Origin of the sequence: Nocardioides oceani (assembly GCF_030412965.1) — a bacterium.
In the GTDB taxonomy this organism is placed as follows: Bacteria; Actinomycetota; Actinomycetes; order Propionibacteriales; family Nocardioidaceae; genus Nocardioides; species Nocardioides oceani.
Window position 1 is genome coordinate 1 of sequence record NZ_JAUHJQ010000013.1, and the last position, 55,853, is coordinate 55,853.

54 protein-coding genes, 4 tRNA genes and 2 pseudogenes (1 of these 60 running past the window's edge) are annotated in these 55,853 nt (G+C 74.1%); 40 read left to right on the forward strand and 20 right to left on the reverse strand.

From position 1 onward, the window contains the following. The 3 genes and pseudogenes from QWY28_RS20520 to QWY28_RS20530 all read right to left on the reverse strand — a co-directional run. A pseudogene (locus tag QWY28_RS20520) lies at nt 1–231 on the reverse strand (phosphoadenylyl-sulfate reductase); the annotation flags it as partial. Continuing rightward, the gene (locus tag QWY28_RS20525; RefSeq protein WP_300954630.1) at nt 228–422 is read right to left on the reverse strand and encodes an eL43 family ribosomal protein; all 195 of its coding nucleotides are present in this window, start codon (nt 420–422) and stop codon (nt 228–230) included. The gene QWY28_RS20525 and the pseudogene QWY28_RS20520, both read right to left, overlap by 4 nt. Further along, nucleotides 419–2,125 (reverse strand): nitrite/sulfite reductase, encoded by a 1,707-nt coding sequence (locus QWY28_RS20530; protein WP_300954631.1) that lies wholly within the window; start codon nt 2,123–2,125, stop codon nt 419–421. Before QWY28_RS20530 ends, QWY28_RS20525 begins: the two co-directional genes overlap by 4 nt. 355 nt (nt 2,126–2,480) lie before the next feature. On the opposite strand from QWY28_RS20530, the gene QWY28_RS20535 reads away from it, so the two are divergent. Together QWY28_RS20535 and QWY28_RS20540 are read left to right on the forward strand one after the other, a co-directional pair. After that, nucleotides 2,481–3,926 carry a glycine hydroxymethyltransferase gene (locus QWY28_RS20535; protein ID WP_300954632.1) on the forward strand — a complete coding sequence of 482 codons (1,446 nt, stop codon included), beginning with the start codon at nt 2,481–2,483 and terminating at the stop codon, nt 3,924–3,926. 99 nt (nt 3,927–4,025) lie between these two features. Further along, the gene (locus QWY28_RS20540) at nt 4,026–5,402 is read left to right on the forward strand and encodes a cation:dicarboxylate symporter family transporter (RefSeq protein ID WP_300954634.1); all 1,377 of its coding nucleotides are present in this window, start codon (nt 4,026–4,028) and stop codon (nt 5,400–5,402) included. A 44-nt stretch (nt 5,403–5,446) separates the two neighbouring features. Here QWY28_RS20540 and QWY28_RS20545 read toward each other — a convergent pair whose 3' ends face one another. Beyond that, nucleotides 5,447–7,099: an acyl-CoA dehydrogenase family protein gene (locus QWY28_RS20545; RefSeq protein ID WP_300954637.1), complete on the reverse strand. Its 1,653-nt coding sequence runs from the start codon at nt 7,097–7,099 to the stop codon at nt 5,447–5,449. 17 nt (nt 7,100–7,116) lie between these two features. Here QWY28_RS20545 and QWY28_RS20550 point away from each other — a divergent pair, with 17 nt between their 5' ends. The 6 genes from QWY28_RS20550 to QWY28_RS20575 all read left to right on the forward strand — a co-directional run bounded on the left by QWY28_RS20550 (nt 7,117) and on the right by QWY28_RS20575 (nt 11,846). Continuing rightward, nucleotides 7,117–8,094, forward strand: coding sequence for a YihY/virulence factor BrkB family protein (locus QWY28_RS20550; RefSeq protein ID WP_300954638.1), 978 nt, complete (start codon nt 7,117–7,119; stop codon nt 8,092–8,094). Between the two features lie 9 nt (nt 8,095–8,103). Beyond that, complete coding sequence (locus tag QWY28_RS20555) at nt 8,104–9,216, forward strand: potassium channel family protein (protein WP_300954640.1); 1,113 nt, start codon at nt 8,104–8,106, stop codon at nt 9,214–9,216. 74 nt (nt 9,217–9,290) lie between these two features. After that, nucleotides 9,291–9,485 carry a hypothetical protein gene (locus QWY28_RS20560; RefSeq protein ID WP_154616531.1) on the forward strand — a complete coding sequence of 65 codons (195 nt, stop codon included), beginning with the start codon at nt 9,291–9,293 and terminating at the stop codon, nt 9,483–9,485. Nucleotides 9,486–10,221: 736 nt separating this feature from the next. Beyond that, entirely contained in the window at nt 10,222–10,461 is a 240-nt protein-coding gene (locus QWY28_RS20565) for a hypothetical protein (protein ID WP_300954643.1), read from the forward strand. 306 nt (nt 10,462–10,767) lie between these two features. After that, nucleotides 10,768–11,184: a cyclic nucleotide-binding domain-containing protein gene (locus tag QWY28_RS20570; RefSeq protein ID WP_300954644.1), complete on the forward strand. Its 417-nt coding sequence runs from the start codon at nt 10,768–10,770 to the stop codon at nt 11,182–11,184. 488 nt (nt 11,185–11,672) lie between these two features. After that, nucleotides 11,673–11,846 (forward strand): hypothetical protein, encoded by a 174-nt coding sequence (locus tag QWY28_RS20575; RefSeq protein WP_300954645.1) that lies wholly within the window; start codon nt 11,673–11,675, stop codon nt 11,844–11,846. A gap of 3 nt (nt 11,847–11,849) precedes the next feature. Here QWY28_RS20575 and QWY28_RS20580 read toward each other — a convergent pair whose 3' ends face one another. Then, nucleotides 11,850–13,550, reverse strand: coding sequence for an MFS transporter (locus QWY28_RS20580; protein ID WP_300954647.1), 1,701 nt, complete (start codon nt 13,548–13,550; stop codon nt 11,850–11,852). Between the two features lie 81 nt (nt 13,551–13,631). Here QWY28_RS20580 and QWY28_RS20585 point away from each other — a divergent pair, with 81 nt between their 5' ends. The 3 genes from QWY28_RS20585 to QWY28_RS20595 all read left to right on the forward strand — a co-directional run bounded on the left by QWY28_RS20585 (nt 13,632) and on the right by QWY28_RS20595 (nt 17,149). Continuing rightward, complete coding sequence (locus QWY28_RS20585; protein WP_300954648.1) at nt 13,632–16,151, forward strand: ATP-binding protein; 2,520 nt, start codon at nt 13,632–13,634, stop codon at nt 16,149–16,151. Between the two features lie 97 nt (nt 16,152–16,248). Beyond that, nucleotides 16,249–16,392: a hypothetical protein gene (locus QWY28_RS20590; RefSeq protein WP_300954649.1), complete on the forward strand. Its 144-nt coding sequence runs from the start codon at nt 16,249–16,251 to the stop codon at nt 16,390–16,392. A gap of 94 nt (nt 16,393–16,486) precedes the next feature. Beyond that, nucleotides 16,487–17,149: a Crp/Fnr family transcriptional regulator gene (locus QWY28_RS20595; protein WP_300954650.1), complete on the forward strand. Its 663-nt coding sequence runs from the start codon at nt 16,487–16,489 to the stop codon at nt 17,147–17,149. A gap of 56 nt (nt 17,150–17,205) precedes the next feature. Here QWY28_RS20595 and QWY28_RS20600 read toward each other — a convergent pair whose 3' ends face one another. The 4 genes from QWY28_RS20600 to QWY28_RS20615 form a co-directional block, all read right to left on the reverse strand. After that, nucleotides 17,206–18,009 (reverse strand): S8 family serine peptidase, encoded by an 804-nt coding sequence (locus tag QWY28_RS20600; RefSeq protein ID WP_300954651.1) that lies wholly within the window; start codon nt 18,007–18,009, stop codon nt 17,206–17,208. Further along, nucleotides 18,006–18,524 carry a GAF domain-containing protein gene (locus QWY28_RS20605; protein ID WP_300954652.1) on the reverse strand — a complete coding sequence of 173 codons (519 nt, stop codon included), beginning with the start codon at nt 18,522–18,524 and terminating at the stop codon, nt 18,006–18,008. Before QWY28_RS20605 ends, QWY28_RS20600 begins: the two co-directional genes overlap by 4 nt. Then, a complete protein-coding gene (locus QWY28_RS20610) occupies nt 18,521–20,188 on the reverse strand; it encodes an MFS transporter (protein ID WP_300954653.1) in 1,668 nt (555 codons plus the stop codon). Before QWY28_RS20610 ends, QWY28_RS20605 begins: the two co-directional genes overlap by 4 nt. 79 nt (nt 20,189–20,267) lie before the next feature. Continuing rightward, nucleotides 20,268–21,182: a universal stress protein gene (locus QWY28_RS20615; RefSeq protein ID WP_300954654.1), complete on the reverse strand. Its 915-nt coding sequence runs from the start codon at nt 21,180–21,182 to the stop codon at nt 20,268–20,270. A 108-nt stretch (nt 21,183–21,290) separates the two neighbouring features. On the opposite strand from QWY28_RS20615, the gene QWY28_RS20620 reads away from it, so the two are divergent. Then, nucleotides 21,291–21,740: a pyridoxamine 5'-phosphate oxidase family protein gene (locus QWY28_RS20620; protein WP_300954655.1), complete on the forward strand. Its 450-nt coding sequence runs from the start codon at nt 21,291–21,293 to the stop codon at nt 21,738–21,740. Here the strand turns inward: QWY28_RS20620 and cydD are convergent. The 4 genes from cydD to QWY28_RS20640 all read right to left on the reverse strand — a co-directional run bounded on the left by cydD (nt 21,722) and on the right by QWY28_RS20640 (nt 28,136). Continuing rightward, on the reverse strand, nt 21,722–25,036 hold the full coding sequence (cydD, locus tag QWY28_RS20625; RefSeq protein WP_300954656.1) for a thiol reductant ABC exporter subunit CydD: 3,315 nt from the start codon (nt 25,034–25,036) through the stop codon (nt 21,722–21,724). The two genes, QWY28_RS20620 and cydD, sit on opposite strands and share 19 nt — an antisense overlap. After that, nucleotides 25,033–26,052 (reverse strand): cytochrome d ubiquinol oxidase subunit II, encoded by a 1,020-nt coding sequence (gene cydB, locus QWY28_RS20630; RefSeq protein WP_300954658.1) that lies wholly within the window; start codon nt 26,050–26,052, stop codon nt 25,033–25,035. Before cydB ends, cydD begins: the two co-directional genes overlap by 4 nt. 37 nt (nt 26,053–26,089) lie before the next feature. After that, nucleotides 26,090–27,547, reverse strand: a complete 1,458-nt coding sequence (locus tag QWY28_RS20635; protein ID WP_300954659.1) for a cytochrome ubiquinol oxidase subunit I — start codon at nt 27,545–27,547, stop codon at nt 26,090–26,092. Between the two features lie 154 nt (nt 27,548–27,701). Beyond that, nucleotides 27,702–28,136 (reverse strand): MarR family winged helix-turn-helix transcriptional regulator, encoded by a 435-nt coding sequence (locus QWY28_RS20640; RefSeq protein ID WP_300954661.1) that lies wholly within the window; start codon nt 28,134–28,136, stop codon nt 27,702–27,704. A 104-nt stretch (nt 28,137–28,240) separates the two neighbouring features. Between QWY28_RS20640 and QWY28_RS20645 the strand changes: the two genes are divergently transcribed. Further along, nucleotides 28,241–28,828 (forward strand): sigma-70 family RNA polymerase sigma factor, encoded by a 588-nt coding sequence (locus QWY28_RS20645; RefSeq protein WP_300954662.1) that lies wholly within the window; start codon nt 28,241–28,243, stop codon nt 28,826–28,828. Between the two features lie 13 nt (nt 28,829–28,841). Here the strand turns inward: QWY28_RS20645 and QWY28_RS20650 are convergent, their stop codons facing one another. Continuing rightward, nucleotides 28,842–29,834 carry an Acg family FMN-binding oxidoreductase gene (locus QWY28_RS20650; RefSeq protein WP_300954664.1) on the reverse strand — a complete coding sequence of 331 codons (993 nt, stop codon included), beginning with the start codon at nt 29,832–29,834 and terminating at the stop codon, nt 28,842–28,844. 138 nt (nt 29,835–29,972) lie between these two features. Here QWY28_RS20650 and QWY28_RS20655 point away from each other — a divergent pair, with 138 nt between their 5' ends. After that, nucleotides 29,973–30,623, forward strand: a complete 651-nt coding sequence (locus QWY28_RS20655) for a response regulator (protein WP_300954665.1) — start codon at nt 29,973–29,975, stop codon at nt 30,621–30,623. 10 nt (nt 30,624–30,633) lie between these two features. Here QWY28_RS20655 and QWY28_RS20660 read toward each other — a convergent pair whose 3' ends face one another. Then, a complete protein-coding gene (locus tag QWY28_RS20660; RefSeq protein WP_300954667.1) occupies nt 30,634–31,047 on the reverse strand; it encodes a pyridoxamine 5'-phosphate oxidase family protein in 414 nt (137 codons plus the stop codon). Between the two features lie 92 nt (nt 31,048–31,139). Here QWY28_RS20660 and QWY28_RS20665 point away from each other — a divergent pair, with 92 nt between their 5' ends. Both QWY28_RS20665 and QWY28_RS20670 read left to right on the forward strand, forming a co-directional pair. Then, the gene (locus tag QWY28_RS20665) at nt 31,140–32,858 is read left to right on the forward strand and encodes a sensor histidine kinase (RefSeq protein WP_300954668.1); all 1,719 of its coding nucleotides are present in this window, start codon (nt 31,140–31,142) and stop codon (nt 32,856–32,858) included. Next, nucleotides 32,855–33,580: a PH domain-containing protein gene (locus QWY28_RS20670; protein ID WP_300954670.1), complete on the forward strand. Its 726-nt coding sequence runs from the start codon at nt 32,855–32,857 to the stop codon at nt 33,578–33,580. Before QWY28_RS20665 ends, QWY28_RS20670 begins: the two co-directional genes overlap by 4 nt. Before the next feature lie 150 nt (nt 33,581–33,730). Here the strand turns inward: QWY28_RS20670 and QWY28_RS24465 are convergent. The 4 genes and pseudogenes from QWY28_RS24465 to QWY28_RS20685 form a co-directional block, all read right to left on the reverse strand. Continuing rightward, nucleotides 33,731–33,991, reverse strand: a pseudogene (locus QWY28_RS24465) (nitroreductase/quinone reductase family protein); the annotation flags it as partial. A gap of 115 nt (nt 33,992–34,106) precedes the next feature. Beyond that, nucleotides 34,107–34,181 (reverse strand) — tRNA-Val (locus QWY28_RS20675). Nucleotides 34,182–34,201: 20 nt separating this feature from the next. After that, a tRNA-Cys gene (locus QWY28_RS20680) sits at nt 34,202–34,272 on the reverse strand. A gap of 44 nt (nt 34,273–34,316) precedes the next feature. Then, nucleotides 34,317–34,389 (reverse strand) — tRNA-Gly (locus tag QWY28_RS20685). Nucleotides 34,390–34,526: 137 nt separating this feature from the next. On the opposite strand from QWY28_RS20685, the gene QWY28_RS20690 reads away from it, so the two are divergent. From QWY28_RS20690 to QWY28_RS20735, 10 genes are all read left to right on the forward strand, one after another. Beyond that, complete coding sequence (locus QWY28_RS20690) at nt 34,527–35,348, forward strand: aminotransferase class IV (protein ID WP_300954671.1); 822 nt, start codon at nt 34,527–34,529, stop codon at nt 35,346–35,348. A 118-nt stretch (nt 35,349–35,466) separates the two neighbouring features. Beyond that, a tRNA-Val gene (locus QWY28_RS20695) sits at nt 35,467–35,538 on the forward strand. A 105-nt stretch (nt 35,539–35,643) separates the two neighbouring features. Beyond that, nucleotides 35,644–36,354, forward strand: coding sequence for a hypothetical protein (locus QWY28_RS20700; protein WP_300954674.1), 711 nt, complete (start codon nt 35,644–35,646; stop codon nt 36,352–36,354). A 92-nt stretch (nt 36,355–36,446) separates the two neighbouring features. Further along, nucleotides 36,447–36,887, forward strand: a complete 441-nt coding sequence (locus QWY28_RS20705; RefSeq protein WP_300954677.1) for a YbaB/EbfC family nucleoid-associated protein — start codon at nt 36,447–36,449, stop codon at nt 36,885–36,887. Next, entirely contained in the window at nt 36,884–37,204 is a 321-nt protein-coding gene (locus QWY28_RS20710) for a type VII secretion target (protein WP_300954679.1), read from the forward strand. The genes QWY28_RS20705 and QWY28_RS20710 overlap by 4 nt, the downstream gene beginning before the upstream one ends. After that, nucleotides 37,201–38,034, forward strand: a complete 834-nt coding sequence (locus QWY28_RS20715) for a WXG100 family type VII secretion target (protein ID WP_300954682.1) — start codon at nt 37,201–37,203, stop codon at nt 38,032–38,034. Before QWY28_RS20710 ends, QWY28_RS20715 begins: the two co-directional genes overlap by 4 nt. Further along, entirely contained in the window at nt 38,031–38,468 is a 438-nt protein-coding gene (locus QWY28_RS20720; RefSeq protein ID WP_300954684.1) for a YbaB/EbfC family nucleoid-associated protein, read from the forward strand. The genes QWY28_RS20715 and QWY28_RS20720 overlap by 4 nt, the downstream gene beginning before the upstream one ends. A gap of 157 nt (nt 38,469–38,625) precedes the next feature. Continuing rightward, a complete protein-coding gene (thrS, locus tag QWY28_RS20725) occupies nt 38,626–40,605 on the forward strand; it encodes a threonine--tRNA ligase (RefSeq protein WP_439117272.1) in 1,980 nt (659 codons plus the stop codon). A gap of 180 nt (nt 40,606–40,785) precedes the next feature. Further along, the gene (locus tag QWY28_RS20730) at nt 40,786–41,757 is read left to right on the forward strand and encodes an AurF N-oxygenase family protein (protein WP_300954689.1); all 972 of its coding nucleotides are present in this window, start codon (nt 40,786–40,788) and stop codon (nt 41,755–41,757) included. Between the two features lie 3 nt (nt 41,758–41,760). Next, the gene (locus QWY28_RS20735) at nt 41,761–43,434 is read left to right on the forward strand and encodes an FAD-dependent oxidoreductase (RefSeq protein ID WP_300954691.1); all 1,674 of its coding nucleotides are present in this window, start codon (nt 41,761–41,763) and stop codon (nt 43,432–43,434) included. Here QWY28_RS20735 and QWY28_RS20740 read toward each other — a convergent pair. After that, a complete protein-coding gene (locus tag QWY28_RS20740) occupies nt 43,415–43,552 on the reverse strand; it encodes a hypothetical protein (protein ID WP_300954693.1) in 138 nt (45 codons plus the stop codon). The two genes, QWY28_RS20735 and QWY28_RS20740, sit on opposite strands and share 20 nt — an antisense overlap. A gap of 113 nt (nt 43,553–43,665) precedes the next feature. On the opposite strand from QWY28_RS20740, the gene QWY28_RS20745 reads away from it, so the two are divergent. The 14 genes from QWY28_RS20745 to secF form a co-directional block, all read left to right on the forward strand. Beyond that, nucleotides 43,666–44,388, forward strand: a complete 723-nt coding sequence (locus QWY28_RS20745) for a TetR/AcrR family transcriptional regulator (protein WP_300954695.1) — start codon at nt 43,666–43,668, stop codon at nt 44,386–44,388. Continuing rightward, the gene (locus tag QWY28_RS20750; RefSeq protein WP_300954697.1) at nt 44,385–44,954 is read left to right on the forward strand and encodes an HIT family protein; all 570 of its coding nucleotides are present in this window, start codon (nt 44,385–44,387) and stop codon (nt 44,952–44,954) included. Before QWY28_RS20745 ends, QWY28_RS20750 begins: the two co-directional genes overlap by 4 nt. Next, nucleotides 44,951–45,721 (forward strand): inositol monophosphatase family protein, encoded by a 771-nt coding sequence (locus tag QWY28_RS20755; protein WP_300954698.1) that lies wholly within the window; start codon nt 44,951–44,953, stop codon nt 45,719–45,721. The genes QWY28_RS20750 and QWY28_RS20755 overlap by 4 nt, the downstream gene beginning before the upstream one ends. 12 nt (nt 45,722–45,733) lie before the next feature. Beyond that, complete coding sequence (pgsA, locus tag QWY28_RS20760; protein WP_300954699.1) at nt 45,734–46,366, forward strand: phosphatidylinositol phosphate synthase; 633 nt, start codon at nt 45,734–45,736, stop codon at nt 46,364–46,366. A gap of 20 nt (nt 46,367–46,386) precedes the next feature. Continuing rightward, nucleotides 46,387–47,298 (forward strand): pyridoxal 5'-phosphate synthase lyase subunit PdxS, encoded by a 912-nt coding sequence (gene pdxS / locus QWY28_RS20765; RefSeq protein ID WP_300954700.1) that lies wholly within the window; start codon nt 46,387–46,389, stop codon nt 47,296–47,298. Nucleotides 47,299–47,458: 160 nt separating this feature from the next. After that, on the forward strand, nt 47,459–48,466 hold the full coding sequence (locus QWY28_RS20770; protein ID WP_300954703.1) for a metallophosphoesterase: 1,008 nt from the start codon (nt 47,459–47,461) through the stop codon (nt 48,464–48,466). A 222-nt stretch (nt 48,467–48,688) separates the two neighbouring features. Further along, the gene (gene pdxT / locus QWY28_RS20775) at nt 48,689–49,264 is read left to right on the forward strand and encodes a pyridoxal 5'-phosphate synthase glutaminase subunit PdxT (RefSeq protein WP_300954705.1); all 576 of its coding nucleotides are present in this window, start codon (nt 48,689–48,691) and stop codon (nt 49,262–49,264) included. A gap of 69 nt (nt 49,265–49,333) precedes the next feature. After that, entirely contained in the window at nt 49,334–50,101 is a 768-nt protein-coding gene (locus QWY28_RS20780; RefSeq protein ID WP_300954706.1) for a YebC/PmpR family DNA-binding transcriptional regulator, read from the forward strand. Between the two features lie 81 nt (nt 50,102–50,182). Beyond that, nucleotides 50,183–50,707: a crossover junction endodeoxyribonuclease RuvC gene (gene ruvC, locus QWY28_RS20785; protein WP_300954707.1), complete on the forward strand. Its 525-nt coding sequence runs from the start codon at nt 50,183–50,185 to the stop codon at nt 50,705–50,707. After that, on the forward strand, nt 50,704–51,300 hold the full coding sequence (ruvA, locus tag QWY28_RS20790) for a Holliday junction branch migration protein RuvA (RefSeq protein WP_300954710.1): 597 nt from the start codon (nt 50,704–50,706) through the stop codon (nt 51,298–51,300). The genes ruvC and ruvA overlap by 4 nt, the downstream gene beginning before the upstream one ends. Nucleotides 51,301–51,305: 5 nt before the next feature. Beyond that, nucleotides 51,306–52,379, forward strand: a complete 1,074-nt coding sequence (gene ruvB, locus QWY28_RS20795) for a Holliday junction branch migration DNA helicase RuvB (RefSeq protein ID WP_300954711.1) — start codon at nt 51,306–51,308, stop codon at nt 52,377–52,379. Between the two features lie 117 nt (nt 52,380–52,496). Beyond that, complete coding sequence (yajC, locus tag QWY28_RS20800) at nt 52,497–52,787, forward strand: preprotein translocase subunit YajC (protein ID WP_300954714.1); 291 nt, start codon at nt 52,497–52,499, stop codon at nt 52,785–52,787. Between the two features lies 1 nt (nt 52,788). Beyond that, on the forward strand, nt 52,789–54,621 hold the full coding sequence (gene secD / locus QWY28_RS20805; protein WP_300954716.1) for a protein translocase subunit SecD: 1,833 nt from the start codon (nt 52,789–52,791) through the stop codon (nt 54,619–54,621). After that, nucleotides 54,621–55,853, forward strand: partial view of a protein translocase subunit SecF gene (gene secF / locus QWY28_RS20810; protein WP_300954717.1) — the 5' portion only. 24 nt of this gene lie beyond the right edge of the window; the window shows 1,233 of its 1,257 coding nt (coding positions 1–1,233); it begins with the start codon at nt 54,621–54,623; the stop codon falls past the right edge of the window. The genes secD and secF overlap by 1 nt, the downstream gene beginning before the upstream one ends.

The following is a 55,853-nucleotide window of genomic DNA, read 5'->3' on the forward strand; positions in this document are numbered from 1 at the left end:
GATCCCGGGCACGACCGTCGAGGCGAGGTGCGCCAGGGCGGCGTCGCCCATCGAGGACGTCACGCAGAACCGCTCGCCGAAGGTGGCGGCGGCCCACTCGATGATGACCTCGGCGGGCGCCAGCTCGAGCTCGGCGCCCCAGTGCGAGACCAGCTCGCGCAGCTCCTCGGGCGTGCGGCCCTCGGTCTGGATGCCGCGGGAGTTGCGGGCGGTGGTGGTGGTGACGCTCACGCGACCACCCCCGGCGTGCCGGGCCGGACCAGGCCGAGCATCTTCAACGAGAAGGCGCGCAGGCAGCCGCGGCACTCCCAGGTGCCGTGGGGGCTGCTGACCTCGCCGGTCTCGGAGACCACCTCGTGCGGGCGCAGGTCCTCCTCGCCGCAGAACGGGCAGTGGTACGGCGTTCCTGCGCGCTCGCTCATGACGCGCTCGCCGCCAGCTGCCGCTCGCCGCGCAGCAGCTCCTCGTCGGCCCGGTGCACCCAGGCCGAGAACGTCTCGCCCTCGGTGCGGTCGGCCAGGTAGCTGGTCACGACGGAGGTGATGTAGTCGTCCAGCCCGGCACTGGTCACCTTGTGGGCGCGCAGCTTGCGGCCGAAGTTCGCCTCGAGCCCGGTCGCGCCGCCGAGGTGGACCTGGAAGCCCTCGACCTGCTCGCCGTCGTGCATCACGAGCTGGCCCTTGAGGCCGATGTCGCCGACCTGGGTGCGGGCGCAGGCGTTGGGGCAGCCGTTGACGTTGACGGTGATCGGGGTGTCGAGCTCGGGGAAGCGCTGCTCGAGGGAGTCGACGAGGCGGCGCGCGCGCTCCTTGGTGTCGACGATCGCCAGCTTGCAGAACTCGATGCCGGTGCAGGCCATCGTGTTGCGCCGCCAGTTCGAGGGCCGCGCGGAGAGCCCGATGACGTCGAGCGCCTCCACGACCTGCTCGACCGCGGCCGGCTCCACGCCGATCAGCACGATCTTCTGGTACGGCGTCAGGCGGGCGCCCGCGATGCCGTGCTCGGCCATGAGGTCGGCCAGCTGCACCAGCATCGTGCCGGAGACCCGGCCGGCGGTCGGCGCGACGCCGACGTACTTCTTGCCGTCCTTCTGGTCGTGCACGCCGATGTGGTCGCGGTGGCCGACCGGCGAGACGGGCGAGGGGTTCGAGACCAGTGCGCGCTGGAGGTACTCGGTCTCGAGGACCTCGCGGAACTTCTCCACGCCCCAGTCGGCGACGAGGAACTTCAGCCGGGCCCGCGAGCGGAGTCGGCGGTAGCCGTAGTCGCGGAAGATCGAGGCCACGCCCTCCCAGACGTCCGGGACGTCCGCGAGCGGGATCCACACGCCGAGCTTCTGGGCGAGCATCGGGTTGGTCGAGAGGCCGCCGCCGACCCACAGGTCGAAGCCCGGGCCGTGCTCGGGGTGGACGGTGCCGACGAAGGAGACGTCGTTGGTCTCCGGCGACACGTCGTGCGAGGGGTGGCCGGTGACGGCGGTCTTGAACTTGCGCGGCAGGTTGGAGAAGTCCGGGTTGCCGATGTAGCGGTCGAAGATCTCCTCGAGCGCCGGGCTGCCGTCGATGATCTCGTCGGTGGCGACGCCCGCGACCGGGGAGCCGAGGAACGGGCGGGGGGAGTCGCCGCAGGCCTCGAGCGAGCTCAGGCCGGCCTCGTCGAGGCGGTCCCAGATCGCGGGGACGTCCTCGATGCGGATCCAGTGGTACTGGATGTTGGCGCGGTCGGTGACGTCGGCGGTGTCGCGGGCGAAGTCCTGGCCGATGGTCCCCAGGGCGCGCACGGCGGCGGGGGAGAGCAGCCGGCCGTCGGAGCGGACCCGCAGCATGAAGTAGCGGTCGTCGAGCTCCTCCTCGGGCACGGTCGCGGTCTTGCCGCCGTCGAAGCCCGGCGCGCGCTGGGTGTAGAGGCCCATCCAGCGGAAGCGGCCGCGGAGGTCGGCGGGGTCGATCGAGTCGAAGCCGCGCTTGGAGTAGATGTCCAGGATCCGCCCGCGCACGTTGAGCGGGTTGTCGTCCTTCTTGGACTGCTCGTTCTTGTTGAGCGGCTCCCGGTAGCCCAGGGCCCACTGACCCTCACCGCGCTTGGGGCGGGGCCGGGGAGCAGGACGGGTGGGGGTCTCGGTCACGGGTGTGTCCTTCGCGCTGGTGTGCGGCGCGGCCCCGGAGGGGCGGCGCGGCGGGAGGTCGTCGGGTCGGCGTCGTCAGCGCTGGCGACACATCATGCTGCGGGTGCGCCCGAGGTCCACGTGGCGGCGGACCACGAGGTAGGCGTGCGTTGCAGCGGAGACCATGTCAAGGAGTCTCAGTCCCCGGACGGACCGCTCACAAGGCGAGTTCTCGTGATGTGAGACGGCTGTCCGCGATGTGGGACGGCGAGGCCGCGGCACGGCGCGGAACGCGGCCCGGTGCGTCCCACGTCACACCCGCGGTGCACGGTCGCCGAGGCGGTACGAGCCGGCGTACCTCACTAGGGTGGGGCCCATGAGCGACGACCTCTCCCGCCTCACCAGCAGCGCGTACTCGCAGGCCCTCGAGGTCATCGCCGCGGTGGAGCCGCGCATCGCGCAGGCCACCCGCCAGGAGCTGGCCGACCAGCGCGCCTCGCTGAAGCTGATCGCCAGCGAGAACTACGCCTCGCCGGCCGTGCTGATGACGATGGGCACCTGGTTCAGCGACAAGTACGCCGAGGGCACCGTCGGCCACCGCTTCTACGCCGGCTGCCAGAACGTCGACACCGTGGAGTCGCTCGCCGCCGAGCACGCCCGCGAGCTGTTCGGCGCGGAGTACGCCTACGTCCAGCCGCACTCCGGCATCGACGCCAACCTGGTCGCGTTCTGGTCGATCCTCGCGCACCGGGTGGAGTCGCCGGCGCTGGAGCGGCTCGGCGCGAAGAACGTGAGCGAGCTGACCGAGGCCGACTGGGAGTCGCTGCGCAAGGAGCTCGGCAATCAGCGCCTGCTCGGCATGTCGCTCGACGCCGGCGGCCACCTCACCCACGGGTTCCGCCCGAACATCAGCGGCAAGATGTTCCACCAGCAGCAGTACGGCACCGACCCGGCGACCGGCCTGCTCGACTACGACGCGGTCGCCGCCAAGGCCCGCGAGTTCAAGCCGCTCGTGCTCGTGGCCGGCTACTCGGCGTACCCCCGCCGGGTGGACTTCGCGAAGATGCGCGAGATCGCCGACGAGGTCGGCGCGACGCTGATGGTCGACATGGCCCACTTCGCCGGCCTCGTCGCGGGCAAGGTGTTCACCGGGAACGAGGACCCGGTGCCGCACGCGCACGTCGTCACGACCACCACCCACAAGTCGCTGCGCGGCCCGCGCGGCGGCATGGTGCTGGCGACCGAGGAGTACGCCCCGAGCGTCGACCGCGGCTGCCCGATGGTCCTCGGCGGTCCGCTCTCGCACGTGATGGCGGCCAAGGCCGTCGCGCTGGCCGAGGCCCGGCAGGACTCCTTCCGCGGCTACGCCCAGCAGGTCGCCGACAACGCCCAGTCGCTGGCGCAGGGTTTCCTGTCCCGCGGCGCGGACCTGGTCACCGGCGGCACCGACAACCACCTGGTGCTGCTCGACGTCTCCCGCTTCGGCCTCACCGGCCGCCAGGCCGAGTCGGCGCTGCTCGACGCCGGTGTGGTCACCAACCGCAACTCCGTGCCGAACGACCCGAACGGCGCCTGGTACACCTCCGGCATCCGGCTCGGCACGCCCGCCCTGACCACCCGCGGCTTCGGTCACGACGAGTTCGACCGCGTCGCCGAGCTGATCGTGGACGTGCTCTCGAGCACCCAGCCCGGCACGACGAAGGCGGGCGGCCCGTCCAAGGCGTCGTACGTCCTCGGCGACGGCGTGGCCGACAAGGTGCGCGCCGCCTCGGCCGAGCTGCTCGACAAGCACCCGCTCTACCCGGGGCTCGAGCTGTCCTGACCGTTCCTGGGCGGCACCGGCACCCGACGCGGGTCGCGGTGTCGCCCAGGTCACGTCCGGGTACCTGCCGCGGTCACGTCCAGCGACCGGGGAGCACCCATGACGACCAACGCCGACGGCTCGGGCGGCCAGGCGCCCCCGAAGAGCCGCACGCACTACCTCTACATCGCGGTCATCGTCGCGGTGCTCGCCGGCATCGCCGTCGGCCTCGCGGCACCCGACTTCGCGACGCGGCTCGCCTTCCTCGGCGAGGCGTTCATCGCGCTGATCAAGATGATGATCCAGCCGGTCATCTTCGTGACGATCGTGATCGGCGTCGGCTCGGTCGCGAGCGCCGCGCGGGTCGGCAAGGTCGGCGGCCTCGCGCTCGGCTACTTCCTGACGATGTCGACCGTCGCGCTGGCGATCGGCCTGGTCGTCGGCAACCTGCTCAAGCCCGGAGAGGGCCTCGAGCTCGACGAGGAGCTCGCCTCGGCGGGCCGGGAGCAGGCCGGCGAGGAGGAGTCGACGACCGACTTCGTGCTCGGCATCGTGCCGGACTCGCTGTTCTCCGCGCTCACCTCCGGCGAGGTGCTGCAGACCCTGCTCGTCGCGCTGCTCGTGGGCTTCGCGCTGCAGGCGATGGGCCGCTCCGGTGAGCCGGTGCTCGTGGTCTTCGGCCACCTGCAGAAGGTGGTCTTCCGCGTGCTGGCGATGGTCATGTGGGCTGCGCCGGTCGGTGCGTTCGGTGCGATCGCCGGCGTCGTGGGCGAGACCGGCGTCGACGCGCTCAAGAGCCTCGCGGTGATCATGGTCGGCTTCTACCTCACCTGCTTCCTCTTCGTCTTCGTGGTGCTCGGCGCGCTGCTGAAGCTCTTCGCCGGCGTCAACATCCTCAAGCTGCTGCGCTACCTCGGCCGGGAGTTCCTGCTGATCGTCTCGACCAGCTCCTCGGAGACCGCCCTGCCGCGGCTGATCGCGAAGATGGAGCACGCCGGCGTCGACAAGCCCACGGTCGGCGTCGTCGTCCCGACCGGCTACTCCTTCAACCTCGACGGCACCGCGATCTACCTGACCATGGCGTCGCTGTTCATCGCCGAGGCGCTCGGCGACCCGCTCTCGATCGGCGAGCAGGTCTCCTTGCTGCTGTTCATGATCATCGCCTCCAAGGGCGCCGCCGGCGTCTCCGGCGCCGGCCTGGCGACCCTCGCCGGCGGGCTCAGCTCCCACCGGCCCGAGCTGCTCGACGGCGTCGGCCTCATCGTCGGCATCGACCGGTTCATGTCGGAGGCCCGCGCGCTGACCAACTTCGCCGGCAACGCCGTCGCCACCGTGCTCGTCGGTCACTGGACCGGCGGCCTCGACCGCGACCGCCTCGACCGGGTGCTCGGCGGCGACGAGCCGTTCGACGAGACCACCATGATCGACGACCACGAGCCGGTCGAGACCGGTGGCAACGCCCCCGCCGAGGAGCGGCTGACCTCACCGGCGGGGTGAGCGGCGACCGGCGGTACGTCGGGCGCCCTGACCCCTCGACCGCCTCAGACGACGGGCGTGGTCCGCTCGACGATGGCGCGGAGGTCGCCGCCGGCGAGGGCGCCGTACGTGCCGTCGTACGACGTGCCGAGGCGTGAGGCGCAGAAGACGTCGGCGACCTCGGGCGGGCCGAAGCGGACGAGCAGGGAGCCCTGCAGCACGGCGGCCATCCGGCCGGCCAGGCGGCGGGCGCCGACCTCGAGCTGGGCGGGGTCGCCCATGAGCGAGCCGAGCATGGCCAGCACGTCGTCGACCGCGCGGTCCAGGCGCGCGTCGCCACCACGGGCGCGGCCCACCTCGGTGATCCAGGCGTCGAGCGCCTCGGGCTCGCGGCCGAGGGCGCGCAGGACGTCGAGCGCGTTGACGTTGCCCGAACCCTCCCAGACGGAGTTCAGGGGCGCCTCGCGGTAGAGCAGCGGCAGCACCGACTCCTCGACGTACCCGTTGCCGCCGAGGCACTCCAGCGCCTCGCCGACCATGGCCGGCGTGCGCTTGCAGACCCAGAACTTCGCCAGCGGCAGCGCGATCCGGCGCAGCGCGGCCTCGTGCGGGTCGTGGAGCGCGTCGACGGCGGAGGCGAGGCGCATCGCGAGCGCGGTGGCCGCCTCGGTCTCGACGGCGAGGTCGGCCAGGACGTTCTGCATGAGCGGCTTGTCGGCCAGCGTCGAGCCGAACGCGGAGCGGTGCGCGGCGTGCCAGGAGGCCTCGGAGACCGCGCGGCGCATCAGCCCGGCCGAGCCGAGCACGCAGTCGAGCCGGGTGGCGGCGACCATCTCGATGATCGTGCGGACGCCCCGGCCCTCGTCGCCGAGGCGGTGTGCCACGGTGCCGTCCATCTCCAGCTCCGAGGAGGCGTTCGAGCGGTTGCCGAGCTTGTCCTTGAGGCGGACCACGTCGAGCTGGTTGCGGGTGCCGTCGGGCAGCACGCGCGGCACCACGAAGCAGGTGACGCCGCCGGCTGCCTGGGCGAGCACGAGGAACACGTCGTTCATCGGGGCGGAGGTGAACCACTTGTGGCCGTGCAGCGTGTACGTGCCGTCGGTCGACGTCGGCCTCGCCTGCGTGATGTTGGCGCGGACGTCGGAGCCGCCCTGCTTCTCGGTCATCCCCATGCCGGCCAGCGCGCCGCGCTTCTCCGAGGCGAGCCGCACGCCGGGGTCGTACGTCGTGGACGCGAGCAGCGGCGTCCACTCCTTGGCGATCGCGTCGTCCGCGCGGAGCGCCGGCACGGCGGCGTACGTCATCGAGACGGGGCAGCCATGACCGGGCTCGGTGTGCGACCAGGCCATGAAGCCGGCCGCCCGTCGCAGGTGCGCGTGGGGCGCGCCGGCCTCCTGCTGCTCCCACGGCGCGGCGCCGAGCCCGTGGCCGACGGCGCGCTCCATGAGCCAGTGCCACGAGGGGTGGAAGACGACCTCGTCGATGCGGGTGCCGTACCGGTCGTACGGCGTCAGCCGCGGGTGGTGCTCGTTGGCGAGCTGGCCGTGCTCGCGGGCCTCGGCCGAGCCGGCCTGCGCACCGAGCGGGACCAGGTCGTCGAGGACCTCCGGGGAGCCGTGCCGCAGGACCGCCTCGGTGAGGGCCAGGTCGGCGGTGACGACGTTGTGACCGACCAGCGGGGGCGCCTGGTTGGTGGTGACCCGGATCTCGGTGCGCATGCGGATACCGTAAGACCATGGACCCGGCGACCGGGCCCCGGACGGCGGGGCGGCGGGAGGGCCGGGACGGCCTCGCGGGCCGGCTCGACCGGGCGCGGCACACGCTGTGGCGGCTGGTCGTCACCACGGTCGGCTCGTGCATGCGCTACCGGGTCACCGGCCTGGCCGCCGAGGGCGCGTTCTTCGCCGTGCTGTCGGTCCCGCCGCTGATCTTCGCGTTGGCCGGTGCGATCGGCTACGTCACCGACCGGTTCAGCCCGGCGCAGGTCGAGGACGTCCGGCAGGCGGTGGTCGACCTGTCCTCCCGGCTGCTGACCGACCGGGCCGTCGACGGCGTGATCGTGCCGACGATGAACGACGTGCTCCGGGGCGGGCGCTTCGACGTCATCTCGCTCGGCTTCGTGCTCGCGCTGTGGTCGGGCTCGCGGGCGCTCAACGTCTTCGTCGACACCATCACGATCATGCACGGGCTCGGCGGGCACCGCGGGATCATCAAGACCCGCGCGCTGTCGTTCGTGCTCTACGTCCTGGCTCTGGTGACCGGCGTCTTCTCCATCCCGCTGATGGTGGCCGGGCCGTCGTTGGTGCGCGACGCCCTGCCGGACTCGTTCGACTTCCTGCTGGCCTTCTACTGGCCCGCGGTCTCGATCGTGTGCATCTGCTTCCTCGCGACGCTGTACCACGTGTCGGTGCCGGTCCGGACGAACTGGAGCTTCAACCTCCCCGGCGCCACCTTCTCCCTCGTCGCGTGGATCCTCGGGTCCTACGTGCTGCGGTGGGTGCTGACCGTGACCGCCGCGGACTCCAAGTCGATCTACGGCCCGCTGGCGGCGCCGATCGCGGTGCTGCTGTGGCTCTACATCGTCGCGATCGCCGTGCTCATCGGCGCGGCGGTCAACGCGGCGTTCGACACCGTGTTCCCGCAGAAGGCGACGACGCGGGCGCGGCTGGAGCTCGTGACCCGGCTGCGTCACCTCGGCGGCCGGGACCGGTAGGTTCCTCGCGTGCCGAGCGACGTCGACCCGCGGTCCGGGAAGCCCCAGCCCGCGCAGGGGCGCGGGCTCGTCGCGCTGCCCGAGCAGACCCGGTCCCCGTGGTGGGAGCTGGGGCGCCGGCTCCTCCTCGCCCTCGCGATCCTCGTGGGGACCGTGCTGCTGGTCTACTTCGACCGCGGCGGCTACCGCGACGGCAACGACCCGCGCAACGAGATCAGCCTCGTCGACGCGATCTACTACACGACCGTCACGCTGTCGACGACCGGGTACGGCGACATCGCGCCGGTCACGGACCCGGCGCGGCTGGTCAACGCGTTCGTCATCACGCCCGCCCGCATCGCGTTCCTGGTCCTGCTGATCGGCACCACCCTCGAGGTCCTCGCCTCGCAGGGCCGCGAGATGTTCCGCGTCGCCCGTTGGAGGAAGAACATGGGTCACCACGTCGTCGTCGTCGGCTACGGCACGAAGGGTCGCAGCGCCGTCGACACGCTCGTCAACAACGGGTTGGCGCGGGAGGGCATCGTCGTCGTGGACCCGAGCCCGGTCGCGCTGCAGGACGCGCACGCCGACGGCCTCGCCGTCGTCACCGGCGACGCCACCCGCCGCGACGTGCTGCGACGGGCCGGTGCGGCGGAGGCCGACCAGGTCATCATCACCACCGACAGCGACGCCTCGAACGTGCTCGCGACGCTGACCGTGCGCCAGCTCAACCCCGACTGCTGGATCGTCGCCGCCGTGCGCGAGCAGGAGAACGCGCCGCTGATGAAGCAGTCCGGCGCGAACTCCGTCATCACCTCCTCCGACGCCGTCGGGCGGCTGCTCGGCCTCTCCTCGATGTCACCGGCGCTCGGCTCGGTCATGGAGGACCTGCTCACCTACGGCGAGGGCCTCGAGGTCGCCGAGCGGGACCTGCTGGTCTCCGAGGTCGGCAAGCAGCCGCAGTCGCTGCCGGACCAGGTGATGGCGGTCGTGCGCGACGAGAAGGTCTACCGGTACTTCGACCCGGTGGTCACGCTGCTCGCCCGTGGCGACCGGCTGATCGTGGTCCGTCCGGCCAAGGAGCTGCCCTGGGCGCCGCGCCCCGGCACCCACAACGAGGACCGCGCGATCGACGGCGACTGAGGTCGTCCCCGAGGTCGTCCCCAGGGTCGTCCCCGCGGTCGAACACCTGTTCGATCCTGGCCTATCATCGGGCCATGTCCGCTCCGTCGCGCCACTGCTGGGTCGCCGACGGCTCGGGCGGCGGCGCGCGGCGGCCCGGCCTGCTGGTCGAGTGGCGGCAGACGCCGTCGGGATGGGAGGGCCGGGTGGTGTACGGCGCGCTCCTGCGGCCGGGCGTCTGGGGCCTGGTCGAGGAGTGGTTGCCGGCGGCCCAGCTGACGCCGCTCTGAGTGCCCCGTGTCCCTGCGCCGGGCTCGGGGCCGGGTCGGTCGATCCGTGTCCATGGCCCGGACGGGTCATCGGGGACGGGCCGGTCACCCGTGGGCGGCGGTGTGGCCGCCCGGCCACGATGGGCGTGCTGCTCCGGTAGGCATGGGGAGGGCGGGGCTGTGGGTCCCGGGACGCCATCGTCACGTGAATGGCGTCCCGGGAGACCCGCACCGGTCCAGACCAGCGGGACCCCGCGACGTACCTCTCGGTCGGAGTGGGGGCCCGCATCGGTCCAGACCACTGGGGCCTTGCGGCGTACGCCGCGGCAGGACGCCGTACCTCCTGGTGAGGGGCCTCGTTGGACCGGCAGCAGACCGTGCGCCATGGGGGGCGGACGGCGACGCGATCTCCGGGCAGCACCGTCGCAGCAGGATCCCGGAAGCCTCCGCACACGGAAACGGGGGCGCCCGAGCTGTTGCTCCACGGTGCTGCGCGTCGCGCGGGCTGGTGGCTCAACCACCCCCGCGTCATCGTGGGGGATGGGCCGACCCGGGAACGCCGCTGCTCCCGGGTCGGTTCCGTCTCCCCCTGGTTTCCGGGCGGGACCCGGCGGGCACCGAGGCGACGTGTTCGGAATCGGATGGCCGGAGCTCGTCGTGCTCGTCGTGGGTTTCCCCCTGGTGGTGTGGGCCGGCGTGACCATCCTGCGCCGACGCTGAACGCGACACGTCCCCGCCAACAGAAGAGGTAGACCCCATGGCCACCTACAACTCCGACCTCCAGGCCGCCGTCGACGCGACCTCCGTCGCCAAGGACGCCGGCGAGAGCGAGGACCTGGTCGCGTACCTCCGCGAGCAGCTCTCGGAGCGCGAGATCGAGACCTCCGACGAGGACTGGCTGCAGCGGACGGTCGCCGCGATCGAGGCGGACCCGAACTACATGATCGAGGACGAGCCCTCCGACTTCGAGGCCACGGAGATCCCCCAGGACACGTGATCGCCGCCTCCGTCGCCCGCCGCGTCCGGGCCCCTCGAAGTGGTCCGGACCGGTGGAGTGACGGACGTCGCGCCGGTCGCGCCGCGGCCGCGCGCGCCGCCACGCCGGCCCTACGCTTGCGGCATGACCGGGGGACAAGAGAACGCGAGCTGTGAGGTCTGCTGGGCCTTGGTGCCTCGCACGATGATGCACTTCCACCGCGAGTGGCACGACGCCGTCGAACGCGCGTCTGTCAGCGCCGTGACAGACCTGAGGGCCGCCTTCCTGCGAGGTTGAGGACTCCGCACCACCGCCCAGGAGGCCCTCATGAGCACCGCCCCTCTCGACCTCGACCCGCAGCTCGCGGCCGTGCCGCTCTTCTCCGGCCTGTCCGGCCGTCAGCGCAGGCGGCTGCTCGGCAAGTCCAAGGTCGTCGACCACGCTGCCGGCCGTGAGGTCGCCCGCGAGGGCGAGGGCGCGCTGGCGCTGCACGTGATCCTCTCCGGCACGGCCACCGTCACCGTCGGTGGCCGCGAGGTGCGCACGCTCGGCCCGGGCGACCACTTCGGTGAGATCAGCCTGATCGACGGCAAGCGGCGCTCCGCCTCCGTCGCCGCCGACGGCCCCGTCCGCACCCTGGCCGTCCCGCACCTCGCCTTCCGCTCCCTCCTCGAGGACGACCCCACGGCCGCCCAGGCGCTGCTCGTCACGCTCTGTGCGCGTCTGCGCGAAGCCGAGGCGTAGGTCTCCGGCCTCCGCTGGTCGAGCAGCGAGCGCCAGCGAGCGTTGTCGAGACTCGGTGAGTCGACAGCGGGCTCCGGGCCATCCCAGCCCACGTGCCAGCCTCGTGCGCCAGCAGCAGAACGCCGCGGACGCGGCCGGGCCGCCTCCTCGAGGCAGCGGTGCAGTGGTGCGTGAGCACCGGCGGAGTCGTTGGACGAGGCGGCGTCGTGGTCGGTGTTCCGCGGGTTCGGCGACGAGCCCGTCCGTCTCGCTGGTGAGGGTGCGCCGTTCGTGACGGAGCTCGCGGTGGTGGAGTTCGCCGCCGGTCTTGGGGTCCGAGGACGCAGGTCGCGCGTACCTCGCCGGGGCGCTCGAGCTGCGTCACCTCCCGCCGACGGCCGTCGGCGTACGCCGCCTCCTGCCCCGCACCCCGCCGGAGCCACCAGCTGGCGGGGCACCGGCACGTCACGACGCTTCCCGAGCCGCCGGCAGTGGTCCACACTGGTGGGGTGGACCTCGCCCAGGTCGTCGTCGGGCTCGCCGTGGCGGCGGCCGCGCTGGCGGTGCTCACGGGGCTCGGCCTGCGCCGCCGCGGCAGCGGGACATGGGTGGCGGTGGGGGCCGGATTGCTCTTAGCGATCGCCTGGCTCGCGTGGTACGAGATCGACCGCGGCGAGCGCTGAGCCTCAACCGCGCGTCGCGAGCCGGGCCGCAGCGATGTCGTGGGCGGCCGTGAGCGAGCGACCGGAGAGGGCGTCGAGGAAGGCGCGTCGGTCCAGCACCTGCAGGCGGACGTCGGTGCGGGTGGTGACCGTGGCGGTGCGGGGGACGTCGTGGAGCAGGGCGATCTCTCCGAAGAAGTCCCCGACGCCCTGACGACGGAGGACGATCCCGCCCTGCGTCACCTCCACCTCGCCGGACTCGACGACGTAGAAGGCGTCCCCGGCGTCCCCCTCGGCCACGACGACCGCGCCGGCGGGGACCGCGAGCCTGGCGAGGCCGCGGGCGAGCTGCTCGAGGACGGGCGGGGAGATGGGGGCGAGGAGCGGTACGCCGCGGAGCAGGTGCAGCAGCTCCGGGGATCCGAGACCGGCGAGCCGGACGTCCAGCCGGGCCATCCGCCGGGCGGAGACGACCGCGACCACGAGGACGGGCGCCGCGACCGCGGCCAGGGCCCACCGCAGGTCGAGGTGACCGAGGAGCACAGGCATGACGAACGAGCCGAGGGCGCTGGTGGCGATGTAGCAGGAGTCCAGCGCGCCGAAGACGCGGGCCAGCCGGGTCTCGGCCGTCATCCGCTGCACGATCGTGTCGAGGTTGACGTCGACGAGCGGGTTCGCGACGCCGAGGACGACCAGCGCTGCGACGACGGCGACCGGGTGCGGCCAGGCGACCACCAGCAGCAGCGGCGCGGCCCACAGCAGCACGCCGACGTTGAGGTCGCGCGCCAGCCGCTGCCGCTCGGCGCGGGCCAGGGCGAGCAGGCCGCCGAGGACGGCGCCGACGCCGATGACCGCGTCGAGCAGGCCGACGCCGCTCGGCCCCGAGCCCATCACCTCGACGGCCAGGACGACGAGGAACACCTTCGCCGCACCGCCGACGAACGTCTGCGCGCACACCTGCGCCGTGACCGAGCGAAGGTCCCTGTCGACGGCGAGGGTGCGGAAGCCGGCGGTGAGCTCGGCCGCGACGCCGGCCCCGACGCCGGCTGCGACACCGGACGCAGCCGGGGCAGGGCCGGTGTCCCGGTCGGCGATCGGGACGGGACGCCCGGGAGGGGGAGCGCCGGCGGTCCGCACCGCGAGGACCAGCAGCACCGAGACCACGAAGAGCACCCCGGTCAGCACGAACGCCGTCGCGGTGTCGGCCACGACGAGCACCGCGGCGCCGAGGGCCGGGCCCACGAAGACGGCGAGGCTCTCCGACGTGCTGCTGGTCGCGTTCGCCGCGGTCAGCTGGCCGGGCGTCTCCGACAGCGCCGGCATCCACGCCCGCTGCGCCGTGCGGAACGGTGCGGCGAGGACGCCGGCGAGCACGGCGAGCAGGTAGACGGCGCCGGTCAGGTCGAGCACCAGGCACGCGGTGCCCAGGGCGACGAGGACCGCGCGGGCACCATTGGCGACGAGCAGCGTCGTACGCCGCTCGTGGCGGTCGGCGAGAGCGGCGCCCAGTGGTGCGACCACGGCCGCGGCGGTCAGCCGGACCGCGGTGAACACGCCGACGGCGGTGGCACCGCCCTCGGCGTACGCCCAGACCGTGACGGCCGTGGCGTACGCCGCGTCCCCGACGAGCGAGGCGAGCAACGCGAGCTGGACCAGGAGGAGCCGCCGGTTGGCGCCGACGGAGCGCGCCGAGGCCAACGTCAGCGCGAGCGGGGAGAGGAGCACGCGACCAGGGGACCGCACGGCGGCCGCGCCCGCTGTCGGATTCCGGACACAACGCGACCGCTGCAGACCTAGACTGCGGGCGTGACCCGCCCGCTGCCGTCCGGGACGGTGACGTTGCTGTTCACCGACATCGAGGGTTCCACGCGGCTGCTCGAGCAGGCGCGCGACGCGTACGGCGGCCTGCTGGCCGAGCACCGTCGGGTGCTGCGCGCGGTGTGGGCCGCGCACCGCGGGGTCGAGGTCGACACGCAGGGCGACGCGTTCCTCGTGGCGTTCGCCGACCCGCGCGACGCGCTCGCGGCCGCGGCCGGCGCGGTGCGGAACCTGGCCGCGCACGCCTGGGGCGGCCACCCGCCGGTGAGGGTCCGCATCGGCGTGCACACCGGCACCCCGGAGACGGGTGAGGAGGGTTACTGGGGCCCGGACGTGCACTACGGCGCCCGACTGGGCGCAGCCGCCCACGGCGGCCAGGTGCTGGTCAGCGCCACGACGGCAGCCCTGGTCCGCGACGGCGCGCTCGTGGCCCTGGGCGCGCACGCGTTCAAGGACTTCCCGGCGCCCGCCGAGGTGCACCAGCTGGTCGTCGACGGGGCGGGGCCGGCGGCCTTCCCGACGCCGCGGTGGCTCGCGACCGAGCGGCACCGGCTGCCACGGGCGGCGGCCCCCCTCGTGGGCCGGGAGACCGAGGTGGCCGAGGTCGCGGCGCTGCTGGCTGACCGCAGCCTCGTGACGGTGGTCGGGCCCGGCGGCTCGGGCAAGACCAGGCTCGCGGTCGAGGTCGCGCACCGCGTGGCCGACCGGCACGAGGACGCGTGGTTCGTGCTCCTGGAGAGCGTCGCGGCCCACGACGAGGTCGAGTCCGCGGTGGCCCGGGCGCTCGGGCTGGCGGACTCCGGGGCGGAGGGCCGCGTCGCGGCGTACCTCGCCGACCGCTCCGCGGTCCTCGTCCTCGACAACCTCGAGCACGTCCTCGACGCCGCGCCCCTGGTCGGCGCGATCGCGGCGGCCGGCCCGGACGTCCGCGTGCTGGTCACGAGCCAGGCCCCGCTCCGGGTGGCCGGCGAGCAGGTGGTGCGGCTCGGCCCGCTCGAGGACGGACCGGCGCTGCGCCTGCTGCTCGACCGGGCCGCCGACGCCGGCGTGGCGCTCGACCCGGAGGACCCGGTGGAGGCCGGGCGGCTGCGGGAGCTGGCCGACCGGCTGGAGGGGATGCCCTTGGCCATCGAGCTCGCCGCGCCGCGGCTCGCCATCGCCGGGCCCGGCGGGCTGCTGCGCCAGCTCGACCGCAGCCTCGACGCCCTCGGCACCGGTCGCCGTGACCTCCCGGAGCGCCAACGAGGCCTGCGCGCCGTGCTCGACTGGTCCTGCGGCCTGCTCGGGGAGGCCGAGCGCGACCTGCTCGCCGGGCTGTCGGCCTTCGGCGCCGACGTCGACCCGGAGGCGGTCGAGGACGCCTTCCCGGGCGCCTTCGACGGGCTGGTGACGCTGGTCGACGTGGGTCTCGTCCGCCGCCGGGCGGACCGCAGGCTCGCGCTCCGCCCGCCCGTGAGGAGGTACGCCGCCGGCCTGGTCGGTCCGGAGCGTCTGGCCGAGCAGCACCGCGCGGTCGTGCGGGCCTTGGCCGACCTGGCCGGCCGGTTCGAGGCCCGCTGGCTCATCGAGGCCGCGACCGGCCACCGGGTCCTCGGTCCCGAGGAGGCGAACATCCTCGCCGCGCTGGAGTGGTCCCGCGACCATGACCCGGACGGGCACGCCGACCTCGTCGCCGCGGCCGGCTGGTGGACCACCCACCAGAACCTCGGCCGGGTCGCCCGCGGGCACGCCGACCTCGCGCTCGCGCGGACCACCGACCCGCTGCTCCGAGCGCGCCTGCTCCAGGCCCGCGGGACCATGGCGCTCGACGAGAGCGACCCGGGTCCGTGCCTGGCCGCGGCGGAGGCCTGGGCCGAGCAGGACGACGTCGTCCGAGAGGTGCTGAGCCTCGCCTACGGCGCCAACCTGCTCGTCCACGCCGGCGACGCGCCGCGAGCCCTCGAGGTGTCCGAGCGGGCGCTCCGGCTCGCCGTCGAGGGATGCCCCGACGACCGGCTCGTCTGGTGGGCGGCGGCAGACATGCACGGGCAGTCGCTGATGGCGGTGGGCCGCCGCGAGGAGGCGCGGGCGCTGGCGGCCGAGTCGACGGCGTACCTCGACGCCGTGGGGGACGACGACCCCTGGCGGCGCTTCTTCGGCGCCACCTTCGCCGCCGACCTCGCCGTCGTCGAGGGCGACCCGGCGACGGCGCTGCCGCTCTACGCCCGGTGCATCGAGTTCATCGGCGTGGTCCGGTCCCTCAGCGGCCAGCTGCTCCAGGCCGCTGGGGTCGCCGAGTGCCTACTCGCCCTGGGCCGGGCCGAGGACGGCGCCCTGGCCCTCGCGCTGTGCCAGCACGTCGACCGCGAGCTGGGCCACCCGATCCCCACGATGCTGGGGCCCTACCTCGCCGACCTCGCGGGCCGGGCCGACACCGCCCTGGTCGCCGGCCACCGGACCGTCCTGCGCGGGTGGACCGTCGAGGCGGCCCTCGCCGAGGTCGTCCGCATCGCCCGCTCGCCCGACTGAGGCGTTGTGTCGTCCGGCCGACGGAACGTCGCCCCTCGACGCAGCAGGGTGGGGTCACCGGCCCGGCAGGGGCCACCACCCACCTTGGAGGCGCACCATGCACGAGCAGCCGAACGAGCCGATCGGGGACCTCGCCACCGACGAGGACGTCGAGGCCCACCGGTACAAGAACCGCCCGCTCGTCGAGGAGGACCCGGACGGCGAGGACGTCGAGGGCCACCGGTACAAGAACCGGCCCTGACCGCAGCGCACGCGCCGGCACCACCGAGGGGCCGGGACACGGGGGGACCCGTGTCCCGGCCCCTCGTGCGTGCCCGCGTGCTTGACTGCCGTCCGTGGACTGGCCGCTCCTGGGATCGCTGGCGGGCGACGAGCGCGCGGCCGTGCTCGACGCGACACGCCGGCGCAGCTTCGCCCGCGGCGAGGTCGTGTTCCACGAGGCGGACCCCTCGACCAGCCTGCACCTGGTCGTCTCCGGCCACCTCGCGGTCCGCGTGTCCACCGCCGACGGCTCGACCGCGCTGCTCAACGTGCTGAGCGCGGGCGACACCTTCGGGGAGCTCTCGCTCCTGGAGTCCGCCGGCGCGCCGACCCGGTCCGCGACCGTCGCCTGCCTGGACGCCGTCGAGACCCGTGTGCTGCCCGCCGCAGCCTTCCGCGCCCTGTGCGAGGAGCACCCCGCGGTGCAGGGCTGGCTGTCCGCGCTGCTCGCGCAACGGGTCCGCGAGCTCAGCGAACGGGTCCGCGACCTGATGTTCGTCCCGCTCGACCGCCGGGTCCACCGGGCGCTGCTCGAGCTCGCGGAGAAGTACGACGACGGGCGTCGCCCCACGGTCGTGCCGCTCACCCAGGAGCACCTCGCCGACTACGTCGGCGGCACCCGCCCCTCGGTCAACCAGGTGCTCCAGCGCCTCGTCGCCGACGCCGTGGTCGGGCTGGGCCGCGGCCGGGTCCTCATCGAGGACCCCGCCGCGCTGCACCGGCTCGCGGCCGGCTGAGCCGGGGCCCGACCGCACACCGAACGACGCGACCGGCGGGGGCCGCGCCCGGGCGCTCAGGGCCGCGCGTTGTCGCACGCGGCGTGCAGCAGCGCCTTGACCTGGTAGGCGTTCAGCCCCGGGTGCCGGGCCCGGACCAGCGCGGCCATGCCGGCGACGTGGGGCGCGGCGAAGCTGTTGCCCGTCGCGACGATCGACCCGCCGTCGGCCCAGGCGACGTCGACGTCGGTGCCGTGCGCGGCGAAGTCGACGGGCGGGCACGGGTTCGCGGTCAGCCCCCACGGGTCGTGGTCGCGCCGCGAGGCGACCGAGACCACGGACGCGAACTCCGCGGGGTACGTCGGCCCCGGGACGTTGTTGGCCGCGCACACGAGCACCACCCCGGCGTGGTGCGCGAGGTCGGCCACCTCGTGGAGCGGGGCCTGCCAGGCGGGGCTGCGGCTGGACAGGCTGAGGTTGACCACGTCCATCCCGTGCTCGACGGCCCACGCGATGCCGGCCACCAGCATCGCCCCGCGCCCCTTCAAGTTGGGGCCGAGCACCCGGACGCTGTGCAGCGACACCTCGGGTGCGATCGAGCGGATGATCCCGGCGCACGCCGTGCCGTGGCCGACCAGGTCCTCGTGCGGGCCCGGCACACGACGTACGCCGTCGGGCTCGTCGAGGTCGACCTCCATCGCCACCCACCCGTCCACGCCGCCGACGCGGGGGTGGTCGGCGTCGATCCCGGAGTCGACGACGGCGACCTTCACCCCGGCGCCGGTCGACCCGCCCCAGGCATGGGTGCGGGCGTCCTCGGTCGCCAGGGCGAGCGCCCGGACGGGCGCCGCGGCCCCGAAGGACCAGGCGACCTCGCTCACCCGTGGTCCTCCACGACGGCGTCGAGGAGCCGGACCGCGAGCCGGCTGGCAGCAGGCCCCGCCGCGGAGACGGCGGCGGCCGCACGGGCGAGCGCGCCGGTCACGGGGCTGGTCGTGGCCCCGGCGACGAGACCGGCGACCAGGTCCACCAGCGCGAGCCGGGGCGGCCCCTCGGGGTCGAGGACCTCGAGCACGCCGGCCACGCCGCCGTCGGGGCGCAGCAGCGGGGAGGCCAGCACGGTGGTGGGGACGTACGCCGTGGACTCGGCCGCCGCGCGGTCGAAGCGGCGGTCGGCGGAGACGTCGGCGACGGCGATCGACTGCCCGGTGAGCACCGCCCAGCCGGCCAGCCCACGGCCGACCGGCAGCTCGAGGCCGACCACGGCCGTGGCACCGGCCCCGTCGGCCGCGACGAAGACGAGCCGCTCGCCCGCGGGGTCGAGCAGCGCGCAGGAGCAGGCAGCGGCGGCGCACGCCTCGCGCACGGTGGCGACGACATGCTGCAGGTCGGTCATGCGGTCTCCCGTAGGGGGTCGAGGAGGGGGCCGTGCGTGCTGCGGGCCAGCCGCAGCGCGGCGCGGGACAACAGGGCGGGGGAGGGGGCGGTGCGGGTGAGGGCGTCGCGGAAGGCCGGGCCGTCGATGCGCAGGAGCACGGTCGTCGTCGCGGTGGCGACGGTGGCGGTGCGTGGCCGGTGGTGCAGCAGCCCGATCTCGCCGAAGTGGTCGCCCTCGCCGAGCATCGGCATCGTGCGGGTCCCCGTCGCGTCGTCCACGCCGACCGACAGCCGGCCGGCGAGCACGACGTAGAGGGCATCGGCGCGGTCGCCCTGGCGGACCACCAGCTGACCCGGCTCCAGCGACATCCGCAGGGCACCGCGCGCCAGCTGCTCGAGCGCCCCGGCGGGCAGCGCCTCGAACAGGTCGCACGCGGCGAGCGCCTCGACCCGGTCGTCGGCGGGCGCGTCGGCGTCGGCGTCGGCGAGCCGCAGCAGCGGCCATGCGAGCAGGCACGCCACCGACGTGCCCAGCCCGGCCACCCACAGGGCCCCCTCGAGTCCGAGCCCGGCGACCAGCAGCGGGGCGGCGAGCGACCCCACGAGGACCGCGCCGAGGAGCAGGCTCTCGAAGGCACCGGAGACCCGGGCCAGCACCTGTTGGGGCAGCGAGCGCTGCAGCGCGGTGAGCGCCAGCACGTCGACGACGACCGTGCCGGCGCCGCGCACGACCATCGCCGCCACCGCGGCGGCCGGCTCGGCGAGGAGCACCAGCACGACGAGGGGGAGGAAGTAGGCCACCAGGCCGACCACGATGACCGGCGCCAGGCGTGCCCGTCGCTCGGCCCAGGGCACGAGCGCGGCCCCCAGCACGCCGCCGAGGCCGAGGCCCGCGAAGAGCAGCCCGACCCCCTCGGCGCCGGTGCCGAGCAGCTCGTCGGCGGCGCCCACGAGCAGGACCGAGTCCAGCCCGTAGCCGACCGTGGCCAGCACGCTGCACCCGACGAGCACCGTCACGGGGGTCGAGGACACGATCGCCCGGACCCCGGCCCCCAGCTGGCCGAGCACGCCGACGGTCCCGCCCTCGGTGACGTCCTCGGCGCCGCTCCGGATGCGCACCGCGCCCATGGCCGCCGCCGACAGCAGGAACGAGGCGGCGTTGACGGCGACCGCCTCCGGAGGACCTGCGACCGCCAGCAGCAGCCCGGCCAGCGCCGGGCCGAGGACGACGGTGACGTTGTCGACCACGCTGCGCAGCGCGTTCGCGGCGGCCAGGTCGCTCTCGCCGACCACGAGCGGGGTCAAGCCCACGGCCGCCGGTTCGTAGGCCGTCCCCACCACCGAGGTCAGGCCGGCCACGGCGACCACGACCGCCACCGGGGCGCCGAGGGCGAGCAGCGCGGCGTTGCCGGCGACCAGGACCGCCAGCGCCAGGTCCAGGCCGACCATCAGGCGCACCTTCTCGACGCGGTCGGCCACCACCCCGGCGTACGGGCTCAGGAGCAGGGCGGGCAGGAACCGGCAGGCCGTGGCCGCCGCCACCCAACCGAGGGAGCCGGTGACGTCGTGGACCCAGACGCCGAGCGCGACCGTGTACGCCCAGCCGCCGATGTCGGACAGCGTGAAGGCCGCCATGAGCAGGCGGAAGTCGCGATGGCGCAGCGGCACGAGGAGGGTGGGCACGCCCCGAGCGTGCGCCCTCCCGGCCGGGAGTTCCGTCGGACCGGCGACACAACCGGCGACACAACCGGCGACCCGGCGGTCAGCCGACGTCCGGGACGACGAGCACCGGGCAGGTGGCGTGCTCGAGGACGGCGACGCCGACCGAGCCGCGGAGCATTGCGGTGACCGGACCGCTGCGGTGGTGGCCGACCACGACGAGGTCGCGGACGGCGGACTCGCGGCCGAGGACCTCCTCCGCGAGCCCGCGCGCCAGCTCGACGACGACGGACACGTCGGGGAACTTCTCCGACATCCCGGCGACGCTCTCGGCCACCACGCGGCGCAGCTCGTCGGTGTCGGCGGTCGGCACCGGCACGACGTGGGCGGGCGTGGTCGCGGCGACGACGTCCCAGAAGCAGTGCACGACCGTGAGCGGCAGGCGGCGTGCCGACGCGTGGCGGTACGCCGCCTCGAGGGCCGGCCGCGAGCGCTCGGTGCCGTCGACCCCCACGACCACGCCGTGGCGCTCGGTGTCGGGCGCGCCGGGCCGGACCACGACGACCTGGCCCCGGGCGTGCCGGGCGACCGCGACGCCCACCGAGCCGAGGAGGAGGCTGCTGACCGGTCCGCGACCGTGGGAGCCGACGACCACGGTCTCGGCGACCGCGGTCGCGGCGATGAGCGCCTCACGCGGGTCGACGAGGCGCAGGACCTCGACGACCTCGACGGTCGGGTGGCTGGTGCGGACCTCGGCGGCGGTGCGGGCGAGCAGGTCGTGTCCGGCGGCCTCGATGTCGCGGGTGACCTCGGTGGGGTCGACGGCCATCGACGTCAGCCACATGCTCGTGGTGGGGCTCAGTGGGTCCGCGGCGTGCAGCAGCACGAGCCGGCGGCCCTCGAGGGCGGCCTGGTCGGCGGCCCAGGTGACGGCCTCGGCCGCACAGGCGGAGCCGTCGACGCCGACGACGATGCTGCCGGCGGGGACCTCGGTGCGGGTGGTGGTGTTCTCGTCCATGGCTCCACGCTCCCGCGGGCCGGTGGTCCGTGCCCACGGGCGGACGACCCGGACGTGGCGGGACCAAAGACCCGGGAGCCGCCGGCGTCGCGGTGCGAGGATCGGCCCATGAGGTCGGAGACCGAGCTGGACGCCGGGGACTGCCGCACGCTGCTCGAGCGGGGGGTGGTCGGCCGGATCGCCTTCTGGGCCGAGGACGGACCGCGGATCCACCCGGTGAACTACAGCGTGCTCGACGACGCTGTCCTGGTGCGCACCCTCCCCACCTCGGCGCTGGCCCGGGTCGCGCAGGAGTCACCCGGCGCGCCCGTCGCGTTCGAGGTCGACGGCCTCGACCACGCCGACCAGCGCGGGTGGAGCGTCCAGGCCCGCGGCCCGGTCGAGAGGCTCACCGACCCCGAGGCCGTCGTCGAGCTCGAGCGGGTCCGCCCGCCGCGCACGTGGGCGCCCGGCGAGCGGACGGTCGTCGTGCGGCTGTGCTGGACCGAGCTCACCGGGCGGTGCCTCGGGACCGGGTGGGACCCCGTACGCGACCAGGACTACCGCAGGCTGCGCTGACCGACCGTCCCGGTGGGGCGGCCGGCGAGGTCCACGACGTCGTCGACCAGGTCCAGCCCGCTGCCGTCGTGGGTGATCCACACCAGGCTGCGCTCGCGGGGCCCGGTCAGCAGCTCCTCGACCAGCTCGGCCGCCGTCGCGTGGTCGAGGTGGGCGGTCGGCTCGTCGAGCACCAGCACCGGGTGCGCGGCCAGCAGCGACCGCGCCACGGCGATCCGCGCCCGCTCGCCGCCGGAGACCTGGGCGTGGCCCTCGCCGAGCCAGGTGTCCAGCCCGTCCGGCAGCGCGTCGAGCCACCGGCCGAGCCGGGCCCGGCGCAGGGCGTCCTCCACCTCGTTGTCGGTCGCGCCCGGCCGGGCCAGCCGCACGTTCTCCACCAGCGTGCTCGCGAAGACGTGCGGGTCGTCGTCGACCAGGCCGACCAGGCGGCGTACGCCGTCGGGCGCCACGTCGGTCGTGCGCGCGCCGCCGAGCCGGACCGCGCCGGCGGCCGGGTCGACGAAGCGCAGCAGCAGCGCGGCCAGGGTGCTCTTGCCCGAACCGGAGGGGCCGACGACACCGACCCGGCTGCCGGGCGCGACGTCGAAGGTGACCTCGGGCAGCCCGGACCGGGCGCCGTCCCAGCCGCCGCGGACGTGGTCGACGGCGACGTCGTGGCCGTCGGGCTCGGCGGTCGCCGCGGTCGCGCGGACCGCGGGGGCGCGGTGCTCGAGCTCGTGCAGCCGCGCGGCCGCGGCGCTGGTCCGCGAGGAGAGCGCGCCGGCGTCGGCGAGCGGGAGCAGCACGTCGGCCAGGGCCAGTGGCAGCAGCACGAGCAGGGCGGCCATCGGCCCGGAGAGGTCCCCGGCGCGCACGGTGCCGGCGGCGATCGTGGCGGTCAGCGCGAGCGACCCGCCCGTGGCGGCGAGGACCACCGCGCGGGCGGCGCCGGTCCGGACACCCGAGCGGACCGTCGAGCGGCCGAGCCGGTCGCTGAGCCCGGCGACCCGGTCGGCGGCGCGCTCCCCGGCCTGCCACATGACCAGCTCGGGCAGCACGGAGGTGACCTCGACGGCCGACTCCGAGAGCGCCGCGCGGTGCTCGACGGCGGCCCGCTCGGCCGCATCGGCACCCCGCCGCGCCAGGAGGTACGCCGCCGCGCCGGCCAGCCCCGCGACGGCGGTGACCGCGAGGCCGGCCGCGGGGGCCAGCCAGGTCGCGACCGCGCCGGTCAGCAGCACCACGAGCGCGGCCTGCCGGACGGGCATCCGCACCCGCAGCTCGGCGTCGACCACGCCGTCGACGTCGTCGACCACCGAGGCGAGCAGGTCCCCGCGGCGCCGGCCCAGGCGCCCGGGCGTCAGCGGTACCAGCGCGTCGTACACCTCGACCCGCCGGCGGGCCAGCAGCCGCAGCGCGACGTCGTGGGAGCGCAGCCGCTCGGCGTACCGCAGCACCGGGCGGGCCAGGCCGAAGGCGCGGACGCCGACGACGGCGACCATCAGCGTCAGCACGGCCGGGTGCGTGGAGGCCTGGACGATGAGCCAGCCGGCGGTGGCGGTCAGGGCGACGCCGGAGGCCGAGGCGAGGGCCCCGATGACCGTGGCGGGCCACAGGCTGCCGGCGGGCTCGGCCTCGTCGGCCGTGCCGGCCACCGGCGCGGGACCTGCGGCGCTGCCACCTCGACCCCGCGATGCCACCTCGGCGGCGGGAGGGGCCGGGGGAGCCGACATCTCCAGGTGGTGGTCGGCGACGGCGAGCAGCGCCGGGCGGTGGGCGACGACCACGACGCCGCTGGTGCGGCCGAGCTCGGCGACGGTGTCGACGATGACCTGCTCGGTCAGCTCGTCGAGGTGGGCGGTGGGCTCGTCCAGCAGCACCCACGGGCGGTCGGCGACCAGGACCCGCGCGAGCGCGAGGCGGGCCCGCTCACCGGCGGAGAGGGTGAGGCCGTCCTCGCCCAGCGGGGTGTCGAGGCCCGCCGGCAGCGCGAGGACGCGCTCGGCCAGCGCGACCCGGCGCAGGGCGGTCCACAGCTGCTCGGTGCTCGCCCCGGGGGTGCCGAGGCGGAGGTTGTCGGCGAGGGTGCCGGCGACGAAGACCGGCCGCTGGGGCAGCCAGGCGACCTGCTCCTGCCAGCCACGGCCGGCCGCGTTGCGGCCGCCCACGGTGACCGACCCGGCATCGCGCGCCAGCAGGTCGGCGACGGTGGCGAGCAGGGTGGACTTGCCGCAGCCGGACGGGCCGGTGACGACGGTGACCCCGCGCGCGGGGATCGTGGCAGTCAGGGCGTCGATCGCGGGGACGGTGCGCCCGGCGTGGGTGACGCTGACGTCGGTGAGCACCAGGTCGCCGAGCCCCGGGCGTCGGTCATCGGGGCCGGGAGGAGCGGGCGCCGCCGTGACCAGCGCGTCGACGGCCTCGAAGGTCGCGACACCCTCCGCGGCGGCGTGGAACTCCGCACCGACGCGGCGCAGCGGCCAGTACGCCTCCGGCGCCAGCAGCAGCACGAACAGGGCGGTGGTCAGACCGAGGTCGCCGTGGGCGAGGCGGACGCCGACGGTGACGGCGACCAGGGCGACCGACAGCGTCGCCACCAGCTCGAGGACGGCGGAGGAGGCGAAGGCCAGCCGCAGCGTGCCCAGCGAGGTGCGGCGGTACCGGTCGGTGACCGCGCCGATCGTGCGCGACTGCGCGCGCGCCCGGCGGTAGGCCACCAGGGTGGGCAGGCCGCGGACGACGTCGAGGAAGTAGCCGGAGAGGGCGGCCATCGCGCGCCACTGCTCCTCTGCCTTGTCGCGCGTGGCGAGGCCGACGAGCGCGCCGAAGACCGGGACGAGGGGCAGCGTCGCGCCCACGATCACCGCGGAGAGCAGGTCCTGGGTGGCGATGACCGCCAGCGTCAGCAGGGGGAGGACGCCCGCGAGGACGACGGCCGGCAGGTAGCGGGTGAGGTACGGCTCGGCCGCGGACACGCCACGGGTCAGCAGCACCGCGTCCCCGGGCTCCGCGCGGCCGCGGCGCAGCAGCGCGCCGACGACCTGGCGCCGCAGGTGGGTGCCCACGAGCGCCGCGGCCCGGGCGGCCAGCGCGTCGCCGGCCCAGCCGGTGAGTGCCCGGAGCCCGAGCACGACGGCCACGGCCAGCGCCCAGGCGCGCAGCGGCTCGTCACGGACGACCGCGACCACCAGGCCGGTCACGACCCATGCCTGGGCGACGACGAGGACCGCGCCGAGGAGCCCGCTCGCCAGGACGCCGGCGAGCGGGCCCCGGGCGGGGGCCAGCTGCCGGCGCAGGCGCGGGTCGGACGGCTTCACGAGCCCTGGCCGGCGAGGACCGGCTCGGGGATGTGGTGCACGGCGATCCGCTTGCGGAAGACCCAGTAGGTCCACGCCTGGTACATCAGGACGAGCGGGGTGAAGATCGCGGCGACCACCGTCATGATCTTCAGCGTGTACGCCGTGGCGGCGGCGTTCGTCGTGGTCAGGCTGGTGCCGTCGGCGAGCGTCGTGGGCATCACGTCCGGGAACAGCGCGAGGAACAGCCCGGCGACGCCGAGGGCGATCGCGACGAACGTGCCGAGGAAGGCCCAGCCCTCGCGGCCCGCCGGCAGGGCGACCAGCCCGCCGACCAGGGCGGCCGCGGCGAGCCCGAAGGCGACGAGCGAGGCGGCGGTGCCGGTCTCGAGCTGGGTCCAGGCGAGGAACAGCACGGTGACGGCGGCCGCGGCCAGGCCGACCTTGACCGCCAGGGCCCGCGCCTCGAGTCGGATCGGGCCGTCGGTCTTGAGCGAGACGAACACCGCGCCGTGGGTGAGGAAGAGCAGGAGCGTCATCGCGCCGCCGAGCAGGGCGTAGGGGTTGAGCAGCTCGAAGAACCCGCCGACGTACTCCATCTCGGCGTCGATCTCGACCCCGCGCAGGATGTTGGCGAAGGCCACGCCCCACAGGAACGCCGGCACGAAGGAGCCGACGATGATCGCTGCGTCCCAGCGCGACTTCCAGGTGGCGTCGTCGCGCTTGTGGCGGTACTCGAAGGCCAGGCCGCGGACGATGAGGGCGACGAGGATGAGAAGCAGCGGGAGGTAGAACCCGCTGAACAGCGTGGCGTACCACTCGGGGAAGGCTGCGAAGGTCGCGCCGCCTGCCACGAGGAGCCAGACCTCGTTGCCGTCCCAGACCGGGCCGATGGTGTTGATGAGGACGCGGCGCTCGCGGTCGCCGCGGCCGAGGACCGGCAGCAGCATGCCGACGCCGAAGTCGAAGCCCTCGAGGGTGAAGTAGCCCATCCAGAGGACCGCGATGAGCGCGAACCAGACGGTGGTGAGTTCCATGGGGTGCTGATCTCTTCTCAGGTAGCGCCGGGTCGGCTCAGTAGGCGAAGGCGAGGGGCTTGTCGGCGTCGTCCTCGGTGCGGACCGACGGCAGGTCGGCCTCGGTCACCGGGTCGGCGCCCTTGCGGATGTAGGTCAGCAGCAGGCGGACCTCCACGACCGCGAGGAGGCCGTAGACCGCGGTGAGGGTGACCAGCGAGATCATCATCTCGGTGGCGCTGACCCCGGGGGAGACCGCCGACGCGGTGGTCATCAGCCCGAAGACCGCCCAGGGCTGGCGACCGATCTCGGTGAAGATCCACCCCATCGAGTTCGCGAGCAGCGGCATGAAGGGGAGCAGCGCCACGGCGACGTACAGCAGTCGCCCGGCGGGCGCGCGCCCCTTGCGGGTGGCCCACAGCAGCCAGGTCGCGACGCCCATGGCGAGCAGGCCCAGGCCGATCATGAACCGGAAGGTCCAGTACGTCGTGGGGATGTTCGGTGTGTAGTCGCCGGCGGAGTAGTACGCCGCGCCCGGGTCCTGGCCGTAGGTCTCGCGGTAGGTCTCCCGGAGCTCCTCGATGCCCTTGACCTCGCCGTCCCACGTCCCGGTGGCCAGGTAGGACAGCAGGTGGGGGACGGTGACGGCGAGCTTCTCGCGCTCCCCGTCGGGCGTCCCGATCGTGAAGAGCGAGAACGGGGCCGGCTGCTCGGTCTCGTAGAGCGCCTCGGCGGCCGCCATCTTCATCGGCTGGACCTCGGTCATCACCTTGCCCTGGACGTCACCCACGAGGGCGACGCCGAGGCCGGTGACCAGGACGATCCAGGCGCCGGTGCGGGTGGCCTTGCGCCACATGCCGGTCTCCTCGCCGGTGGCGCCGACGGCCTGGTGACGGCGCAGGTGCCAGAAGGCGATGCCGACGACGAAGGCCGCGGCCGTCATGTACGCCGCGAGGACGACGTGCGGGAAGGTCACGAGCTGGACCTTGTTGAACATGACCGCGGCGAAGTCGTTCATCTCGGCGCGACCGGTCTCGGGGTTGAACTCGTAGCCGACGGGGTGCTGCATCCAGGAGTTCGCGGCCAGGATGAAATAGGCGGAGAACAGCGTGCCGAGGTGGACCAGCCACATGCAGGCGTTGTGGAGCCTCGCCGGGAGCCGGTCCCAGCCGAAGATCCACAGACCGAGGAAGGTCGACTCGAGGAAGAACGCGAGCAGGCCCTCGATCGCCAGCGGGGCGCCGAAGACGTCGCCGACGAAGCGGCTGTAGTCGCTCCAGTTCATCCCGAACTGGAACTCCTGGACGATGCCGGTCACGACGCCGATGGCGAAGTTGATCAGGAAGAGCTTGCCGAAGAACCGGGTCAGCCGCAGCCACTGGGTGTTGCCGGTGCGCAACCAGGCCAGCTGGTAGCCGGCGACCATCGCCGACAGGCCGATGCTGATCGGCACGAACATGAAGTGGTAGACGGTCGTGATGGCGAACTGCCACCGTGCGATGTCGAGCGGGTCCACGGTCCCTCTTCCTGGGGTGGTCCTGACGGGTGATCGGCGCCGGTGAGCCGGCGTCGACCACGCTAGGAATCCAGGCAGGTGCTCCGGCACGGGCGAGGGTCCCTGAGCCGGGGGGACTTTGGTCCCGCGTCGTGGAGGGCGGGGTCCGCGGGGATCAGTCGCGGACGCGGGAGGTGAGCAGGCGCAGGGTCTGCTGGAGCGCGACGAACTCGTCCTCGTCGAGCCCGAGGGCGTCCTTCATGTCGCAGTGGATCCGCGTCGCGTGGACGCGCAGCGCCTCGCCGCGGCCCGCCAGGGTGACCTCGACGAACCGCTCGTCGTCGACGGAGCGACGCCGCGTCAGCAGGCCCTCGCCCTCCATCCGGCGCAGCAGGGGCGTCAGCGTCCCGTGGTCGAGCCGCAGCTCGTCGGCGATTTGGCGCACGGTGCACGTGCCGCGCTCCCACAGGACGATGAGCACGAGGTATTGCGGGTACGTGATCCCCAGCTCGCCCAGGACCGGCCGGTACGCCGCGGTCACGGCTCGCGACGCGGCGTACAGGTCGAAGCACAGCTGGTCGGCCAGCGGCGGCGTGACCGGTACGGACATCTGCCTATCGTCGCACGCAGGCGGGTACCTTGTGCGCAAGTTTCTTGTGCGACAGGCAGGCTGTCGCCACCGCGAGCGGTCGCGGAGGCAGGGGAGGGGGCGGCGTGTCCCAGTGCACGACGCAGGAGCGGGGCCCTGCCTCGTTGGAGGAGCACCTCGTCGCGGTGGGCCGGGGTGACCTCGCGGCGTTCGGCCCGGTCTACGAGGCGGCCGCACCACGCGTCCTCGGCCTGGCCAACCGGCTGCTGCGCGACGCGCACCAGGCCGAGGAGGTCGCCCAGGAGGTGCTGCTCCAGGTCTGGCAGTCGGCGTCCCGCTTCGACCCCGCGCGCGGCTCGGCCCTGGCCTGGGTGATGACCCTGGCGCACGGGCGCGCGGTCGATCGGGTCCGCTCGAGCGACGCCGCCCGCCGTCGCGACCTCGCCGACGCCCGGCTCGGCGTGGTCCGCGAGCACGACGAGACCGTCGCCGCGGCCGAGGCCTCGCTCGACGCGGTCCGGGTGCGGCGGGCGCTCGCGGCGCTGCCCGCGGGCCAGCGGCAGGCGCTGGAGCTGGCCTACTTCGGCGGGCACACCCACCGCGAGGTCGCGCACCTGCAGGGCGTCCCGCTCGGCACGGCCAAGGGCCGCATCCGCGACGGCCTGCTGCGGCTGCGCTCCGTGCTCGCCTCCGAGGTGGCCCAGCCGGCCTGACCGGGTCCGGCGGTCAGCCGAGGAGGACGTCGTCGACGTCGCGACGCGGCGCGCGGGGCAACGTGCTGCGCGCGATCTCCTGCCACCCGATCCGCACGACCAGCTGCGGGTGCGCGGACCCGTCGAGCACCTGGTGCCGCAGCGCTTCGCGCGTCTCCTCGACCTCGACGACCTGGCTGAGCGGCACGACCGACAACCGCTCCGTGGTCGCCCGCAGCCACAGCGCGCTCAGCGCCTCGCCGGCGTGCAGCCGGTCCAGCGTGGTGTCGCCCCGCGTCGCGAGGACGAGGACGCCGTCGCTGCTGCCCACGGCGGTGTCGTCGTGGTCGCCGGCCCGGTCCCCGCCCCCGCCCCCGGCCAGGTCGTCGAAGCGGGTGCCGGCGCCGACCGGCACCGCTGCCGCGGGCACCCCGTCGCGCAGCCCGTGGTCGACCCACCGGCGCTGCTCCTCGCGGAGCCGACGGTCCGCGGCCTGACGCTCGCGAGCACGGGCGAAGAGCAGCTCGGTGCGGTGCCGGCGGGTCAGGTCGAGCAGCGCCAGCACCTCCGCCCCTTCCGCCGAGCCGACCTCCGCGAGGTGCTCCAGCCGCTCGTCGGGCACCGGCCAGGAGGTGAACCGCCGCCGGTCGGTCACGCGGGTGGCGATCGCGGACAGGTCGCGGGCCGCGGTCGGCGCGACCTCGCCCCGCCGCAGCGAGACGCGCGCCAGCAGCTCGGGACGGCGTACGTCGGGGAGCCTGTCGACGGCGGCGCTCCAGCCGTGCGCGGCGGCGCCGACCCGCAGGTGGTGCAGCGCCGCACCGCAGCTCAGCAGCAGGTTGCGGCCCGTCGGGTCCGCGGCCGGGAGCCGCCGGGCGGGGTCGGCGTACAGCTCGACGGTGCCGGCGTCCGGCGCCTCGGCGGCCTCCACGCGCCACAGCCAGGGCTGGGTGTTGTGCACGCTCGGCGCGCGGCAGGCCAGCCCGACCAGGGCGGCGAGCTCGGTGCGCGTGGCGTGGGACGACATGGGGGCTCCTTCGGCGGCAGTGGGAGTGCTCCTCCCCAGGGTGCGCGTCGCCGGCCGGTCGCGGCAGGGACCAAGGTCCCGAGCGCGGAGGTCCAAGAGCCCCGGCGGACGGGGGAGGAGGGGGGTAGGTTGCGGATCATGGCCGAGGAGACGTCCGCGAAGATCCGCGTCTACCTGCTCGACGACCACGAGATCGTCCGCCGCGGGATCCGCGAGCTGCTCGAGAGCGAGGGCGACATCGAGGTCGTGGGCGAGTCGGGGCTGGCCGAGGAGGCCGCGCGCCGGATCCCCGCCCTGCGCCCCGACGTCGCGATCCTCGACGGCCGGCTGCCCGACGGTTCGGGCATCGACGTGTGCCGCGAGGTGCGCTCGCGCGACTCCTCGATCCGGGCGCTGATCCTGACGTCGTACGACGACGACGAGGCGTTGTTCGCCGCGATCATGGCCGGCGCGGCCGGCTACATCCTCAAGCAGGTGCGCGGCACCGACCTGCTCGACTCCGTGCGCCGCGTCGCGGAGGGCCAGTCGATGCTCGACCCGGCCGTGACCGCCCAGGTCCTCGAGCGGCTGCGGAGCGGTCCTCCGACCGACGAGGGCCGCGACCGGCTGACCGGCCAGGAGCAGAAGATCCTCGACCTCATCGCCGAGGGGCTCACCAACCGCCAGATCGGCGAGCGGCTGTTCCTCGCCGAGAAGACGGTCAAGAACTACGTCTCCTCGCTGCTGGCCAAGCTCGGCCTGGAGAGCCGCACGCAGGCGGCGATCTACGCCACCAAGCACCAGCGCTGAGCCGAGCCGTTCATCCCTCGCGCGGCGGCAGGCGCCGGCCGGTGACCTCGCGCGGGTCGATCACGACCCACAGGGGGCGCGGTCCGGCGGGCCAGGTCTCGACGGCCGGCGGCGTCGCGCCGCCGTCGCTCGGGAACCGCACGTGCGCGGTGCCGCGCACCAGCACGCTCCAGGCGGCGTGGCTCGCCTCGTCGGCCCCGTCGACCTCGAGGGCCACCGGGCTCTGGTCGGCCTCCCGCACGAGCGCGGCGTACGCCGAGGTGCGGATCCACAGCGTCCGCCCGGCGACCCCGTAGTTCACCGGGACGACCGTCGGGCCGTCCGGTGCGGTCCAGGCGACCCGCCCCAGCCCGCGGCCGGCGAGCAGCTCCCAGCACTCGGTGGTGGACAGGGTGCGCAGCTCGGTTCCGGTGTCGGTGGTCATGCCACCAGCGTCGGCCGTGCACCCGTGCGGCGCCCAGGGTGGAACGTCCCGGGCCGGGAGGACCAAGGACCCGAGGCGCTAGCGTGCGGGCCATGGCGGACGACGACGCTGCCGGCCTGCAGTCGGCCGGTTTCGACGAGCTGCTGCGCGAGGTGCTCGGCCGCGTGCAGGGCGTGATCGACGAGCAGGAACGGCTGCGGCTGCTGCTCGACGCGGTGGTCACGATGGCCGCGGACCTCTCCCTCGACGGCGTGCTGTCACGCATCGTCGAGGTCGCGAGCCGGCTCGTCGGGGCGCGGTACGCCGCGCTGGGCGTGATCGGGGGCGGGCCCCACCGTCCGCTGAGCACCTTCGTGCACCACGGGATGGGCTCCGAGGTCGTGCACACCATCGGCGACCTGCCGCGCGGGCACGGGATCCTGGGGCTGATCATCGACCGCCCCGAGCCGCTGCGGCTGCACGACCTCGCCGAGCACCCGGCGTCGTACGGCTTCCCCGCCGGGCACCCGCCGATGAGCTCCTTCCTCGGGGTCCCGGTCCGGATCCGCGACCGCGTCTTCGGCAACCTCTACCTGACCGAGAAGGAGGGCGGGGTCGACTTCACCGAGACCGACGAGGAGGTCGTCGTCGCCCTTGCGGCCGCCGCCGGCGTCGCGATCGAGAACGCCCGGCTCTACGGCGAGGCCGCCCTCCGCCAGCGCTGGCTCGCGGCGACCGCCGACGTCACCGCGCTGCTGTCCGGCGCCGACCCGCGCGGGGTGCCCGCCGACGAGGTCGCCGACGACGCGCTCCGGGCGGTGGTGACCCTCGCCCGTGAGGCCGCCGGCGCCGACCTCGCCTGGGTCGTGGGCGGTACGACGGAGCACCCCGTGGCCGTGGCCGCCTCGCCCGTCGGACCGGACCACGCCGGCACGTCGCCGGCCAGCATGCCGGTCACGGTCGCCGCCCACCCGCCGGCGGACGAGCCGTCGTCGGTCCCCGACACGACCGAGGCCGGGTTCACCGGGGCGGGCTGGCCAGTGCTCGGGCCCGCGGTGACGGTGCCGCTGCGCACGCCCGACGAGACCCACGGCGTGCTCGTGCTCGCGTGGTGCCCGGACCACGCCCACCGCCACCAGGACCTCGACCTCGCGCTGCCCACCACCTTCGCCGAGCAGGCCGCACTCGCCCTGCAGGTGGCGCGGGCGCGGGCCGACCAGCAGCGGCTCGCCGTCTTCGAGGACCGCGACCGGATCGGCCGCGACCTGCACGACCTCGTCATCCAGCGGCTCTTCGCGGTCGGCCTCGGCCTGCAGGGCACCGCCCGCCAGCTCCAGCAGCCGGAGCTGGCCGCGCGGGTGGAGGAGGCCGTCGACGAGCTCGACGCGACGATCAAGGACATCCGCCGCTCGATCTTCGCCCTCGGCTCGACCGACGCCCGCTCCGACCTGCAGGCCGAGGTGACCCGGATGGTCGACCGGGCCGCGCAGACGATGAAGGTCCGCCCGAGCCTGCGTTTCGACGGGCCGGTGCGCACGCTGGTGCCCACCGAGGTCGCGCCCCACCTGCTGGCGGTGCTGGGGGAGGCGCTCTCCAACGCCGCGCGGCACGCCGACGCCCATGCCGTCGACGTCCACCTCGAGGTCGGCCGCGAGGTCGTGCTCACCGTCGCCGACGACGGTCGGGGGCTGCCCGGGGACGCACGCGAGAGCGGGCTGCGCAACCTGCGCCAGCGCGCCACCGAGCTGGGTGGGTCCTGCGACATCACCTCCGCCGCCGGGCAGGGCACCACCGTGCGCTGGGCGGTGCCCACGCGGCGTACCCCTGCATGAGGGGGAGCCGGGGTCCCGCCGTCGCGGCGTGGCGGTGGGCGTCCGGGGCCCTGCTCCTCGTCGTCGCCCTGGTCGGCGTGCTGATGCTCGTGGTCGGCGGTCCGCTGCGCACGGTCGGGGGAGCGGCCGCGCTCGGGAGCGTCGCGGCGGTCCTGGTGGCCGTCGCCGGACCGCGGACGCCGCGCGCCGGCGTGCGTCTCGTGCGCGTGCCCGGCGGGCTCGTGCTCCCACGCCGGCCTGGGCACGTGGCGGCGCTGGCGGCGACCGCCGTGCTCGGCGGGGTGGCGGCGTTCGGGCTGGGCGCTGCGGCCGTCCTCGAGGACGACCCCGACCGGCGGGTCGGCGCGGCCGTGCTGTACGCCGTGCCCTGCGTCCTCGCGGGCCTCTGGCTGCTCCTCGCCGGAGCATGCGGGCGGGGCCGGATGCTGCTCACCCAGGACGCGCTGGTCTACCGGTCGCTGCTGGCGCCCACCCGCCGCTACCCCTGGGCCGACCTCCGGGGAGTCCGCGCCGACCGGCGAGCGGGTGGCGTCCTGCGCTTCGCCGGCGACCGGCACCGCCCGCTCACGGCGGCGGGGCAGGGCGCCGACCCCGAGCGCCTCGCCGCCGTCCTGGACCACCTCGCCCGCGCCCGCCCGCGTCGCGACGTGCTGCTCGCGCCGGACGGTCCCGAGGTCGTCGCGGGCTGGCTCACCGGCGAGCGTCCGCTGCCGCGGCGCTGATCCCGTCGGTCCGGTCCGGTCCGGACCGGACCCGTCGACCCACTGCACCTGCACGACCGGCTGGTCAGGCGGCAGCGGAGTGCGCGGGAAGCGGGCGCGGTACGTCGCCCGCGCCCCGGCCGCGGCCGGCGTCCCGCCCGGCAGCGCCACGCCCCGCCCGTCCCGCCAGCGGCCGCCGACCAGCACCCGCACCGGCGCCGGGGACCGCAGGTTGCGCCACCACGTCTTGGTCGCCGCCCGACCCGGCACGACGACCAGCCCGTCGGGCCCGGTCGCGGCCACCACCGGGAACCGGTGGATCCGCCCGGTGCGGCGCCCGGTCACCTCGAGGGCGACGACCGGCCCGAGCAGCCGGTGCAGCGGCGTGGCGAGCAGGCGCAGCAGGACACGACGCGACAGCGGGGTCCTCATGGCGCCAGGCTGGTGGCGGACCGACCCGAGTGGACCGGTCGAGAGGCCCGGCCGGCGGGGACGAAGGTCCCGGGAGACCAGCGAACCCCCGGGCGGGGGGCCAGGGGGTTCGATCTGGTGGGCGATACTGGGTTTGAACCAGTGACCTCTTCCGTGTCAAGGAAGCGCGCTACCACTGCGCCAATCGCCCGAGTATGGAGTTCTTCTCAGAGGTGGGTACGGGATTTGAACCCGTGTAGACGGATTTGCAGTCCGTTGCCTCGCCTCTCGGCCAACCCACCGTGCCGGTCCCTCCATGGAAGGACCTGGTGGAAAGACCTCTGCGAGCGGACGACGAGGCTCGAACTCGCGACCTCAACCTTGGCAAGGTTGCGCTCTACCAACTGAGCTACGTCCGCTTGCTTCCGGCCGGGGCCGGCGTGCGAGAAGAACATTAGCCGAATGCCAGGGGGCCGCAAAATCGGGGTCCCCCTCGCGTTTCGCGCAGGCGTTCGTACCGGCGCGCGCCGCCCGTCCCCCTCCTTAGAGTGGCCGCATGCACGCCTGGATGGACGGCCACCTGCTCCCCGACGCGACCGCTCCGGCGGTGCCGGTCACCGATCACGGCTTCACCGTGGGCGACGGGGTCTTCGAGGCGGTGAAGGTCGTCGACGGCCGCCCGTTCGCCCTGGGGCGTCACCTGGACCGGTTCGAGGTCAGCGCCGCGGGCCTCGGCCTGCCGCCCGTGGACACCGACGCCGTGCGCCGCGGGGTCGACGCCGTCCTCGGCGCCGAGCACCTCCCGCTCGGGCGGCTGCGCATCACCTTTACCGGGGGACCGGCACCGCTCGGATCCGGTCGCGGCGACGCCGACCCCACGCTCGTCGTGGTGGCCGACGCCATGGGGCCGGCCGAGCCGACCACGCGCGTCGCCACCGTGCCGTGGCCCCGCAACGAGCGCGGCGCCCTCGCCGGCCTCAAGACGACGTCGTACGCCGAGAACGTGGTCGCCCTCGCCGAGGCCCGGCGCCGCGGCGCGACCGAGGCGGTCTTCGCCAACCTCGCGGGCCACCTGTGCGAGGGGACCGGCTCCAACGTCTTCTACGTCGTCGACGGCGAGCTCCGGACGCCGACGCTCGCGAGCGGCTGCCTGGCCGGCGTGACCCGCGGGCTGGTGCTCGAGTGGTTCGGCGGACGCGAGGTCGACGAGCCGATCGACGTCATCGAGCACGCGAGCGAGGTCTTCCTCGTCTCCACCACCCGCGACGTCCAGGCCGTCAGCCACTGGGACGACCGCGAGCTGCCGGCGCCGGGACCGGTCACCAGCGACGCCGCCCGCGTGTGGCGCGAGCGCGAGCCCGAGCTCCTCGGCCGCTGACCCCGGGCGACAGCGGCTCTCGGCGGCTGTCGGCGGCCGGTCGGGAGCCGGTCGGGAGCCGGTTGGGAGCCGTCGGCCGCCATGGGCTACAGTTTCGGCCGCACCGCAGGGTGCAGACGGGCGATTGGCGCAGTGGTAGCGCGCTTCGTTCACACCGAAGAGGTCACTGGTTCGAACCCAGTATCGCCCACCGTCGAGATCGGCCCCGGACTGCGAGTGCAGCCGGGGCCGATCTGCTTCCCGATCCGCTCCCCTGATCCGGGCCACCCGGCCGGACCCTCGCTAGGGTCGCTGCGTGCCGGAGCCGCTGCAGGTCGTCCTGTCCGTCGTCGGGCTGATCGCGTTCTTCGTGGTCGGCACGCTGGTGATCCTGAGGCTCGCGTCCTCGCCGTCGGACCGCGCGGTCGCGCGCACCAAGCGGCGGGCCGAGGGCGCACGCGCCGACGTCGCCGCGGCCGCGGGGAGGCACGGCTGGCACGTGCGCACCGGGCCGGCCGCCGACCGGCCGTTCCCGGCCGACCTGGCGATGACGTACGCCGAGCCGCGCTCGTGCGACCAGGTGGTCGAGGGCCGGCGGCCGCTCCGCTTCACCGCCGAGACGTGGACGATGGGCCGCCGCAACGCCGGCTCCGCGGTCGCGGTCCCGGTACGGCAGCACCTCACCCACGTCGTACCCCCGAACCTGACGCGGCCGCTGCCGCGCTTCGCCGTCGCCCGGGGCCGGCTGCTCGCCTTCGCCCCGGTCAACCTCCCCGACGACCTGGTGCGGGCCGAGAACCGCCGCATCGACGAGGCGCAGGTCTGGGGCGACGACCAGGGTCTCGCGGAGTGGCTGCGCCCGGTGCTGCCCGCCCTGGTCGACGCCGAGGTCTGGCTGGTGGTCGGGCCCGACCGCCTCGTGCTGTCGCGCGAGGGCGAGCTGGACGAGGACGGGCTGCTCGCCCGCCTGGCGCTGGCCCAGCAGGTCGTCGCGGCGGTCGAGGCGGCCGACGCGGCCGGTCGCTGACATGTGCTGATCCGGGGCTGGACGAGCGCTGGTCGGGCGCCCGATCCGGTCAGGGACGTTTCGGCCGGCGCTCGGCCGGGGAGACCGTCCCCGTGCCCGAGACACCGTTCCCGAGCGGCATCCAGCGCCGCCCGTTGCCGCCGCCGACCGGCCCGCTCCAGCGTCCGAACCCGAACGCCGCGCTGCTGGCCGAGATCACCGAGCAGGTCGTCGCCGGCCTCGAGCGTGCCGCCGCCCAGGACGCAGCCGCGCGGGAGCGGCTCGCCCAGGCTGCGGGCGGGGCCACCGGCACCGCGCTCGACGGCGCGGTCGAGGTGAGCGTCGACGGGAAGTCGATGATCAGCGGAGCCCGGTTCGGGCCCGAGGTGACCGGCCTGCCGGCCGAGGAGCTGCGCCAGCTGACGCTCGCGGCCCTCGGCGACGCGAGGGACGCCCTCGCGCTGCCCTCGGCGGCCTCCACCCTCGGGACCCTGCACAAGCGTGACGCCGCGGACGCCATCCTGCGTCTGCTCGACGAGGGGAGGAAGCGATGAGCGGAGAGCTGAACGTGACGCCGGCCGAGCTGCGCAGCCATGGCAGCGACCTGGCCGCCGTGGCCGCCAAGGTGGGCGGGGCCAAGAGCGCCGGAGGGACGGTGACGGGGCTGTCGACGCAGGCGTTCGGCCTGCTGTGCAGCTTCTTCACGCCGCCCTGCCTCGTCATGAGCGCCGGCGCACTGGAGTCGATGGACGGCCTGCAGGGCAGCGTCGAGCGCTATGCGCGGTCGGTGCCGGAGTTCGCCGACGCTCTGGAGGCGACGGACCGCCAGGTCGGCTCCGGCATGAACCAGGTGAGGGGGCGGCTGGCATGAGCGAGCTGCTGGCCGTCGACCCCAGCGACGTCCTGGGGTCGCCGTACGACAACATCTCCGAGGGCGACCCCAGCGGCCTCGTCCAGTTCCACCCCGGCGCCGACGAGGCGGTCAAGGCCGGCATGGCCTTCGCCGACGGGGACTGGGCGACCGGTGTCATCGCGCTCGCCGGCAGCGGCGCGGAGATGGCCTCCATGGTGCTGGACCCGATCGCGACGCTCGCCTCGAGCGTCGCCGGGTTCCTCCTGGACTACATGCCGCCGCTGCCGCAGATGCTCGACGCGCTCGCCGGCAACCCCGACCTCGTCGAGGCGATCGGCGACACCTGGGTCAACGTCGCCGGCGCGATCGAGGAGGCCGCCGCCGACATGGACGCCTCGCTGGCCCGGGTGCTGGGCACCTGGACCGGGCAGTCCGCCACGACGTACGCCGCGGTCGCCGGCATGCTCGTCGACACCCTCAACAAGGCCGCCCACACCTACCGGTGCATCGGCAGCGGGCTGCAGACGGCCAGTGGCATCGTCGAGGCGGTCCGCGGCCTCACCAAGGAGATCATCGCCGAGCTGGTCGGTGCGCTCATCAGCTGGGCCGGGCAGGTCGCGGGCACGGCGGGCATCGGTGCCTCCTGGGTCATCCCGCAGGCGGTCTCCCGCATCTCCGAGACCGTCCGGGACGCCACCAAGCTCGCCGACGCGCTCACCGAGGCGATGCGCCTCGGCGACACGATGGTCGAGCAGGTCACGGCCGCCATCGGCTACCTCTCGACGTTCCTCGCCCAGGTGCGCGAGGGCCAGGGGCAGGCCGACCGGGCCGGGCAGGACACGGCATGACGACGCAGCCCGGCTCCGCCACGGAGGTCACCCCGGAGACGTTGGCCGAGATCCGGGCCGGTGCCGAGCGCCGGGCCGCCGAGGCGCGCGAGGCCTCCGACCGGATCCGGACGATCCGCGCCGAGGGCCGGTCCGACCGGGGCCTGGTGACCGTCTGGGTCGACGGCAGCGCGCTCGTCGAGGACGTCCGGTTCAGCGACGGGGCGTCCTCCAGCCCGGGGATCCTCGGGACGATGCTCAAGCAGGCGCACGACCGCGCCGTGGCCGACTGGCAGCGCCAGGTGGTCGCGATCACCGACGCCGTCCTCGAGGACCAGCCGATGCTCCGCGAGCACATCCAACGGGTGTCCGCCGAGGACGCACGTGCGCACACCCTCCCGCCCGACGAGGAGGACCCGGCCGCGCCGGAGCACGGTGGCGCGGACCGCCGCTGACGGGACGCCCGGGCCCAGCCCGGGGATGCGGGGACGGGACGCGGCACGTCGGACCGGGGATATCGGGGCGAGCCGGCGGGGGAGCGCTCGATAGCATCGAGCGTCCGGCCGGACGGCCGGAGCACTCCCAACCCCTCCAGGAGAGATCGTGTCCGACATGAGAGTCGTCCTCGTCCACGCCGATGCGCGCGAGGACCGGACGACCACGACGGGCACCAAGGCCTGGGAGCTCTTCGCCGAGGACCCGGCGGTCATCGCCGCCCGGGTCAACGGGGACCTCCGCGACCTCTCCCACGAGCTCGCCGACGGCGACGAGGTCGAGGGCGTCGCGATCGACAGCCCCGACGGCCTCGACGTGCTGCGCCACTCCACCGCGCACGTCATGGCGCAGGCCGTCCAGGAGCTGTTCCCCGACGCCAGGCTCGGCATCGGCCCGCCGGTCACCGACGGCTTCTACTACGACTTCGACGTCGAGACGCCGTTCGTCCCCGAGGACCTCGACAAGATCGAGTCCCGGATGCGCAAGATCATCAAGGAGGGCCAGAAGTTCGCGCGCCGCGTCACCACCGACGCCGACGCGATCAACGAGCTGGCCGACGAGCCGTACAAGATCGAGCTCATCGGGCTCAAGGGCTCCGGGAAGTCCGAGGACGCCGCCGAGGGCGCGTCGGTCGAGGTCGGCGCGGGCGAGCTGACGATCTACGACAACATCCGCCGCAACGGCGACGTCGCGTGGAGCGACCTGTGCCGCGGGCCGCACCTGCCGACCACCAAGCGGATCCCCGCGTTCAAGCTGATGCGCACCGCGGCGGCGTACTGGCGCGGCGACGAGAAGAACAAGCAGCTCCAGCGCGTCTACGGCACCGCCTGGCCCTCGAAGGAGGACCTCGAGGCGTACCTCCACCGCCTGGAGGAGGCCGAGCGCCGCGACCACCGCAAGCTCGGGCGCGACCTCGACCTGTTCTCCTTCCCCGACGAGCTCGGCTCCGGCCTGCCGGTCTTCCACCCGAAGGGCGGCGTGATCAAGCGGGAGATGGAGGACTACGTCCGCCGCCGGCACATCGAGGAGGGCTTCGAGTACGTCGGCACCCCGCACATCAGCAAGGACGGGCTGTTCCACACCTCGGGGCACCTGCCGTACTACGCCGACACGATGTTCCCGCCGATGGAGCTCGAGGGCGCGAAGTACCAGCTGAAGGCGATGAACTGCCCGATGCACAACCTCATCTACTCCTCCCGCGGGCGGTCCTACCGCGAGCTGCCGCTGCGGCTCTTCGAGTTCGGCCACGTCTACCGCTACGAGAAGTCCGGCGTCGTGCACGGCCTGACCCGGGTCCGCGGGTTCGCCCAGGACGACTCGCACTCCTACGTCACCCCCGAGCAGGCGCCCGGCGAGATCAAGCACCTGCTCGACTTCGTGCTCGGCCTGCTGCGCGACTTCGGCCTCGACGACTTCTACCTGGAGATGTCGACGCGCGACGACTCCAAGCCCGACAAGTTCATCGGCTCCGACGACCAGTGGGAGACCGCGACCCGCGTGCTGCGCGAGGTCTGCGAGGAGTCGGGTCTTGAGCTGGTCCCCGACCCGGGCGGCGCGGCGTTCTACGGCCCGAAGGTCTCGGTGCAGGCGCGCGACGCGATCGGCCGGACCTGGCAGATGTCGACGATCCAGTACGACTTCAACCAGCCGCACCGCTTCGGCCTGGAGTACAACGGCGCGGACGGCGCCAAGCACGAGCCGGTGATGATCCACTCGGCGAAGTTCGGCTCGATCGAGCGCTTCCTCGGCGTGCTCGTCGAGCACTACGCCGGCGCCTTCCCCCCGTGGCTCGCGCCGGTCCAGGTGCAGGCGATCCCGATCGCCGAGCGGCACGAGGACTACCTGTGGGACGTCGCCAAGCGGATGCGCACCGAGGGGCTGCGGGTCGACGTCGACGACTCGACCGACCGGATGCAGAAGAAGATCCGCAACGCGCAGCTGCAGAAGGTGCCGTTCATGATGATCGCCGGCGACGACGACCTCGCCGCCGGCGCGGTGTCGTTCCGCTACCGCGACGGCCGCCAGGACAACGGCGTGCCGGTCGAGGAGGCCATCGCCCGCGTCCGTGAGGCCGTCGCCGGTCGCACCCAGGTCTGACCGTCGCCGCGGCGTGCTCCGTCGCACTCACCGAGGCCCGTCCCCGCTCGCCGGGGGCGGGCCTCGGTGCGTCAGCGCGCCTCCGGCAACCGCCGAGAGCAGGACGCGGCCGCTGTACCCGCGACACGCGTCGCACACACCTATTTACATCGGACGCGGCGTCGCACTAACCTCGCAGGCATGACCGCGACGGACCAGCGCCCCAGCTCGTACGACGACACCCTCCGCACGCTGTCGGAGGCCTCGGTGCACCAGCACTTCGACGCGTTCCTCGACATCGCCTGGGACGATCCGGAGTACGCCGTGGACCCGTCCGACCGCCGCTGGGTGCTGCCCGCCGGCGACGTCCTCGGTGGCCACCCGTGGTACCGCAACCTCCCGCTGGAGCGACAGGTCGAGATCGGGCTCTACCGGCAGGCGAACATCACCAAGGTCGGCCTGCAGTTCGAGCAGGTCCTCATCAGCGGCCTGATGAACTACGCCTTCGCCCTGCGCAACGGCAGCCCCGAGTTCCGGTACTCCACCCACGAGGCGACCGAGGAGTGCCACCACACCCAGATGTTCCAGGAGTTCGTCAACCGCTCGGGGCAGGACGTCTCGGGCGGCACCTGGACGTTCCGCGCGGTGGCGCCGTTCCTCCCGCTCTTCGCCAAGTGGGTGCCGTTCGGGTTCTTCTACGGCGTGCTCGCGGGCGAGGAGCCGATCGACCACGTGCAGAAGGCGGTCCTGCGTGCCGGCGACGACATGCACCCGCTCCTGCGCCGGATCATGCAGATCCACGTCGCCGAGGAGGCGCGCCACATCGGCTTCGCGCACACCTACCTCGAGCACCGTGCACCCCGGCTGAGCCGCGTCCAGCGCGCGATCCTGAGCCTGGTCGTGCCGTTGATCATGCGGTGGCTCTGCGACCAGATCCTGCGCCCGGGCCGCAAGGCCCGCCGCGACATGGGCATCCCGCGCTCGGTCGTCCGCGACGTGTGGTGGGGCCGGGCGGAGTCGCGGAAGTTCCTGCGCGACCTCTTCGCCGACGTCCGCATGCTCGCCGAGCGCACCGGGATGATGAACCCGGTCTCGCGCTTGCTGTGGCGGCTGATGCGCATCGACGGGCGCAGCTCGCGCTTCCGCAGCCAGCCCGCCTCCGCGGCCTCCTGACCCGTGCCGTACGTCGTCACGCAGTCCTGCTGCGCCGACGCCTCCTGCGTCGTCGCCTGCCCGGTCAACTGCATCCACCCCGCGCCGGGGGAGCCCGGCTTCGCCACCGCCGAGATGCTGTACGTCGACCCGCGCTCGTGCGTGGGCTGCGGGGCGTGCACGACGGCGTGCCCCGTCGGGGCGGTCGTGCCGGACACGGCGCTCACGCCCGAGCAGGAGCCTTTTCGCGAGCTCAACGCCGCCTACTACGACGCGTTCCCGCACGCCGACCGCGCGCCGCTCGCCCTCGTGCCCCCGCAGCGGCGGCTGCAGCGGCCCCGCCCGGTCCGGGTGGCCGTCGTGGGCGCGGGGCCGGCCGGGCTGTACACCGCGGACGAGCTGCTCACGCACCCCGAGGTCACCGTCGACGTCCTCGACCGGCTGCCCACGCCGTACGGCCTGCTCCGCGCCGGCGTCGCCCCCGACCACCAGCACACCAAGGAGGCCGAGCGGCTGTTCCGCGCGATCGAGGAGCAGCCGGGCTTCCGCTACCTGTTGGGTGTCGAGGTCGGCCGGGACGTGACCAGTGCCGAGCTGGCCGAGCGGTACGACGCCGTCGTGTGGACCGTCGGCGCGTCGGCCGACCGTCGCCTCGGCGTGCCCGGGGAGGACCTCGCCGGATCGGCGTCGGCCACGGCGCTGGTCGGTTGGTACAACGGCCACCCCGACCACCGTGACCTCGTGGTCGACCTCGCGCACGAGCGCGTCGTCGTCATCGGCAACGGCAACGTCGCCCTCGACGTGGCACGCGTGCTGACCGCCGACGCCGACGAGCTGGCCCGCACCGACGTCGCCGACCACGCCCTGGTCGCGCTGCGCGACAGCGCCGTGCGCGAGCTCGTGGTCGTCGGCCGCCGCGGGCCCGGGCAGGCGTCCTTCACCACGCCGGAGCTCGTCGGGCTCGCGGGTCTCGCCCGCTCCGGTGCCGTCGACGTCGTGGTCGACCTCGGAGGCGCCGCGCCGGAGGAGCTCGCCGGCGACGACCTGCGGACCCGGGTGCTGCGCGAGCTCGCGGGGCGCACCCCCGACCCGACGCGCCGCCGGATCGTGCTGCGCTTCCTCGCCTCGCCGACGCGGCTGCTGGGCACCGACCGCGTCGCGGGCGTCGAGCTGGTCCGCAACGAGCTGGTCCCCGACGCCGCCGGGGTGCCGCGCGCGAAGGCGACCGACGAGACCGAGGTGCTCGAGGCCGGGATGGTGCTTCGCTCGGTCGGCTACCGCGGCGTCCCGGTCGACGGCCTGCCGCACGACCCGGTCAGCGGGACCGTGCCGAACGAGCAGGGCCGCGTCGAGCCGGGGACGTACGTCGCCGGCTGGGTCAAGCGCGGGCCGACCGGCTTCCTCGGCACCAACAAGTCGTGCGCCCAGGAGACCGTGGGGACGCTGCTCGACGACCTCGACTCCGGGCTCCTCGAGGAGCGCACGACGCGGGCCGGTGACCTGCGACGCCTGCTCGACGCACGCGGCGTACACGTCGTGGACCTCGCCGGGTGGCGGGCGATCGACCGCGAGGAGCGGCGCCGCGGCGAGGCCGCGGGCCGCCCTCGGGTCAAGCTGACCGACCCCGACGAGATGCTCGAGACGGTCAGGTCCGCCGGCCGTCGTGGCCGGCGGCGGCTCAGCGCTTCTTCTCGGTGAGCTTGTCCATGGAGCTCGCGGTGTCCGAGGCGGCCTTGGCGCGCTTCTCGCCCCGCTTCTCCTTGATCGACTTGCCGGACTTCTTCGACATTCCTTGACGCGGCGACTTGTCGCTCATGGGGCATCCCTTGGTGGAGGGCCTGGGCGGCCCCGTCCGGTGAGCGTACGCCCCGAGGCCGCCGGTTAGGCTGGCCTCCGCCGATCAGCGGGTCAGGGAGAACGGGGCTGAGCATGTCGTCCAGCGAGCAGGGGCGTCCGGACGGACGCCAGGCGCGCTGGGACCGGCACAACGAGCAGCGACGCCAGCAGATCCTCGATGCGGCGATCGCCGTCATCGAGGACGGCGAGCCGGGCGCGGAGTTCCACGTCCAGCAGATCGCCGAGCGCGCCGGCCTCAACCGCACCGTGGTCTACCGGCACTTCGCCGACCGCTCCGACCTCGACCGCGCCGTGCAGACCGAGATCCTCGACGGCCTCTGGGCCGAGCTGCTCCCCGAGATCGGGCTCGACGGCACGATCCCGGAGATCGTCGAGCGGATCGTGGCGACGTACGTCGGCTGGGCCGTCGCCCACCCCGCGCTGCACCGGGTCGCCGAGCAGGGCGAGGGCACCGGCCCGCTCCAGCAGGGCCTGGCCCAGATCGCCGCGCAAGTCTGCGAGGTCATCACCACCGCCGTCGAGATGCTCGGGCTGGAGGTCAGCGAGGACGAGCGCGCTGCCATCGACCCGTTGGTCTTCGGCCTCGTCGGTGCGGTCTTCGGGGCCGTGCGCCGCTGGATGGCGCGCCCCGAACGGCTGCCGGCCGCCCCCAAGCTGGTCGAGCTGGTCACCGGTTCGGTCTGGTACATCCTCGAGGGCCACGGACGGGCCCTGGGCATCGAGCTGGACCCCCAGCAGCGGGTCGAGGACCTGATCACCGCCGCGGCGTCGGGCCGCGCCGAGGCCGCACCGTGACCGAGAGGACCGACGAGGACGTGCTGCACCAGGACGGCATCGGTCGCGCCGACGAGCTCGACCGGCTCTGGACCCCGCACCGGATGGCCTACATCCGCGGCGAGAACAAGCCTGCCGACGCCTCCTCCGGCGAGTGCCCGTTCTGCCGGATCCCCTCGCTGCCCGACGACGAGGGCCTGGTGGTGCACCGCGGTGCGCTGTCGTTCGTCGTGCTCAACCTCTACCCCTACGCGCCGGGCCACCTCATGGTCTGCCCCTACCGCCACATCGCCGACTACACCGAGACCACCGACGAGGAGGCCGCCGAGATCGCCGACCTCACCCGCGAGGCCATGCGCGTGGTCCGCGGGGTCTCCGGTGCCGGCGGCTTCAACATCGGCATGAACCAGGGCCACATCGCCGGCGCGGGCATCGCCGCCCACCTGCACCAGCACGTCGTGCCGCGCTGGCCGGGCGACCAAAACTTCATGCCGATCATCGGGCGCACCAAGACCCTCCCGGAGCTGCTCGGCGAGACGCGGACCCTCTTCGCCGAGGCGTGGCCCGCGTCCACGGACCGCTCGTGACCGCGCTCGCCGACGACGCGCGGCTCGCGGCAGACCTGGTCCGCGAGGCCGGCACGCTGGCCCGCCGGATGCGCGGCGAGGGCCTGCGGCTCGACTTCAAGACCTCGATCTCCGACGTGGTCACCGCCGCGGACCGGGCCGCGGAGGAGCTGGTCACCGGCCGGCTGCGCGCCGAGTGCCCCGGCGACGCGGTGCTGGGGGAGGAGCACGGCCACGTCGCGGACAGCACGACCGGCCGCTCGTGGGTCGTCGACCCCGTCGACGGCACCTACAACTTCGTCAACGACCTGCCCTGGTGGTGCTCCGCGGTCGGCCTGCGAGACACCGCGGACCTGCTGGTCGGTGCGGTCCACGACCCCATGGCCGAGGCGACGTACGTCGGCGGGCCGGGGCTGCCGAGCACGTGCGACGGCCGGCCGCTGGCCCCGCTGGCCGACCGGCCCCTGGCGGAGATCAGCATCGCGACGTACCTCCACCCGCCGTTCCTCGAGGGCGAGGTCGGCGCGGCCTGGCGCCGCGCGGCCGGTGGCGCGGCCGCGCTGCGCTGGCTGGGCTCGATGAGCATGGACCAGGTCGGGGTCGCGACCGGCCGGGTCGGCCTGGTCTTCCAGCACTCCGTCGCCCCCTGGGACGAGCTGCCGGGCGCCGCGATCATCCGCGGCGTCGGGGGAGTGACGCGCCACGTCGAGGTCGCCGGCAAGGACTGGTACGTCGCCGGGCCGCCGTCCGCGGTCGGCGAAGTCTGCTCGCGGCTGCTCGACCGCTAGCCTGCTCCCGCCATGCTGGATCGTTTCCGTGCCTTCTGGACGAAGGTCGTCGCCCCCGTCGCCCACCTGCTCATCAGGCTCGGCGTCAGCGCCGACGTCGTGACCCTCGTCGGGACGTTGGGGGTGAGCGCCGGCGCGCTCGTGTTCTACCCGCAGGGCGAGCTGCTCATCGGCACGCTGGTCATCACGGCCTTCGTGTTCAGCGACCTCGTCGACGGCTACATGGCGCGCACCACGGGCCGCTCGAGCTCCTTCGGCGCGTTCCTGGACTCCACCCTCGACCGGATCGGCGACGGGGCAATCTTCGCCGGGCTGGCGCTGTACTTCGCCTGGGAGGGCGACAGCCGGCTCTACCTCGTCCTGTCCTTGATCTGCCTGGTGATGGGCAGCGTGACCTCCTACGCCCGCTCGCGCGCGGAGAGCCTCGGCTACACCGCCAAGGTCGGCATCGCCGAGCGCGCCGACCGGCTCGTGGCGATCCTGGTGATGACCGGTCTGGGCGCGATCTTCGACCTGCCGGTCCTCATGCACGTCGCGCTGTGGGCGCTGGCGATCGCCTCGACGGTCACCGTGGTCCAGCGGGTCTGGGTCGTGCGCCAGCAGGCGCTCGCGGCGGCCGCGGACGCGAATCCGTCCGCCGGGTAAAGCCGCCTACGCTCTCCGCCATGAGCGAGAGCACCCCCAGCGCCACCACCTCGGGCACCGGCACCACCCGCGTCAAGCGCGGCATGGCCGAGATGCTCAAGGGCGGCGTGATCATGGACGTCGTCACCGCCGAGCAGGCCAAGATCGCCGAGGACGCCGGCGCGGTCGCGGTGATGGCGCTGGAGCGGGTGCCGGCCGACATCCGTGCGCAGGGTGGCGTCTCGCGGATGAGCGACCCGGACATGATCGACTCGATCATCGAGGCGGTCTCGATCCCGGTGATGGCCAAGGCCCGGATCGGCCACTTCGCCGAGGCGCAGGTGCTGCAGTCGCTCGGCGTCGACTACGTCGACGAGTCCGAGGTGCTCACGCCGGCCGACTACGCCAACCACATCGACAAGTGGGCCTTCACCGTGCCGTTCGTGTGCGGGGCGACGAACCTGGGCGAGGCGCTGCGCCGGATCACCGAGGGTGCGGCGATGATCCGCTCCAAGGGCGAGGCCGGCACCGGCGACGTGTCGAACGCGGTCACCCACATGCGCACCATCCGCGGCGAGATCCGCCGGCTCGCGGCGCTCGAGGGCGACGAGCTGTACGTCGCGGCCAAGGAGCTCCAGGCGCCGTACGACCTGGTCAAGGAGGTCGCGGAGAGTGGGAAGCTGCCGGTCGTGCTGTTCACCGCCGGCGGCATCGCCACCCCGGCGGACGCCGCGATGATGATGCAGCTGGGCGCCGAGGGCGTCTTCGTCGGCTCGGGCATCTTCAAGTCGGGCAACCCCGCGCAGCGGGCCGAGGCGATCGTCAAGGCCACCACCTTCCACGACGACCCGGACATGGTCGCGAAGGTCTCGCGCGGCCTGGGCGAGGCCATGGTCGGCATCAACGTCGAGGAGATCCCGCAGCCGCACCGCCTCGCCGAGCGCGGCTGGTGACCTCCTGAGCGACGTCGAGGGGTCGTGGCTGGGCCAGGTCCTCGGCGTCCTGGCCCTCCTGCTCCTCCTCGCGCTCGTCGCGGGGTGGGCGCGCTGGCTGCACCGGCGCCTCGCCGTCGTCACGGACGCGCCGCGCTGGGCGCGCCGGACCTCCCTGGTCGTGGTCGTCGGCGGGCTGCTGCTCTACGGCGCGGCCAACGTCGCCTACCGCACGATCGACCCCGCGCCCCTGCGGCCGGTGCTGTGGATCGGCCTCGCCTGGCTCGGGCTGGCCTGGTACCTCTCGCTCGGCTGCCTCCTGCTCGCGCTCCTCGCGCTCGCCCTCCGACTGCTCGGGCGGCCTGCTGATCAGGCCCGGCTGCTCGCCGTCGGCACGCCCGCCGTCGTCGTCCTCGCGGTGGGCGTGATGGCGGTCGGCGCGGTGGTCGCCCAACGGCCGCGCGCCACGGCGTACGACGTGGGGTCGGCGGCGCTCCCGCCGGGCTGGGACGGCGCCCGCGTCGTGCTCCTGACCGACCTCCACGTCGGCGTCGTCCACGGTGAGGCCTGGACGCGTCGCGTCGTGGACCTGGTCAACGCCCAGGACCCCGACCTCGTCGTCCTCGGCGGGGACCTCGTCGACGGGCGGGAGCGCTACACCGGCCCGGACCTCGACCCGCTCGCCGGCCTCGACGCGCCCCTCGGGGTCGTCGCGGTCTCCGGCAACCACGAGATCGAGAGCGGCGACGCCCCGGCGTACCTCGACCGCCTCGAGCGGCTCGGCGTCGACGTCCTGCGCAACGAGCAGGTCACGCTCACCCGCGGGGGAGACCCGCTCGTCCTCGCCGGCGTCCACGACGAGATCGGCACCGGCGAGCTGGAGCCCGACCCCGCCGCGGCGCTCGCCGGCACCTCGCCCGAGGACTTCGTCGTGTACGTCGCCCACGAGCCGCGCCAGCTGGTCGCGGGCGCGGGCGTCGACCTCCAGCTCTCCGGCCACACCCACGGCGGCCAGATCTGGCCGTTCGGCTGGCTGGTGCCGCTGCAGCAGCCCACCCTGGCGGGCGTCGACGAGGTGGAGGGCGTGACGGTCGTGACGTCCCGCGGCGTCGGGACCTCCGGCCCGCCTGTCCGCACCGGCGCCGTCCCCGAGGTCACGGTCGTCACCCTGCGCCGCGCCGACAGCTGACGGGGCGCCGAGGGCCGGGGCCGAGCGCGACCATTCCCGTTCAATTGAACGGGAATGTCGCATTACCCGCCGGTAGAAGCGCCACAACCGCGCAATTGAACGATCGTCGACGCCCGGAGCACGCTCGGAGCACGCCCGACCGCGCCCGCCTCCAGCGCGCCGTCCACCCACGCCGAGGCGCCGGCCGGCCGGACCTCTCCGGACCGCACCTATGCTGCGCGCGTGCCCACCACGATCGGCGTCCTGGCGCTTCAGGGGGACGTGCGCGAGCACGTCCGGACGCTCGAGGACCTCGGGGTCGCGACGACGCGCGTCCGCCGGCCCGAGGAGCTCGAGCAGGTCGACGGGCTGGTCCTCCCGGGCGGTGAGTCGACGACCATGGCCCGGCTGCTGCGCACCTTCGGCCTGCTGGAGCCGCTGCGGGCGCGCATCGCCGGCGGGATGCCGGCGTTCGGGACGTGCGCGGGGATGATCCTGCTCGCCGACCGCGTCCGCGACGGCGCCGCCGGCCAGGAGACGGTGGGCGGTCTCGACGTCACCGTGCGGCGCAACGCCTTCGGCCGGCAGGTCGACTCCTTCGAGACCGCGCTGGCCGTCGACGGCCTCGCCGACCCGGTGCACGCGGTCTTCATCCGCGCCCCCTGGGTCGAGGAGGTCGGGCCCGGGGTCGACGTCCTGGCCGTCGCCGCCGACCACCCCGTCGCGGTGCGCCAGGACGCGCTGCTCGCGACCTCCTTCCACCCCGAGGTCGACACCGACGGCCGCGTCCACCGGATGTTCGTGGAGATGGTCGGGTGAGCGGCCGGTAGGATCGACGGTCGGTGCAGGGGACTGCACAGCACACGACCGGCGCGGGAAGAGGGACGCATGTCTGGCCACTCCAAGTGGGCGACCACCAAGCACAAGAAGGCCGCCATCGACGCCAAGCGCGGCAAGATGTTCGCCAAGCTGATCAAGAACGTCGAGGTCGCGGCGCGCATGGGCGGCGGCGACCCCGCGGGCAACCCGACGCTGTACGACGCCATCCAGAAGGCCAAGAAGTCCTCGGTCCCCAACGACAACATCGACCGCGCCGTCAAGCGCGGCTCCGGCGCGGAGACCGGCGGCGCCGACTACCAGACGATCATGTACGAGGTGTACGGCGCGCAGGGCGTCGGCATCCTCGTCGAGTGCCTGACCGACAACAAGAACCGCGCCGCGATGGAGGTCCGGACCGCGGTGACCCGCAACGGCGGCACCATGGCCGACCCCGGCTCGGTCTCGCGCCTGTTCAACCGCAAGGGCGTGGTCGTCGTCGCGAAGGAGCAGGAGGGCAAGGAGGTCTCCGAGGACGACGTCCTCGAGGCCACCCTCGACGCGGGTGCCGAGGAGGTCACCGACCTCGGTGAGCAGTTCCAGGTCGTCTCCGAGGCGACCGACCTCGTCGCGGTCCGCACCGCCCTCCAGGCCGCCGGCCTCGACTACGAGTCCGCCGACGTCCAGTTCGTCGCGACCATGGACATCCCCGTCGACGCGACGGCCGCGGCCAAGGTGTTCAAGCTGATCGACGCCGTCGAGGACCTCGACGACGTGCAGGAGGTCTTCAGCAACGTCGACGTCTCCGCCGACGTGCTCGCCGAGCTCGAGGACGCCTGACCCGTCCGGCGTGTCGGGGCCCGCTCGTCCGCGGGCGGGCCGTAGCGTTCCTCCCGAACAGACGTTCGACGGAAGGCTGACATGCGCGTCCTCGGGATCGACCCCGGCCTGACCCGCTGCGGCATGGGCGTGGTCGAGGGCTCGGTCGGGCGACCGCTCGGCCTCGTCGACGTCGGGGTCCTGCGCACCAGCTCCGACCGCCCGGTCGCCGAGCGGCTGGTCACGATCGAGAAGGGCGTGGACGCCTGGCTCGACGAGCACCGCCCCGATGCGGTCGCCGTCGAGCGCGTCTTCGCCCGCTCCGACGTCAGCACCGTCATGGGCACGGCCCAGGCCAGCGGGATCGCAATGGTCTGCGCGGCCCGGCGCGGCCTGCCGATCGCCCTGCACACCCCGAGCGAGGTCAAGGCGGCGGTCTCCGGCAACGGCCGCGCGGACAAGGCGCAGGTCGGCGCGATGGTCACCCGCATCCTGCGGCTCGACGCGATGCCGAAGCCGGCCGACGCCGCCGACGCGCTCGCCCTGGCCATCACCCACATCTGGCGCGGAGGCGCCCAGGCCCGCATCGACGCCGCCCTCGCGGCGGCTGGGAGGAACCGACGTTGATCGCCTTCGTCCGCGGCCAGGTCGCCGGGGTCACGCTCACCAGCGCCGTGCTCGAGGTCGGCGGGGTCGGTCTCGAGCTGATGTGCACCCCCGGCACGCTCGCCGGGCTGCGCTCGGGGCACAGTGCGACGCTCGCGACCAGCATGGTCGTGCGCGAGGACTCGCTGACCCTCTTCGGGTTCGCCGACGAGGACGAGAAGAGCATCTTCGAGCTCGTGCAGACCGCCTCCGGGGTCGGCCCGAAGGTCGCCCAGGCGATGGTGGCGGTGCTCAGCCCCGACGACGTACGCCGCGCGATCTCCTCCGACGACGTCAAGACCCTGACCCGCGTGCCCGGCATCGGCCAGAAGGGGGCCCAGCGCATCATCCTGGAGCTCAAGGACCGGATCGGCCCGCCGGTGGGCTCCGGCGTCGCGCCGGTGGCCTCGAGCGTCGAGCCGTGGCGCGACCAGGTCCACCAGGGGCTCGTCGGCCTCGGCTGGTCCGCCAAGGACGCCGAGAAGGCCGTCGACGCCGTCGCGACCGATGCCGGTGACGCCCCCGACGTGGCCACGCTGCTCCGCGCGGCGCTGCGCACGCTCAGCAAGGCCTGAGCCCGGTGCCCTTCCACGAGGACGAGCTCGCCCAGGCCGAGGAGACCCACCTGCGGTCGATCACCGCCGCGGAGGCGGACGGCGACGAGCGGGCGGTCGAGGCCGCGCTCCGCCCGCGCACCCTCGACGAGGTGGTCGGCCAGTCGCGCGTGCGCGACCAGCTCGGCCTGGTCCTCGAGGCCGCGCGGCGGCGTGGCCGGGCCCCCGACCACGTGCTCCTCAGCGGCCCGCCGGGGCTGGGCAAGACCACGCTCGCGATGATCATCGCGGCGGAGATGACCGTCCCGCTGCGGCTGACCAGCGGGCCGGCGATCACCCACGCCGGCGACCTCGCGGCGATCCTGTCGGGGATGAACGAGGGCGAGGTGCTCTTCGTCGACGAGATCCACCGCATGTCCCGGCCGGCCGAGGAGATGCTCTACATGGCGATGGAGGACTTCCGCGTCGACGTCGTCATCGGCAAGGGGCCCGGCGCCACCGCCATCCCGCTCGACCTGCCGCCCTTCACCCTCGTCGGCGCGACCACCCGCGCCGGCCTGCTACCCGGTCCGCTGCGCGACCGGTTCGGCTTCACCGCCCACCTGGAGTTCTACGAGCCGCACGAGCTCGACCTCATCGTCCACCGCTCGGCCGGGCTGCTCGGCGTCGACCTCACCGACGAGGGCAGCGCGGAGATCGCCTCCCGCTCGCGGGGCACGCCGCGCATCGCCAACCGCCTGCTGCGCCGCGTCCGCGACTACGCCCAGGTCCGCGCCGACGGCGTGGTCACCCGCGAGGTCGCCGAGGCCGCGCTCGAGCTCTACGAGGTCGACCAGCTCGGGTTGGACCGGCTCGACCGGGCCGTCCTGGACGCCCTGTGCCGCCGCTTCGGCGGTGGGCCGGTCGGCATCTCCACGCTCGCCGTCGCCGTGGGGGAGGAGCGCGAGACCGTCGAGGAGGTCGCCGAGCCGTTCCTCGTCCGCAACGGCTTCCTCGCCCGTACGCCGCGTGGCCGGGTCGCGACGCCGGCGGCCTGGGAGCACCTCGGACTCGCCGTACCGCCGTCGACGGCGGGGGAACCGACCCTCTTCGAGGAGTGACTCCCCGGACCGCGGGATTCGTCCGGACGGGCGAGCCCGTAGGTATGCTTGCCCGTCGGCCGCCCCGGGAGTGACCCGGGTGCGCGGCCTCCCCGTCATCGCTCGAGAGGTCTCGTCGTGGAGCTCGCCTCCCTGCTGCCGCTGGTCGGCATCGCACTCCTCTTCTGGCTCCTGATCATCAGGCCGGCCTCCCGGCGCCAGAAGGAACTCGCTCGCATGCAGTCGTCGTTGGGGGTGGGTGACGGGGTCGTCCTGACCTCCGGCTTCCTCGGCACGATCCGCGAGCTCGACGACGAGACCGCACGGATCGAGCTCGCCGAGGGAGTCGTCGTGACCGTCGCCCGCGGTGCGATCGGCACCGTCACCCAGCCAGGGCCCGCCGCAGCCGGCGAGCCGGAGGAGATCTGACATGGCACGCAAGCCCCGCCCGGGACGCACCCTCGGGGTGTTCTTCCTCGGCCTGGTGCTGATCTACGGGCTCGTCGCCCTCGCCGGTAGCTGGAAGCCCGAGCTCGGCCTGGACCTCCAGGGCGGCACGCGCATCACGCTCGTGGCCACCGACGAGGACCCCGCCGACGACAGCCTGGAGCAGGCCCGCCAGATCATCGACGACCGCGTCAACGGCTCCGGTGTCGCCGAGGCCGACGTGGTGACCGAGGGCGACAACATCATCGTCGTCGAGATCCCCGGCAGCTCGCGGCGCGACCTGCTCGACACCGTCAAGCGGCAGGCGCAGCTGCGCTTCCGCCTCGTGGCGTGCTCCGACATCGAGCCGGGCCCGTGCGCCGGCGGCGGCGGTGGCCCGGCCCTCGACCCCAACGTGACCGGCGGGCTCCCCGACGGGTCCTCGGTGCAGATCGAGCCCGAGGGCGGGGACCAGGGCGGCGACCAGGGCAACGGCGCTGGCAACGGTGCTGGCAACGGCGCTGGCAACGGTGCGGGCAACGGCGACGGTGCCCAGCAGGGCAGCAACAACCGCCCGCCGGTCGGCTTCTCCCAGGCCGCCTCGCTGCGCAACGCGGAGTCCTCGCCGAGCGCCGAGCCGTCCGAGGACGCCGAGCCTTCCGAGGACGCGAGCGACGAGGCCTCCGAGGGGGCCAGTGAGGGCTCCTCGCCGGTCCCGGCGCCCGAGGGCGGCGAGAACGCCGACGACCCGCTGGCGTGGACCGACTCCCCGAACCAGGCCGCCATCAAGGCCTTCAACGAGTTCACCTGCCCGGCCGACGGCTCCGCGCCGAACGTCGTCGACGACCCCGACCGCCCGCTCGTCACCTGCGACACCGGTGAGCGCGGCCAGGTCGTGAAGTACCTCCTCTCTCCGTCGGCGATCGAGGGCACCCAGCTCGACAACGCCTCCGCGGCGATCCCGCAGGGCCAGGTCGACTGGGTCGTCCAGCTGAGCTTCAACGGCTCAGGCACCGAGACCTTCGCCGACATCTCGCGCAAGCTGTTCAACAACGGCGGCCAGTTCGCCGTGGTGCTCGACGGCCAGGTGCTCTCCGCACCCGGCATGGACGCCACCATCACCAACGGCGAGGCGCAGATCTACGGGAACTTCACCGAGGACACCGCGCGCAGCCTCGCCACCAGCCTGAAGTTCGGTGCGCTGCCGATCGCGTTCCAGGACGACGTCTCCTCCGAGACGATCGGCCCCTCGCTCGCGGGCGACCAGCTCTCGGCCGGCCTGTGGGCCGGCGGGTTCGGCCTCGGCCTGGTGATGCTCTACTGCCTGATCTACTACCGCGGCCTGGGCATCGTCGTGCTCGGCTCGCTCGCGGTCGCGGCGCTCATCACCTACGCGCTGGTGCTGCTGCTCAGCGAGACCGCCGGCTTCACGCTCACGCTGCCCGGCATCGCCGGCCTGATCATCGCCGTCGGTGTCACCGCCGACTCCTTCATCCTCTTCTTCGAGCGCATCCGCGACGAGATGCGCGAGGGCAAGTCGATGCGGGTCGCGGTCGAGACCGGGTGGAAGCGCGCGAAGGTGACCCGCCTCGCGGCGAACACCGTCTCGCTGCTCTCGGCCGCGGTGCTCTACATCTTCGCGACCGGTGCGGTGAAGGGCTTCGGCTTCGCGCTGGGCCTCTCCACGCTGATCGACCTCGCGGTGCTGTTCTGGTTCACCAAGCCCGCGGTGTCCTACCTCGCGCGGTACAAGTTCTTCAACGGCGGCGGCCGCCTCTCCGGCCTCAGCCCCGAGACGCTCGGCATGGACCGGGTCCCTGCTGGAGGTAAGGCCTGATGGGCAAGTTCTCCCGGCTCGGCAACGAGCTCTACAACGGCCGGAAGTCGATCGACTTCGTCGGCCGGAAGCCGCTGTGGTACGCCGTCTCGCTGCTGTTCGTCGGCATCGCGATCGCGATCGTGGTGGTCAAGGGCCTCAACTTCGGCATCGAGTTCACCGGCGGCACGCAGTACCGCGTGGCGGTCGGCGCCTCGGCCGCGACCCAGGACAACGCCGACGCCCTGCGCGCGGCCGTCGCCGACGCCGGCGTCGAGGGCGCGGAGTCCCCGGTGGTCACCACCGCCGGCGACTCGCTGCTCGTCCAGACCGAGGACCTCGACCAGGCCGAGAGCGACCAGGTCGTCGCGGCCATCACCGACACGGTGGAGGTCGACGACCCGCTCCAGGACATCTCCCAGGACGAGATCGGCGCGAGCTGGGGAGAGCAGGTCGCCGAGCGTGCCGTCATCGGCGTCGCGGTGTTCCTCGGCCTGGTCATGATCTTCATCTGGATCTACTTCCGCGAGTGGAAGATGTCGCTCGCCGCGCTCGTGGCGCTGTTCCACGACATCGCGATCACCGTCGGCATCTACGCGCTCTCCGGCTTTCCGGTGACCCCCTCGGCCGTCACCGGCCTGCTGGCGATCCTCGGCTTCTCGCTCTACGACACCGTCGTGGTCTTCGACAAGGTCCGCGAGAACACCCACGAGTACCTCCAGCCGGGCCAGTCCTACGCCGACGCCGCCAACCTCGCGGTCAACCAGACCCTGGTCCGCTCGATCAACACCGGCATCGTGGCGCTCATCCCGATCGGCGCCATCCTCTGGGTCAGCGCGGTGCAGCTGGGCGCGAGCTCGCTGCAGGACCTCGCGCTCTCGCAGTTCGTCGGCATGGCGGTCGGCGTCTACTCCTCGGTGGTCATCGCCCCGCGCGTCCTGGTGCACCTGAAGTCGACCGAGACCGAGGTGCGGCTCCAGGAGCGGCACGCCAAGGCCCGGGCCCGCGCCCAGGCCGACCGGTACGCCTCCGTGCCCGCGGTCACCTCCGACTCGCCCGCCGCCGACCAGGTGTGGGACCCCGAGGCGGACCCGGAGCTCGTGAGTGACGACGAGCCGGTCGTCGACCGTCCGGTCGCTGAGACCGCCTCGCGGCGGCCGGAGGCCAGTGGCCGTGGCCGCGTCGTGCCGCAGACCAAGGGGGAGGTCCGTGCCAGCGGTGCGGCCGGCCGTCAGCAGCCGTCCCGGGTCACC

Coding starts and splice junctions, on each gene's coding strand:
- QWY28_RS20660 (WP_300954667.1), bottom strand. CDS start 31,047: ATGACCACCGACACCGGAACCGAGCTGCGCACCCTGTCCACCACCGAG.
- QWY28_RS20665 (WP_300954668.1), top strand. CDS start 31,140: ATGGCGGACGACGACGCTGCCGGCCTGCAGTCGGCCGGTTTCGACGAG.
- QWY28_RS20535 (WP_300954632.1), top strand. CDS start 2,481: ATGAGCGACGACCTCTCCCGCCTCACCAGCAGCGCGTACTCGCAGGCC.
- QWY28_RS20590 (WP_300954649.1), top strand. CDS start 16,249: ATGCACGAGCAGCCGAACGAGCCGATCGGGGACCTCGCCACCGACGAG.
- QWY28_RS20655 (WP_300954665.1), top strand. CDS start 29,973: ATGGCCGAGGAGACGTCCGCGAAGATCCGCGTCTACCTGCTCGACGAC.
- secD (WP_300954716.1), top strand. CDS start 52,789: ATGGCACGCAAGCCCCGCCCGGGACGCACCCTCGGGGTGTTCTTCCTC.
- ruvC (WP_300954707.1), top strand. CDS start 50,183: ATGCGCGTCCTCGGGATCGACCCCGGCCTGACCCGCTGCGGCATGGGC.
- QWY28_RS20560 (WP_154616531.1), top strand. CDS start 9,291: ATGTCCGCTCCGTCGCGCCACTGCTGGGTCGCCGACGGCTCGGGCGGC.
- QWY28_RS20545 (WP_300954637.1), bottom strand. CDS start 7,099: ATGCGCACCGAGATCCGGGTCACCACCAACCAGGCGCCCCCGCTGGTC.
- thrS (WP_439117272.1), top strand. CDS start 38,626: ATGAGAGTCGTCCTCGTCCACGCCGATGCGCGCGAGGACCGGACGACC.
- cydB (WP_300954658.1), bottom strand. CDS start 26,052: ATGGAACTCACCACCGTCTGGTTCGCGCTCATCGCGGTCCTCTGGATG.
- QWY28_RS20720 (WP_300954684.1), top strand. CDS start 38,031: ATGACGACGCAGCCCGGCTCCGCCACGGAGGTCACCCCGGAGACGTTG.
- QWY28_RS20780 (WP_300954706.1), top strand. CDS start 49,334: ATGTCTGGCCACTCCAAGTGGGCGACCACCAAGCACAAGAAGGCCGCC.
- QWY28_RS20640 (WP_300954661.1), bottom strand. CDS start 28,136: ATGTCCGTACCGGTCACGCCGCCGCTGGCCGACCAGCTGTGCTTCGAC.
- QWY28_RS20745 (WP_300954695.1), top strand. CDS start 43,666: ATGTCGTCCAGCGAGCAGGGGCGTCCGGACGGACGCCAGGCGCGCTGG.
- QWY28_RS20715 (WP_300954682.1), top strand. CDS start 37,201: ATGAGCGAGCTGCTGGCCGTCGACCCCAGCGACGTCCTGGGGTCGCCG.
- QWY28_RS20605 (WP_300954652.1), bottom strand. CDS start 18,524: ATGACCGACCTGCAGCATGTCGTCGCCACCGTGCGCGAGGCGTGCGCC.
- QWY28_RS20650 (WP_300954664.1), bottom strand. CDS start 29,834: ATGTCGTCCCACGCCACGCGCACCGAGCTCGCCGCCCTGGTCGGGCTG.
- pgsA (WP_300954699.1), top strand. CDS start 45,734: ATGCTGGATCGTTTCCGTGCCTTCTGGACGAAGGTCGTCGCCCCCGTC.
- pdxS (WP_300954700.1), top strand. CDS start 46,387: ATGAGCGAGAGCACCCCCAGCGCCACCACCTCGGGCACCGGCACCACC.
- QWY28_RS20540 (WP_300954634.1), top strand. CDS start 4,026: ATGACGACCAACGCCGACGGCTCGGGCGGCCAGGCGCCCCCGAAGAGC.
- QWY28_RS20620 (WP_300954655.1), top strand. CDS start 21,291: ATGAGGTCGGAGACCGAGCTGGACGCCGGGGACTGCCGCACGCTGCTC.
- QWY28_RS20690 (WP_300954671.1), top strand. CDS start 34,527: ATGCACGCCTGGATGGACGGCCACCTGCTCCCCGACGCGACCGCTCCG.
- QWY28_RS20615 (WP_300954654.1), bottom strand. CDS start 21,182: ATGGACGAGAACACCACCACCCGCACCGAGGTCCCCGCCGGCAGCATC.
- QWY28_RS20570 (WP_300954644.1), top strand. CDS start 10,768: ATGAGCACCGCCCCTCTCGACCTCGACCCGCAGCTCGCGGCCGTGCCG.
- QWY28_RS20525 (WP_300954630.1), bottom strand. CDS start 422: ATGAGCGAGCGCGCAGGAACGCCGTACCACTGCCCGTTCTGCGGCGAG.
- QWY28_RS20730 (WP_300954689.1), top strand. CDS start 40,786: ATGACCGCGACGGACCAGCGCCCCAGCTCGTACGACGACACCCTCCGC.
- QWY28_RS20550 (WP_300954638.1), top strand. CDS start 7,117: ATGGACCCGGCGACCGGGCCCCGGACGGCGGGGCGGCGGGAGGGCCGG.
- QWY28_RS20710 (WP_300954679.1), top strand. CDS start 36,884: ATGAGCGGAGAGCTGAACGTGACGCCGGCCGAGCTGCGCAGCCATGGC.
- QWY28_RS20565 (WP_300954643.1), top strand. CDS start 10,222: ATGGCCACCTACAACTCCGACCTCCAGGCCGCCGTCGACGCGACCTCC.
- QWY28_RS20670 (WP_300954670.1), top strand. CDS start 32,855: ATGAGGGGGAGCCGGGGTCCCGCCGTCGCGGCGTGGCGGTGGGCGTCC.
- QWY28_RS20740 (WP_300954693.1), bottom strand. CDS start 43,552: ATGAGCGACAAGTCGCCGCGTCAAGGAATGTCGAAGAAGTCCGGCAAG.